Source organism: Nonomuraea indica, from assembly GCF_002850745.1.
Lineage (GTDB): Bacteria > Actinomycetota > Actinomycetes > Streptosporangiales > Streptosporangiaceae > Nonomuraea > Nonomuraea indica.
This window is the reverse complement of the sequence record NZ_PJOK01000068.1, coordinates 1-57,671: the sequence shown is the minus strand read 5'-3', so window position 1 is coordinate 57,671 and position 57,671 is coordinate 1. Positions and strand designations below refer to the sequence as shown.

The window sequence follows — 57,671 nt, the reverse complement described above, 5'->3', positions numbered from 1 at the left end:
GCTCGGGGACGACGATCACCACGCGCAGTTCGTCGGGTGTCACCAGGCCGTGCGCGTAGGCGCGGGCCACGGCGTCGCGCAGCGCGGTGCCCTTGTTGCCCGAGGTCGGGGTGACGATGATCAGCCGCTCGCCGGTGGCGCGCACGTGCGCGGCGGCCCGTGCGACCATGAGCAGCGAGGCCGGGGTCTTGGTGGTCATGGTGCCCGGGTTGCGCATCAGGTCGAGCAGGAACAACCGGCGGCCGTCGCGCTCGCCCAGCGGGGTGAGCGACATGTCCGAGACGTCGTAGAAGGCCGTGAGCCGCTCGTCCGGCTCCGGCAGGTCCAGCGTCACCGGTGGCGGCGCTGTGGCACGCTCGCTCCGCACGATCTGCGCGGCCTGCCGCAGCAACGCGTGATATCGCACGAGGACGTTGGTCATGATCTGGTCGTCCGTCAACGCCAACCACCCTTTCGCCGGATTCGCCGGAGTATCCGGGGGTCGCCCGGAGTCCGCGTCGCCACGCAACTCCACCGGCCTATCGAGGTCCTATCCGCACGGCCCCGCCTCCCCGCGACGGGCGCGCCGCGGGCGGCCCGCCGCTATCGGCCGCCTATCGGCGGGCCTTCCCCGAGCAGCCGGTCCACCTCGGCCGGCGCCGCCCGGTGGGTGGCACGCAGCCGCTCCCAGTCGCGCTCCAGCCCGGCCAGCTCCGCCCGCTGCTCGTCGAGCAGGCTCGCGACCGCCTCGGGCTCCGGCGACCCGGGACCGCGTCCGAGCATCCGCCGCAGGTTGCCGGAGTCCCGCAGCAGCCCCTCGGCCTCCGCCACGCTCACCCCGTACGGCGCGGCCAGTGCCGCCAGTCCCTGCGGGTCGGCGTCGAACGGCGGCCGCCCGGCGGCCACGGCGGCGGCGATGTACCGTCCGGCGATCACCTGCGCCTCGCGGGCGGGCACGCCCGTCCGCAGCGTGAGCAGGTTGGCCAGGGTGAAGCCGCCCAGGTACTCCCGCTCGCAGGCCGCCCGCATCACCTCGGTGCGGAAGCTCAGCCGCTCCAGCACCAGGCGCAGCAGGCGGAAGAGCGAGGCCGCCCCGTCCAGCAGCGCCGTCAGCGCCACCCCGCCCTCCTTGGCCACCTCGACGCTGTTGCCGTACGGCGTGGCACGCTGGCACAGGACCGCGTCCAGGTAGTGGCCGCTCAGGTGGGCCGCCCGCCCCCTGACCCGCTCCAGCAGGGGGAAGTTGCGCTTCTGCGGCATCGCCGAGGAGATTCCCGCCAGCTCGTCGGGCAGGTCCACGAAGCCGTGCCCGCCCCCGCTCCACGTCATCAGGTCGGTCACGAACCGGCTCAGCGTCACCCCGGCCGTGGACAGCTCGGCGCACACCTCCAGCACCCAGCTCCTGGAGGCCACCGCGACCAGCGTGTGCGGCTGGGCGGCGGCGAAGCCCAGCAGCCGGGCCATGCGCGGGCGGTCCCACGGCAGCTCCAGCCCGGTCATCGCGCCCGCGCCGAGCGGCGACAGGTCCAGGCCGGCGTAGGCGTCCCGCAGCCGGGACAGCGTGCGCAGCAGGTGCGTGGTGAGCGCGGTCAGATAGTGCGCGGGCGTGGTGACCTGCGCCGGCTGCAGGTGCGTGTACCCGGGCATGAGGTCGTCCAGGTGCCGCGCCGCCGTCGTCTGCCCGGCGCGCACGCACGCCGCGACCAGCGCCGCGAGCTCCAGCAGCCGCTCCTTGCCGTACAGGAGTTGCGCGCACGCCTGCAGGTCGTTCCTGCTCCTGTCGACGTGCCAGCCGGGCGGGGGCGCCTCCTCCAGCAGGGCGAGCACCCGGCTCTCGATCGCGAACACCATGTCGGTCATGGCCGCGCCGGGATCGAGCCCGGCGGCGTCCACCTTGGACAGCGCGGCGCCGAGCCGTGCGGCCTGGGCGTGGTCCAGCACCCCCATCCGCAGGTACTCCAAGGTCAGGACCTTCTCCGCCAGGACGTACCACGGCAGAAGGCGCTCGGCCTCCATGCGGAACTGCGGTTCGAGGATCTCCTCCCGCAGCAGCCGGTCGGGTGGGCTGCCGATCCTGCCCGTTAAGGCCCTTTCGCCCTTCATGTCCGCCTCCACTGTCCCGCCTCCCGTGTCGCGCCTCCCGTGTCGCGCCGGAGTCACGCCAGCGTGCCGATCGGCGCTATCACCAGGCTTTTCCGCCCCGGCGACCGGGGATAGCCGCCCGATAGGTGGCGGATAGGGGCGATCGCAGACTGGGCGTGTGCCAGCGACGACTGAAGCGAATCCCGGACCGGCCATCGACGGAGCGCGCCTGCTCGGCCGCCTCAGGCGGCTGGCGGAGATCGGCGCCGACGAGCGGGGCGGCGTGACGCGCCTGGGCTTCAGCCCCGAGGACCTGCGAGGCCGTGACTACGTGGCGGAGGAGGCAGCGCGCGCGGGCCTGTCGGCGCGGGTCGACGCCGCGGGCAACCTGATCGTCCGCGGCCCGCGCCGGGGCGGGCGGCCCGTGCTCATGATGGGCTCGCACCTGGACACCGTTCGGCACGGCGGCCCCCTCGACGGGGCCTACGGCGTCCTGGCGGGTCTGGAGGTCCTCCAGCAGCTCGCGCCGCGCGAGACCGCGATGGAGCCGGTCCTGGTCGCCTTCGCCAACGAGGAAGGCGCCCGCTTCCCCTGCCCGTTCTACGGCTCGCTGGCCGTGACCGGCCGTCTCGACCGGGGCGCGGACGAGATCGCCGACGAGCGCGGCGTCACGCTCCGCGAGGCCCTGCGCGCCTGCGGCGGCGACCCCGAGGCGCTGGAGTCGGCGCGCTGGCGCCCCGGCTCGATCGCCGCCTACCTCGAACTCCACATCGAGCAGGGACCTCATCTGGAGACCACCGGAACCACGATCGGCGTCGTCGGCGGCATCGTGGGCAGGACCGTGCTGGACATCGAGGTGCGCGGGCAGGCCGGGCACGCGGGCACCACCCCGATGAAGGCCCGTGCCGACGCGCTGGCCGCCGCCGCGCGGGTCGTCCTGGAGGTCGAGAGGCTGGCCGGCGACGACGGGCGTTGCGCCGTGGCCACGGTCGGCAGGCTGAGCGTGGAGCCGGGCGTCACCAACGTCATCCCCGGCCTGGTCAGGATGACCGCGGAGCTGCGCGACGGCGACCGGGAACGGCTGCGCGCCGCCGAGGAGGAGCTGGCGCGCCGGCTGGCCGCCGTCGAGGGGTCGGGGGTGCGGGTCACGGCCGAGGTCAGCGACCGCATCGCCCCGGTGCCCACCGATCCGGTGCTGTGCTCGGTGATCGCCGCGGAGGCCGGTGAGCTGGGCTACTCCCACTGCCCGATCTTCAGCGGCGCCGGGCACGACGCGCAGATCGTCGCCGCGGTCGCGCCCATCGGAATGATCTTCGTGCCGAGCCGGAACGGGGTCAGCCACGTGCCCGAGGAGTTCACCGCCGACGCCGAGCTGGTCGCCGGCGCCCGGGTGTTGCTGGCGGCCGCCTGGCGCTGCGCGCGTACCGCTGCCCCGGCCTGGGGGCGGATCCGATGATCAGCGGTGAGGCGGGGGAGGAGTGCGGCGTCATCGGCGTGCTGGCGCCGGGGCGGCCGGCCGTACCGATGCTCCTCGACGGGCTCTTCACGCTCCAGCACCGGGGACAGGAGTCGGCCGGGCTGGCCGTCTGGGACGGCGGTGACGACATCGAGACCAGGCTCGGCATGGGCCTGGTCGGTGACGCGATCGGCGGCCAGGTGGACGGGCTGGGCGGGAGTCTCGGCATCGGCCACGTCCGCTATTCGACCTCGGGCGCCTCCTCGCTGGCCAACGCCCAGCCCATCCGCGGGCGGCGGCGCGGGCGGACACCCTTCGCGATCGCGCACAACGGGAACCTGACGTGGGTGCCGGGCCCCGGCGGGTCGGACACGCGGCGGCTGGCCACGCTGCTGGCCGGGGTCCACCGGCCGCTGGGCGCGGCGATGGCCGACACGCTGCCTCTGGTGAGCGGGGCGTATTCGCTGGTGGCGATGGCGGACGGCACGCTCTACGCGGCCAGGGACTCCTACGGGTTCCGGCCCCTGAGCATGGGGGTGCTGGAGGGCGGCGGCTGGGTGGTGGCCTCGGAGACCGCGGCGCTGGACGCGCTGGGCGCGGAGTTCGTGCGGGACGTGGAGCCGGGGGAGATCGTCGAGTTCGACGTGCGCGGCACGCGGTCCTACCGGTTCGGCGGCGGCCGGTCGGCGCTGTGCGTGTTCGAGCACGTGTACTTCGCCCGCCCCGATTCGGTGATCGACAAGCGGCCGGTCTACGAGGTCAGGCGGGACTGCGGGGCCGCGCTGGCCCGCGAGGCGCCGGTCGAGGCGGACCTGGTGATGCCGGTGCCCGACACCGCGCGGATCGCGGCGCTCGGGTACGCCGAGGAGAGCGGGATCCGGTACGCCGAGGGACTGGTCCGCAACATCTACGTCAGCCGCACCTTCATCCAGCCGTCGCAGGCGCAGCGGCAGGGCGGGGTGCGGCTCAAGCTGCGTCCCGTCGAGCACGTGGTGGCCGGGCGCAGCGTGGTCGTGGTGGACGACTCGATCGTCCGCGCCACCTCGGCCAGGCAGGTGGTCGCGCTGCTGCGGTCGGCGGGCGCGACCCGGGTGCACGTCAGAGTGGCCTCGCCCGCGGTCAGGTGGCCGTGCTTCTTCGGCGTGGACATCAGGGTCGGCGACGATCTGGCCGCGCGCCACCGTACCGCCGAGGAGATGGGACGGCTGGTCGGCGCGGACTCGCTGGCCTACCTGTCCGCCGACGCGCTGGTGTCGGCCGCGCGGGGGTCGATGGACCTGTGTACCGCGTGCTTCACCGGCGACTATCCGACGGCCGATAGCCGAAGGGAAGCGACTTGGTAGCGCGGATGTGGATGGTCGAACCGTGACAGACACGACATGGACGCCGGGGCTCGTGCACCGGCCGGTGGAGGAGCAGGCGGCCCGCGCTCCCGGCACAGTGGCCGTCACCATGGCCGGCACGACGGCCGGCACGACGGCCGGCACGACGGCCGGCACGACGGCGGGCCCGCCCGCCACGGCGGCCGGCACCGGAGGCCCGCCCGGCCTTGAGCTGACCTACGGGGAGCTGGAGCGGCGGGCCAACGGCCTGGCCACGGCGCTGCGCGAGCTGGGCGTCGGCCCCGACCGGCGGGTCGCGGTGATGCTCGACCGCTCGCCCGGCCTGGTCGTCGCGCTGCTGGCCGTCCTGAAGGCGGGCGGCGCCTATGTGCCGATCGATGTGGAGGCGCCACGCGCCCGCGTCGAGCAGATCCTGGAGCGCTCCCAGGCGGTCGCGATGTTCTCCGCGCCGCGCCTGGGCGACTTCGGCGTGCCGCGCGCCCCGCTGGAGGCCGCGCCGGCCGACCGGCCGCCCGAGGTGGACGTGCGCCCCGGCCACCTGTGCGCGGTCTACTACACCTCCGGCACGACGGGCGAGCCGAAGGGCGTGGCCTGCACCCACGAGGGCTGGTCCATCAGGATGGCGTGGATGCAGCGCAGCCATGGCCTGCGCGCCGGCGAGGCCGTGCTGCACAAGACGACGCTCACCTTCGACGACTCGGCGGTGGAGGTGTTCTGGCCGCTGTCGGCCGGCGGCCGGGTCGCGCTGCTCGGCCCCGGCGAGCACCGGGACCCACGCGCGATCATCGAAGGGGCCGTCGCCGGCGGCGCGGTGCATCTGCAGTTCGTGCCGAGCATGCTGGAGCAGTTCCTCGACACGCTGACCCCCGCCGACGTCGCGCGGCTCGCGTCCGTCCGCACGGTCCTGTCCAGCGGTGAGGCGCTCAGACCCGAACTGGTGCGCCGCTTCCGCGACGCGTTCGGCCACGCGGTGCTGCTGGAGAACACCTGGGGCGCGACGGAGGCCTCCATCGACTCCACCCGCCACGTCTGCGTCGAGGAGGACGGCCTGGCCGAACGCGGCGCGGTCTGCCTCGGGCGGCCGATCGACGGCAACAGCGTCCACGTCCTGGACGGCGACCTCACACCGGTTCCCGCGGGCGAGCCCGGCCAGCTCGCCATCGCCGGGCCGTCGCTGGCCCGCTGCTACCTCGGCGATCCCCGGCGCACGGCGGCGGCCTTCGTGCCGCACCCGACCAGGCCGGGCCAGCGCGTCTACCTGACCGGCGACCGCGGCGTGGAGCTGCCTGACGGGTCGTTCTCCTACCTGGACAGGCTCGACCGTCAGGTGAAGATCCGCGGCATGCGCCTGGAGCTGGAGGAGGTCGAGACCGCGCTGCGCCGCCACGAGGCGGTGGCGGACGCGGCGGTGACGGTGTGGGAGCCCGAGCCCGGCGACCGGCGGCTGGCCGCCTACGTGGTGCTCGGCCAGGAGGCGACCCCCGACGGGCTCCGCGCCTTCCTGGGCGGCCTGCTGCCCGCGTACGCGGTGCCCAACGCGGTCGTGACGCTCGACGCGCTGCCCCGCCTGCCCAACGGCAAGCTCGACCGCCGCGGGCTGCCCGAGCCGCTGCCGGGGCCTTCCGCCGGATACACCGCGCCGGGGTCGGTGACCGAGCGGGTCGTCGCCGACATCTGGCAGGACGTGCTGGGCCTGCCGAGGGTCGGCGCGCACGACGACTTCTTCGCCGTCGGCGGCCACTCGCTGCTGGCCACCCGGGTGGTCAACCGGATGCGGCACGCCTTCGACACCCACATCCCGCTGAGCCTGCTGTTCGAACACCCCACCGTCGCGGCGCTGGCCGAACAGGTGGAGCGGCTGGTCGCGATGGAGATCGCGGCGATGGACGACGACGAGGTGCTGAGCCTCGGCGAAGGAGGGTCCCATGTCCGATGACCTGTTCAAAGTGGTCGTCAACCACGAGGAGCAGTACTCCATCTGGCCCGCGCACCGGCAGCCGCCGGCCGGGTGGGACGAGGAGGGGACCGTCGGTCCCCGGCAGGACTGCCTCGACCACATCGAGCGGGTCTGGGTGGACATGAGGCCGCTGAGCCTGCGCAACCGCATGGACGAGCCGCGATAGAAGCAGGGTGGATCATGGATTCGGTCACTGACAGGGCAGGCGCGGCCAGGCAGGCCCTGCTGGAGCGGCGGCTGCGCGGCGGCGGAGGCTCGGCGCGGGCCGCCGTCCCGGCGCGCGAGGCCGGAGCCGCGATCCCGCTCTCGCCCGTCCAGCGGGGGTTCTGGATCGTCGATCGGTTCCTGGACAGCAACGCGTTGTTCGGCGCGCACCAGGCGGTGTGGCTGCGCGGCGACCTCGACGTGGCCGCGCTGCGCACCGCCTTCGACGACCTGGTGGCACGGCACGAGATCCTCCGCACCACGTTCCCCGCGGACACCCGGCCGGGCGGGACCCAGGTGGTGCATCCGCCGGGACCCGCCGCCTTCGAGGCGGTCGAGGCGAGCGACGCGGCCGAGGCGCTGGAGCGCGCCAAGGCCGAGGTGCACCGCCCGTTCGACCTGGAGCGCGGCCCGCTGCTGCGGGTCCTCCTCCTCGGCGTGGAGGCGAAGTCCTGGCTGCTGGTCGTCAACATGCACCACATGCTGACCGACGAGTGGTCCTTCCAGGTCCTGGCCCGCGAGCTCGGCGCGCTCTACGCGGCCAGGCGGCGCGGCGGCCCGCCCGCCCGGCCCGGCCTGCCGGACCTGCCCCTCCAGTACGGCGACTACGCCGCCTGGCAGTCTCGACGCGCCGCCGCCCGCCGCGACGAGCAGCTGGCCTACTGGCGCAGGGCGCTGGACGGCATCCCGACCATCCTCGACCTGCCCACCGACAGGCCCAGGCCGCCCGAACCCTCCTACCGGGGCGCCCAGGCCAAACGCGCCCTGTCCGCCGAGCTGACCGCGAAGATCCACGCGCTGGCCGCCGCGCACGGCGCGACCATGTTCACCACGATCCTCACCGCCTTCGCCGGCACCCTGCACCGCGTCACCGGGCAGGAGCGCTTCGCCGTCGGCTCGCTGCTGACCGGCAGGAACCGGGTGGAGCTGGAGCCGCTGATCGGGCTGTTCGCCAACACCCTGCCGCTGCCGATGGACCTGACCGGAGACCCGGACTTCGCCGAGGCCCTTCAGCGCGCCAACCGCGCCCTGGTCGGCGCGCTGGACCATCAGGACGTCACGTTCGACCAGATCGTGGCCGAGCTGCGCCTGGAGCGCGAGCCGTCCCGCAATCCGCTCTACCAGGTCCTGGTCCAGTACCTGGACGGCGAGGAGTGCTGGAGCCTGCCGGGGCTGACCGCCGAACGCGCCGAGCTCGACGCCGATCTGGAGAAGGCCGACCTCACGCTGCTGGCGACCGGGACCGCCGACCACCTGGTGCTGGAGCTGTCCTACGCCAGGGACCTGTTCGACGCCGGGACCGCCGAGCGTCTCCTGGAACGGCTGGAGACCGTGCTGACCCACGTCACGGCCGAGCCCGACGTCCCGCTCAGCCGGATCGAGGTGCTGTCGGCCGACGAACGCGACCTGGTCGTGCGGCGATGGAACGACACCGCCGCGCCGTACCCGGCCGACTCATGCCTGCACGAGCTCTTCGAGGACCAGGTGCGGCGCACGCCCGACGCGGTCGCCGTGGTGGACGCCGAGGGCCGCGAGGTCGGCTTCGCCGAACTGGACGAGCGGGCCGAGCAGCTGGCCCGCGTCCTGACCGCCGCGGGGGTCGGCCCGGAGCGGTTCGTCGGCGTGCTGGTCGACCACTGCGTGGACCTGTTCGTCAGCCTGCTCGGCGTGATGAAGGCGGGCGGCGCCTACCTGCCGCTGGACCCGGGGCACCCGGCCAACCGGCTGGAGTTCATGCTGTCGGACACCAAGGCCGAGGTGCTGGTGACGGTCGAACGGCTGCGCGGGCGGGTCCCGGCCGCGTTCACCGGACGGGTCGTGTGCGCGGGCGAGGACGCGCCCCCGGCGCCCCGCCGTACGGCCTGCGCGGACAACCTGATCTACGCCATGTACACCTCGGGCTCCACCGGACTGCCCAAAGGCGTGATGATCACTCACCGGCAGCTCAACAACTACCTGTGGTGGGCGATCGACGGCTACGGCCTGGACGGGGCCGCGGGCGCGCCCATGGTCGGCTCGATCGCCTTCGACCTGTCGATACCCAACTTCTTCCTGCCGCTGATCGGCGGCAAGAGCGTCACGCTCGTCCCCGGCGGCGACGATGTGATGGCGCTGGCCGAGCTGCTGAGCCGGCCGGGCGACTTCAGCCTCCTGAAGATCACCCCTGGGCACCTCGACGCGCTGCGCGGCGTGCTCGGCCGCGACCAGGTGACCTCGGTCCGCACCTTCGTGGTGGGCGCGGACGAGGTGCGGCCCGAGACGGTCGCCGCCTGGCGGCAGGTCGCGCCGGGCGCGCGGATCATCGACGAGTACGGCCCCACCGAGACCGTCGTCGGCTGCTCCGTCTACGTGATCGGCGACGACTTCGACCCCTCGCGGCCGATATCGATCGGCCGCCCCATCGCCAACATGCGCATGTACGCGCTGGACCGGCACCTGAACCCGGTGCCGCCCGGCACGGTCGGCGAGCTGTTCATCGGTGGCGACGGCGTCGCCCGCGGCTACCTCAACCGGGTCGCGCTGACCGCGGAGAGGTTCCTGCCCGACCCCTTCGTGGACCTGCCCGGCGCCCGCATGTACCGGACCGGCGACCTGATCAGGTTCCGCCCCGACGGCAACATGGACTTTCTCGGCCGCATCGACAACCAGGTGAAGGTCCGCGGCTACCGGATCGAGCTGGGCGAGATCGAGGCGCGGCTGCTGCTGCACCCCGGCGTCGCCCAGGGCGTGGTGGCGGTGCACGAGACAGGACCCGGCCGCAGGCAGCTCACCGGGTACGTGGTCGCCGCGGCCGGGCACGAGCCCGACCCCGCCGGGCTGCGCGCGTTCCTGGCCGAGGCGCTGCCGGAGTACATGGTGCCCGCCACGTTCGTCATCCTGCCGACGATGCCGCTCACCACGGCGGGCAAGGTCGACAGGAAGCTGCTGCCGCCGCCGGGCCGCGCCGCCGTCGCGCACGGCGTGCCGAGCACGCCGGCCCAGCGGCTGCTGGCCGGGGTGTGGGCGCGCACGCTCGGGGTCGAGGAGGTGGGCGTCCACGACAACTTCTTCGACCTGGGCGGTGACTCGATCCAGGCGATCAGGCTCTGCGCCGACGCGCGGCGGCTGGGGCTGCAGCTGAGCCCCCGTGACGTGCTGCGCCACCAGACGATCGCCGAGCTGGCCGCCCGGGTGGAGGACGCGGCGCGGCCGGTGCGCGCCGAGCCGTTCGCCCTGTCGGGACTCGGCCGGGACCAGGTGGGGCGGCAGGACGCCGAGGACGCCTTCCGGCTCTCGCCGCTGCAGAGCGGCATGCTCTTCCACGCGCTCAACCGGCCGGGCGACTACAGCGGCGTCGACGAATACCTGATCACCGGGCCGCTGGATCCCGGACTGTTCGCAGCCGCCTGGCAGCGGGTCATCGCCCGCCATCCCGCCCTGCGCAGCACCTTCGTGTGGGAGGGGCTGCCGCACCCGGTGCAGGTGGTGCTGCGCGGTGTGCAGGCGCCTTTCGCCGAGGCAGGCGTGGAGGAGGAGGTGCGGCTCGGTGACGGCCTGCCGTACCGGATCGTCGTGGTGCGCGAGGGCGCGGAGCGGCACCGGCTGCGCTGGGCGTGCCACCACATCGTGCTCGACGGCTGGAGCAAGTCGGCCGTGCTGGCCGAGGTGTTCGCCGTCTACGAGGCTTTGTGCGAGGGCAGGGAGCCCGAGCTGCCCGAGCCGGTGCCGTTCGCGGCGCACGCCGCCTGGCTGGCCGGGCTGGACGGCGCGGCCGACGCGCGCTTCTGGCGGCGGGAGCTGGCCGGGGTGAGCGCGCCCACGCCGCTGCCGGGCAGAGCGGGCGGCACCGGCGCGGGACGGCAGGCCGCCGTCCTGGACGAGCGGCTCGTCGCCGACCTGACCGGGATCGCCCGCGGCGGGCGCATGACGCTCAACGCCGTCCTGCTCGGCGTGTGGGCGCTGTTGCTGGGCCGCGCGACAGGCACCGACGACGTCGTCTTCGGCGTCACGCTGTCCGGGCGCTCGGCGCCGGTGCCCGGCATCGACCGCATGGTGGGCATGCTCATGAACACCGTGCCCGCGCGGATACGCCTGCAGGAGGACGCCGCTGCGGCCGACTGGCTGGCCGCCGTTCACCTGCGCCAGGTCGAGCTGCGCGGGCACGAGCACTCCTCGCTGGTGGACATCCGCCGGCACAGTGACATCCCCGGCGACCTGCCGATCTTCGAGTCGGTGTTCGTCTACGACGCGGGAGGGTTCGCCGACCCGCCCTCGGCGGCGGGGTTGACGATCCGGCAGAGCGCCGACGAGGGCGGGAACGACCTGCCGCTGACCGTCACCGTGGACACCGGCCTCGACGGGCGGGTCACACTCGCCCTGCTCCACCGCCGCGAACGACTCGGCGACGCCTCGGCCCGCGCGCTGCTGGACGAGTATCTGCGGCTGCTGCGTGCCGTCGCCGACGCGCCGGGCGCCCCGCTGCGCGAGCTGGCCGATCCAGGCGCGGCGGCCGAGCGGGTGCTCACCCGGATCTGGGCCGAGGTGCTCCAGGTCGATCATGTCGGTCCCGAGGACGACTTCTTCGAGCTCGGCGGCGACTCGATCCTCAGCGTGCACATCGTCGGACGGGCGCGGACGCACGGCCTCACCTTCACCCCGCGCCAGCTTCTCCAGCACAGGACCGTCGCCGCGCTGCTCGCGGCCGACCTCGCCGAGGTGCCGCCCGCGCCGCCGGCCGCGGAGCTGTCCGGGCTGCGGCCCGAGGAGCTGGAGCGGTTCTCCGGGGAGGAGGACGTGCTGCGGCTGTCGCCGCTGCAGACGGGCATGCTGGTCGGCACGCTGGCCGCCGAGGGCCGTGACCCCTACTTCCGGCAGTGGAGCTACGAGCTGGAGGGCGACCTGGACGCCGGGGCGTTCGCGCGGGCCTGGCAGTGGGTGATCGACCGGCATCCCGCCCTGCGCAGCAGGATCGTGTGGGAGGGGCTGTCCCACCCGGTGCAGGTGGTCGGGCGGCACTCGCCGGTCATGCTGGAGCGCTGGGACGCGCGGCGCACGGGCACGACGGCGCTCGATGACCTCCTCGCCGAGGACCGGGAGCGCGGCTTCGACCTGCACGCGGGCGTGCCGATGCGGCTGATGCTGGTCCGCACGGGCGAGCGGAGCCACCGGCTGGTGTGGAGCGCGCACCACATCCTGCTGGACGGCTGGAGCCACGTGCTGGTCATGCGGGAGGTGTTCGACGCCTACGAGGCGCTGCGGGAGGGACGCGCGCCGAGCGCCCCCGCGGCGGTGCCGTACCGGGAGTTCATCGCCTCGCTCGGGCGGCGGCCCGACGGCGTCGGCTACTGGCGGCGGGCCATGGACGGCTTCGCCGAGGCGACGCCGGTGCCGCTGCGAGGTGCGGGGCCGCGCGGCGCGGGCGTGGTCGCGACGACCCTGCCGTTCGGGCTGAAAGCCGCCGCGGCGGCGCACGGCGTCACCACGGCCACGATCGCGGAGGCGGCCTGGGCGCTGCTGGTGGCCCGGCGGAGCGGGCAGCGGCGGGTGACCTTCGGCGTCACCGTCTCCGGACGGCTGGCCGACGTGCCGGGCATCGAGCGCATGGTCGGCATGCTGCTCAACACGCTGCCCTCGGCCGTCGAGGTGAGCGGCACGGTCGGCGCGTGGCTGCGGCGGGTCCACGAGAGCAGGCTCGCGCGCAGCGAGCACGAGCACGACGCGCTCGTGGACGTCCGGCGCTGGGCCGGGCTGCCCGCCGGACGGCCGCTGTACGAGACCCGGTTCGTCTACGCGGGGACCGAGCACGAGGAGGCGGGCGGCGAGCGGGCCGGGCTGCGGATCACCGATGTGACCGTGGTGGACGGCGAGCTGGACAGCGCGCTGGTGCTGGCCCTGTCCACGGGCGAGGTCACGCAGGTCCAGCTCCGCTACGACGTGCCCGGCTACGACGGGCAGGTCGCCGAGCGGCTGCTCGGCGAGTACGTGCGGACGCTGGAGGAGCTGGTCGCCGCGGCGCCCGAGGCGCCCGTCATGGAGCCGGAGGCGCGCGAACCCTGGCAGGTGCTCGCGCGGATCTGGCGCGAGGTCCTGGGCGTGGCCGAGGTGGGCCGCCACGACGACTTCTTCGACCTGGGCGGCGACTCGATGCTCGTCTTCCAGGTGGTCAGCCGGGCGCGGCAGGAGGGCATCGAGCTCACGGTGCGGCAGCTGCTGCGCCACCGGACCATCGCCGAACTGCTCGACGGCGCGCCCGAACCGGCCCGCCCGGCCGCGCCGGCGGACAGCGCCCCGCTGACCCCGGCGATCAGGCGGCTGCTCGCGCTGGACGTCAGCCGGTGCAACCAGGCCGCGCTGCTGCTCTGGCGGGAGCCGCCCGACCCGGCGCGGCTGGAGCGGGCGCTGCGCGCCCTGGTCGCCCACCACGAGACCCTGCGGCTGCGGCTGCGCGACGGGCGACTGCGGCGGTCGGAGGCCGCGGATCACCCGATCCTGCGGGAGGTCACCGATCTGGAGGCCGCCGCCGAGGAGGTCAACGCCGCCGTCGACCCGGTCGACGGGCCGCTGATCCAGGCGGCGCTCGTCGCGGGCGAGGCCAGGACGCTGATCGTCGTGCACCACCTGGCGATCGACACCGTCTCCTGGTCGGTGCTGCTGGACGACCTGGCCACGGCCTACCGGGGCGACAAGCTCGCGCCGGTGACCACCACCTACCTGGAGTGGGCGCGGCGGCTGGCCGACCGCACCGGCACGCCGCGCCACGCCGAGGAACTGGCCTACTGGTCGGCCGCGCTGCCGGTGACCGCCGCCGACCTGCCCCTGGACCACCCGGACGGTGAGAACACCGAGGCGCGTGAGCGGGTGTACCGCTCGGTGCTGTCGGCGCGGGCAACCGGCGCGCTGCTGCGGCGGCGGGTCGACGAGGCGCTGCTGTTATGCGTGGCCGCCGCGCTGTCGCGCTGGACCGGCTCGCCCGACGTGCTCATCGACGTGGAGAGCCACGGCAGGGCCGACCTGTTCGAGGAGGTGGATCTCAGCCGCACGCTCGGCTGGTTCACCGCCGCCTACCCGCTGCACGTGCACGCCGACGATCCCGACCTGGGCGCTCGGTTGCGCGCGGTGCCGCACCACGGGATCGGGTACGGTCTGGCCCTGCCCGACCTGGAGGGACGGGCGCGGGCGCAGGTGTCCTTCACCTACCACGGCAGGCGCGGTGACCGGCCCGGCGCGCTGTTCACCGTGGCCGACGAGGCGCCGGGCCGGGTGCGCCAGGGGGTCAGGGCGCACCGGCTCGCGGTCAGCGCGGCCGTCGCCGACGGCAGGCTCGTCGTGGAGTGGGCCTACTCCAGCGGTCTGCATGAGGAGTCCACGATCGCCGAGCTGGCCGGGTGCTGCCTGCGCGAGCTGGAGGTCCTGGCCGAGTGCCCGCCGATGGACGCCGCCCTTCCCGCGCCGCGCCGGCTGTATCCGGGCTCGCCCGCGCTGCTGCTGCCGATGGCCAGGCACGGCGTGCCGGGCGTCGGCGTCGCGGTGATCGAGGAAGGCGGCCGCGTCAGGGCGTGGGGCCAGGGCGTCACCGGGGAGCGGCCGGCACGGGACGTCGGCGCGCGTACCCGGTTCCAGGCGTGCTCGGTCAGCAAGCACGTCACCACGCTCGCCGTGCTCAGGCTGGTCCAGGAGGGACGGCTGGAGCTGGAGGAGGACGTCCACGCCTACCTGAGCGCGTGGCGGCTGCCCGGCGGCGGGGCGACCGTGCGGGATCTGCTGGACCACCGCGCCGGGCTCAACGGATTCGGCCACCCCGGCTACCCCCGGCACGCCCGCCTGCCGGGGCCGGCCGAGGTGCTGAACGGCGTGCCACCCGCCAACACGCCGGCCGTCGTGCGGGAGCGCGCGCCGGGCGCGTTCCGGTACACCGGCGGCGGATTCTCGGTGCTCCAGCAGGTCGTCACCGACGTCACCGGGATGCCGTTCGAGGCGGCCATGCGCGAGCTGGTGCTGGAGCCGCTCGGCATGGAGGACAGCGGCTATGAGGCGCAGCCGCCGACGGCGCTCGGGCATCTGTCGGACGGGACGGTCGTCGAGGGAGGCTGGCGGGTCTTCCCCGAGCTGGCGGCCAGCGGGCTGTGGAGCACGCCGCAGGACCTGGCCAAGGCCGAGCTGGAGATCTTCAAGGCGGCGTCGGGCCTGAAGACGGCGTTCCTGACGCGGGAGATGGCCGAGGTCATGCTGACGCCGCGCGGCGGCGCCTACGGTGCGGGCACCGCGATCGACGGGCGCTGGTTCGGGCATCCCGGTGACCGGCATTCCTATCAGTGCTTCACCGCCGTGAACAGGGACACAGGCGACGGCCTGGTCATCATGGCCAACCTCGGCGGGGAACCGGCCTTCGTCGCCGACGTGCTGCACGAGCTCGCCCTGCCCATCAGGTACGCGATCGAGGAGGAGGGCGGGCATGGGTGAGCGCCACCCGGCGGGGGTGCTGGCGGTGTCGGCCGCGCGTCCGGACGAGCTGCGGGAGCGGGCCCGCGCGCTGGCGCGGGAGGTGGCCGGGCTGGAGCGGGTGCCGATGGTGCCGCCGGCCGTACCGGATCTGCCGTTCAGGAGGGCCGTCGTGGCCGAGGAGCCCGGCCGGGCGGCGCGGCTGCTGGAGGAGACCGGCGAGGTGCCGCCGGTGGCGGGCGACCGGCCGGTGATCTTCATGTTTCCCGGCGTGGGCGACCACTACCCGGGCATGAGCCAGGGACTGTACGAGCACGAGGCGGTCTTCCGCGACCACCTGGACACCTGCCTGGACCTGCTGGCCGCCGACCTCGGGCAGGACGTGCGCGGTCTGCTCTTCCCCGGCGAGGCTCCCCGCCGTACCGGGGGCGGACCCGACCTGCGGGCGCTGCTGCGCCGGGGCGAGCAGGCGCCGGAGGGGCTCGACAGGACGCGGGTGCTCCAGCCGGTGGTCTTCTCGGTGGAGTACGCCCTGGCCAAGCTGCTGGTGAGCTGGGGCGTCGAGCCCAGCGGCATGGTCGGCTACAGCATCGGCGAGTACGTCGCCGCCTGCCTGGCCGGTGTGCTGCCGCTGGAGCAGGCGCTCGCCCTGATCGTCCGGCGCGCCGACCTCATCGAGACGCTGCCGGCGGGAGCCATGCTCGTGGCGATGCTCGACGAGCGTGACCTGACCGCCCGCCTGGGCGCCGACCTGTCGCTGGCCGCCGTGGACGGCGAGTCCCTGTGCGTGGCCGCCGGGCCCGTGGCCGCCGTCGAGCGGCTGGAACGCGAGCTCACGCAGGCGGGGGTGGCGCACCTGCGCGCCAGGACCGGCCACGCCTTCCACTCGCGGATGATGGCCCCGGTCGAGCCCTACCTGGAGGGCCTGGTGCGCACCTTCACCCTGCGCCCCCCGGCCGTTCCCTTCCTGTCCAACGTGACCGGCGACTGGATCACCGACGCCGACGCGACCGACCCCCGCTACTGGGCCGGGCACCTGCGCAGGACCGTCCGCTTCCACGACGAGCTCGCCCGGCTGTGGGCGCTGCCGTCGGTGATCGCCCTGGAGGTCGGCGTGGGGACGATGCTCGCGGGCCTGGCCGACCGGCACCCCGACCGCCCGCCCGGCGGCGCGGTCCTGGCCACCCTGGCCGGCGGCGACGACATGACCGACCTGCTCACCTCGGTCGCCGGGCTGTGGGCGGCGGGCGGGCGCGTGGACTGGGACGCCGTACGGCAGGCGGGAGGCTGAGCGTGGACTTCGCGTTGACCCCGGAACAACGTGACCTGCGCGAGCGGGTCATCAGATTCGCCAGGGACGAGCTCGGCGCGAAGGCGGCCGAGCACGACAGGGACGAGAGCTTCGATCGCGACGGCTGGAAGGCGTGCGCCGAGTTCGGCGTGCTCGGCTGGCCGGTGCCGGCCGAGTACGGCGGCTCCGGACACGACCCGCTGACCACGATCATCGCCTGCGAGGCGCTCGGCTACGGCTGCGCCGACAACGGCCTGGCCTTCGCCGTCGACAACCACCTGTGGGCCTGCGTGATCTACCTGCTGCGGCACGGCTCGCCCCAGCAGCGCGCCAGGTTCCTGCCCGGTCTGGTGGACGGCACGCTGATCGGCGCGCACGCCCTCACCGAGCCGGAGACCGGCTCCGACATGCTGTCGCTGACCACCACGGCCCAGCGCGACGGCGACGCCTACGTCATCGACGGCGTCAAGTGCTTCATCAGCAACGGCACCGTCGCCGACCTGTACGTGCTGTTCGCCAGGACCGCGCGGTCCGGCCCCGCCCAGCAGGCCCTGTCGGCCTTTCTCCTGCCCCGCGACACGCCCGGCCTGGAGGTGCGGCGGGCCATCAGCAAGGCGGGCCTGCGCGGCACCCCGATGGGCGAGCTGCGGCTGACCGGCTGCCGCCTGCCGGCCGGGAACCTGCTCGGCGCCGAGGGCGCCGGGTACCGGGTCTTCACCTCCGTCATCGAATGGGAGCGCGGCTTCATGGCGGCCGGCCAGATCGGCCGGCTGCAACGCCTGCTGGAGACCTCGGTCGCCTACGCCAACGACCGCACCCAGTTCGGCGTGCCCATCGGCGCCTTCCAGGCCGTCTCGCACCGCCTGGCCGACCTGCGCGTCAACCTGGAGCTGGCCCGTCTCATGCTCTACAAGGTCGGCTGGCTCAAACGCGAGGGCAGGATCGCGCTGCTGGAGGCGTCCATCCTCAAGCTGTTCGCCGGCGAGAGCCTGCTGGAGGGGGCGCTGGCGGCGATGCGCGTGCACGGCGCCCGCGGCTACGTCGCCGACCTGCCCATCGAGCGCGAGGTCAGAGACGCGCTGGCCGCCCCCACCTTCGGCGGCACCTCCGACATCCAGCGCACCATCATCGCCGGCCTCACCGGCCTCCCGGAGGGATCCCATGGCGCGTGAGCACCGCATCACCCTGGACGCCCCGCTGCCGAACAAGCTGGTCGCGGAGTTCACCAAACGGGTGTTCTTCGCCGACGAGTCCATCCTCGACTTCCGCCTGGCCGAGGGGAACAGCGCGGTCCTGCTGACCACCACCGAGGCGGCCGACCCCGCCGACCTGGCGCGCAAGCTCGGCTACCTGCTGCGCAACGACGTCCTGCCACAGCTCGTCCGCGCCCCCAAGGTCGTCTGGCGCTCGCCCGTGGCGCGGGTGCCCGCTTCGGGCACGTTCGACCGGCTGGCCGAGCGTGGCGTCGTCCACCTGGTGGGCGAGGGTCAGGTCGCGCTCGGCGAACCGCTGCTGACGATCATGGACGCGCTCGACGCGACGATCAGGCGGATCGTGCTGACCGAGTTCGGCGGGCGGGAGTTCCGCTATCCGACGCTCATCCCCACGACCGCGCTGGCCCGCTGCGGCTACTTCACCTCCTTCCCCCAGTACGCGATGTTCGCCACCCGCATCACCGCCGACCTCGACGTCTACCGCGACTTCCTGGACGCGGTGAAGAACAGCGGCGACCCGGGCGCGGAGATCCTGAGCCGCTGCGGCCGCGTGGACTACTGCCTGCCGCCGACGATGTGCTACCACACCTTCCACCAGTTCGCCGACCGGGCGCTGCCCGGCGGGATGGCGGTCGCCACGGCCAGGGGCAAGTCGTTCCGGCACGAGTCGCGCTACAGCCACACCCTGGCCCGGCTGTGGGACTTCACCATCAGGGAGGTCGTCTTCTTCGGCACCAGGGACGAGGCGCTCGGGCTGCGCGAGCGGTTCCTGCGGCGCAGCCTGGACCTGGCGGAGGAACTGGAGGTGTCCGGGTCGTGCGAGGTGGCCAACGACCCGTTCTTCGGCGACACCGACAGCGGCGACAGAAGCTCCTCCCAGCGGCTGATGGAGCTCAAGTACGAGCTGGGCCTGCGCGTGGACGAGGAGGAGAGCATCGCGGTGGCCTCCTTCAACTTCCACGAGCGCTTCTTCGGCGAGGCGTTCGCCATCGCGGGGACGCCGTTCACCGCCTGCGCCGGATTCGGGCTGGAGCGCTTCGCCTTCGCCCTCGTCTGCCAGCACGGCCCCGACCCCGATCGCTGGCCGGCGACCGTACGGCGGGCACTCAACCTGGAGGTGGCGTCGTGATCACACATGTCGGGGTCGTCGGAGCGGGGACGATGGGCGTCGGGGTGAGCCAGGCGTTCGCCGCCCGAGGCTTTCGCACCACGCTGGTCGACACCAGCGACGAGACACTGGACCGGGCGCGGGCGGCGATCGTCCGCGACCGCAGGTTCGCCGGGATGCTCGGCTCGGCCTCACCCTGCGCCCCGCAGGAGGTCATGGAGCGCCTGAGCTTCACCACCAAGCTGGAGGGCCTGGCCGACGCGGGCTTCGTCGTCGAGAACGTCACCGAGAACATGGAGATCAAGCGCGACCTTTACCGGGCGCTGGAGGACGTGCTGCCCGGTGAGTGCGTCATCGGGGCGAACACCTCCGCGATCCCGATCACCCGGCTCGGCTCGTTCACCCGGCGCGCCGACCGGGTCATCGGCACCCACTTCATGAACCCCGCGCACCTGAAGCCGCTGGTGGAGGTGATCAGGGCGCTGCACACCTCCGAGCGGACCCTCCGGACCACGCTGGAGCTGCTGCGCGCGATCGGCAAGGACAGCGCGGTGGTGGAGGACTCGCCCGGGTTCGTCACCAACCGCGTGCTCATGCTGACGCTCAACGAGGCGATCTGCCTGCTGGACGAGGGCGTGGCGGCGGCCGAGGAGATCGACCGGCTGTTCGTGCGCTGCTTCGGGCACGCCATGGGGCCGCTGGCCACCGCGGACCTGATCGGTCTGGACACGGTCCTGTATTCGCTGGAGGTGCTCCTGCGGGAGTTCAACGATCCCAAATACCGGCCCTCCACGCTGCTGCGCAGATACGTGGACGGCGGGCTGCTCGGCCGCAAGAGCGGGCGTGGATTCTTCACCTACGACACCTGAGGAGTGCTATGCAGGACGACCGCGCGACGATCAGGGACTTCGTCCTCCGGCACGTGAAAGATCAGGATTTGTCCGACGATCAGAACATCTTCGCCTCCGGGTACGTCAGCTCCCTGTTCGTGGTGCAGATCGTGATGTTCACCGAGAACACGCTGGGCGTGCCGGTCGCCGAGGAGGACCTCGACATCGAGAACTTCCTGTCGGTGTCGAGCATCCACGACTTCGTCACGCGCAAGCGGAATGCGCCCGCCTACTGAACGCCCGCCGACCGAGTGCCGCATCTGGTGGGCGCGTCCCGGGCACGCCCGGCCCTGGCACGTGGCGCTGCTGGACCCCGCCGAGCGGGCGCGCCGCCTGGCCGTTCCGCGCCCGGAGGCCCGCGACCGGTTCACCGTGGGGTGCGCGCTCACGCGGCTGGTCCTGGCACGTTACCTGGGGTGCCCGCCGGGGCATGTACGGCTTCGCCGTACCTGTGACAGGTGTGGGCAGGCGCACGGCAGGCCGGTGGCCGAGGACTGTGACCTCAGGTTCTCGGTCACGCACGCGCCGGACAGGGTCGCGGTGGCGTTCGCGCGGGCGGACGCCGTGGGGCTGGACCTCGAGCGGGTCGAGCCGCGGACGCGGCCGGTCAGGCACGTGCTGACGCGTGGCGAGTACGCGACGCTCACCGGCCTGCCCGAGCACGAACGGGCGCGCGCCTTCCTCGCCTACTGGACGAGGAAGGAGTCGGTGGTGAAGGCGACAGGAGACGGGTTACGGGTGCCGCCGGCCCACGTGGAGGTGAGCGGCCCCGGGCAGCCGCCGCGCCTGCTGCGCTTCGCCGGGCGGCCGCAGATCGTGGCCGGCGCGGTGATGGCCGACGTGCCCGCGGGCCCCGGCCACCTGGCCGCGCTCACCCTGCTCGGCGCGGGCGTCCCCGAGGTCACGCACGAGGACGCGGCGGACCTGCTGGCATGAACGCGCCCCTGACCCCCGCAGCGGTGCGCCGCCGTTTCTGCGTGCTGAGCTTCTTCGTCAACCTCCCCACCGGGCTCTACACGGTCCCGCTCGTCCTCCTGCTGAGCGCGCGCGGCCTCGACCCCGCCGAGATCGGCCTGGTCTTCGCCGCCTACGGCGTCACCACGGTCGTGCTCGAACTGCCCACCGGCGGGCTGGCCGACGTCATCGGCAGGCGGGCCGTGCTCCTGACGTCCGCCGTGATCGGCACGGCGTCGCTGGTCATGATGGGCCTGGGCACCTCACTCGGCGCACTGGTGCTCGCCTCGGCGCTGCGCGGCGTCTCCCGCACGCTCCGCACCGGCCCCCTGGAGTCCTGGTACGTCGACAGCCTGCGCGCCGCCGACCCCGAGGCCGACCTCAAGCCCGGCCTGGCCAGGGGCAACGCCTGGACCTCCGCCGCGCTGGCCATGGGCGCCCTGGCCGGGGGCCTGATCGCGCCCGCGTTGCCGTCGCTGCGCTGGGGGCCGGTGATCCCGCTGTCGGTGCCGCTCCTGCTCGCCGCGGCGGCCTCGGCGGCGCTGTTCCTGCTGATTCTCCTCGCCATGCCCGAACCCCCCTTCGCCCACGCCGGGCTCCGTGCCGTCCTGCGCAGCGTCCCGGCCACGATCGGGTCGGGCGCCCGCGTCAGCGCCCGCGACGCGGTCGTGCTGCGCGTCCTGGCCGTGGCGCTGGGCACCGGGCTCGCGCTCAACGCCATGGAACTGCTCACCCCCGGCCGCATCGCCGGGGCCGTCGAGCACCTGGAGCTGGCGGCGGGCGCCTATGGCGTCGTCGTCACGCTCGGCTTCGCCGCGACGGCGGGCGGCAGCGCGCTGGCCCCCGCGGCGGCCCGGCGGCTCGGCTCGGCCTCGGCCGGTGCCGTCGCCGGCACGCTCATCGTGGCCGCCGCCCTGGCCGGCCTGGCCGCCACGGCGACGCTCGCGGGGGCGGCGGGCGTGGCGGCCACCGCCGCCGGTTACTGGTGCCTGTACACCGGTCTCGGCCTCGTCGAACCGCTCCGCATGGACCTGCTGCACAACCGCGTCTCGTCGGCGGAGCGCGCCACCGTGCTGTCGATCGACTCCCTTGTCCAGCAACTGGGCAACGTGGGCGGCGCCGTCCTGTTCGGCTGGCTGGCCGTCGCGTACGGTATCCGCCCGGCCTGGTTCGTCGCCGCCGCCCTCGTGCTGGCCGCCGCCCTGCTCTACCCGCGCGCCCGCGCCGGAGCGACCCTCCGATGACGCAACGCAGGACCTCCGCGCCGGCGTGACAGCCCCCGAGGCGCCGGGAGCCGCCTGCGATCACCGGAGTCGGGCCTTCACCACCTTGCCGTAGGTGTTGCGGGGCAACGCGGCGAGGAAACGGTACGCCTTCGGGCGCTTGAACCGGGCCAGGTGCGCCAGGCAATGCCGGTCGAGGGCCTCCGTCTCGAGCGCCACGCCCGGCTCGGGCACGACGTAGGCGACCACGCGTTCGCCCCATTCCGGATCGGGCTCGCCCACAACGCTCACGTCCGCCACGCCGGGATGGGTCTGCAGCACCTCCTCGACCTCGCGCGGGTAGATGTTGCTGCCCCCGCTGATGATGACGTCCTTCGAGCGGTCCAGCAGCGTGAGGCGCCCGGTGGCGTCCAGCGTCCCGATGTCGCCGGTGCGCAGCCAGCCGTCCCGCAGGGCTTCGCCGGTCGCCTGCTCGTCACGCCAGTACCCGTCCATCACGACATCGCCCTTGACGAGCACCTCGCCTGGAGTGTCCGGCTGCACGTCCTTGCCGTCCGCGTCGCAGAGCCGGACCTCGACCGTGGAGAACGGACGCCCCACGCTGGCCAGTACGCGGTCATCATGGTGGAGATGCTCGGCCTGGGAGAGCGTGGAGATGGTCATCGGCGCCTCACCCTGGCCGTAGATCTGCACGAGGCACCCGCCCAGGACCGCTCGCGCCTGACGCAGGTCGTCCACGTACATGGGCGCGCCGCCGTACACGATCGTGCGGAAGGCCGCCGGATCGACGCCACGCGTGGTCGCCTCGCGGACGAGGCGCCTGATCATGGTGGGCACGGCGAACACGGTGACGTGGCGGTGCGCGGACGCGGTGGACAGCAGCTCCGCGGGGTCGAAGCGGCCCGACCGCAGGAAGACGTGCGCCGCGCCCCCGGCCATGAACACGACCGAGTACAGTCCGGCCCCGTGGGACATCGGAGCCGCGTAGAGGTGGCGATCGGCCGGTGTGACCTGGGCGATGTCGGCCACGTACGACCGTGCCATGGCGCTCAGGTTCCGGTGCGACAGCCGGGCGCCCTTGGGACGTCCCGTCGTCCCGGAGGTGTAGAAGATCCAGGCGAGGTCGTCCGGGGCCACGGGCTGAAGGGGCAGGGGGTCCGCCTGGAGGAGGGCCTGGTACCGCCCGTCGGGACAGAGCACCAGGCACTCGGCGCGGGAGGCGGGCAGCGCTTCGCGGAGTGCGGCGTCCTGATCGCAGAAGAGGAGGGTCACGTCGCAGTGATCGGCGATGTAGACGATCTCCGATGGATGGAGTTTCCGGTTCACGGGCACCGCCACAAGCCCGGCCCACCATGTCGCGAAGAGCAGCTCAAGGTATTCGGGCCGGTTGGTCATCGCGATGGCGACCCGGTCGCCGGGCCGCGCGAGCGACCGCAGGCCGCCCGCCAGCCGCGCGACCCGCTGGGCGAAGGAGCCGTAGGTGTGCAGGGGGTCGGTACCGAGGAAGACGCATGGGCGGTCGGGCTCCCGCCAGGCGGTCGCGGCGACGGCCTCGGCGATGTTCGCGCGGGTGTCCATGCCGGCTCCGTCCTCTCTTCACTGCAGGTAGTCGGTGGTGACGCGGTCCAGCCGTCGCCGCAGGGACGGCCATTCCCGATCGCCCGAGGAACGCAGGTCCGTCGCCCATTGGACGGCGGTCAGCTCGGCCAGCTCGTGATCCGGCACGCGGAGGGGCGCGCCGGTCGCCTGTGCCTGCAACTGCGCCCGCGCCGCCTTCTCCAGGTAGAAGGTCTCCACGAAGGCGTGCCCGACAGAGCGGCCGACGGTCAGCGTCCCGTGGTTCCGGAAGATCATCGCGTTGTGGGGTCCGAGGTCGGCGACCAGACGTTCCCGCTCTCCCATGGTGAGCGCGATCCCCTCGTAGTCGTGGTATCCGATCCGCCGGTAGAAGCGCATGGCGTGCTGGGTCAACGGCAGAAGGCCCTCCTCCAGGCAGGACAGCGCCATACCGGCCTCGGTGTGGAGGTGGATGACGCAGCTCGCGTCCTGGCGGGCGGCGTGGATGCCGCCGTGGATGACGAAGCCGGCGGCGTTGGGCCGGTAGGGGCTCTCACCGATCTGGTTGCCGTCCAGGTCGATCTTGACGAGGTTCGACGCGGTGATCTCGTCGAACGACAGCCCCAGCGGATTGACGAGGAAATGGTGGTCGGTCCCAGGGACGCGGGCGGACAGGTGCGTGTAGATGAGGTCGTCCCACCCGAAGAGCGCGCACAGCCGGTACGCCGCCGCGAGGTCCTGGCGGACCGCGACCTCCTCGGCCGAGGGCGGCGGCGCCGCCACGGTGGTGGTGTCCAGCTCGAACGATGACGAGATCGCTGTCATGATCACTCCTTGGTCTCGGTGGCAGGGGTACGGAGCAGGCGCTCGCCGAAGTCCATCCAGTGGGCCTTGGAGAGCCAGCCGGCGTCGACGGGGACGGTGACGCCGGTGATCCCGCGTGCGGCGTCGTCGAGCAGGAAGGCAACCACGTCGGCGACCTCCTCCGGTGACAGGAGCCGGCCCAACGCGGTGTGACGCTCGATGACGGTGGCGTCGCGCTCGCCTCGGTCGACCTTCGCCGCCAGGGCGGGGGTCAGGGTGAAGCCGGGGGCGACCGCGTTGACACGGATGCCACGGGCCCCCAGCTCACCCGCGGCCAGGCGGGTGAAGCAGCCCAGCGCGGCCTTGGCCGGAGCGTAGGCGTACAGCGGGAGGGGGGTGATCTCGTTGACGGAGGTGATGTTCACCACGCATCCGCCTCCGGTCATGAGGGGCGTGAACGCCTGGGTGCACCGGACGGCGCCGAAGTAGTTGACCTCCCAGAGGGTCTGATGCGCCGGCCAGTCCAGTTCGTGCAGTGGCACCGGGTCCTGCAACACCCCGGCGACGTTGACCAGCGCGGTGAGACGGCCGAGCTCAGCGGCCATGCCGGTGACCGCGCCGGCATCGGTGACGTCGAGCTCGAGCACCCATGCTTCGGCGACGTCGCGGTGTTCCGCCGCCAGGTCGTCCAGAGCGGCGCCGGCGCGGTCCGTGGCGATCACCGTCCAGTCCCGGCGAAGCAACTTCTCGACGATCGCACGGCCCAGGCCACCGGCCGCGCCGGTGACGAGCGCGCTACGGGCTGCGGTGGGAGTCATGCCCGCCCTCCTCTCGGCCGCCCGGTGTCCCCGACCGCCAGCCTGTCGGCGGCGAGCCGGGCCAGCAGGGCGGCATGCTCGGCCAGCGTGTCGTCGGCGAACCTGGCGTGCGGCGAGTGGACGTCCGGCGCGTCGGCCGGGTCGAGGTTCGGAGGAGTCGTGCCGAGGAAGGCGAGCGCTCCAGGGACCCGTTCCAGCACCCTGGCGAAGTCTTCCGAGCCCATCAGGGGGTCGTGCCGGGTGGTGACGCGGTCGGAGCCGAGGAGGCGGGCGGCCACCTCGGAGACGAAGGCGGTCTCGGCCGGGTCATTGCGGGTCACGGGGTAGCGGTCGGTGAAGCGCACCTCAGCCTGCGCGCCGTGAGCCTGCGCGATGCTCCGGACGAGCTCGGTCACGCCGCTTCGCACCGCCCGCGACGCCGCCTCGGACAGCGTGCGGACCGTGGCGCCCAACGACGCGGTGTCCGGTATGACGTTGAGCGCCTGGCCGGCGCGCAGCCGGGTGACGGTGAGCACGACCGGGTCGAACACGCTGTGCCGGCGGGTCACGTACGTCTGCAGGGCGCCCACGATTTCGCACAGGACCGGGACGGGGTCGGCCGCCCGGTGCGGGGCGGACCCGTGGCCGCCCCGCCCGCGCACCTCGACCGTCAACTCACTCATGCCGGCGAGAATCACGTCGGGACGGGTCCACAGGGTGCCGGGACGTCCGGGGCCCACGTGGACGGCGTAGGCGGCCACCGGCGGCTCGGGACAGGACTCCAGCAGGCCCTCGTCGAGCATGACCTGTGCTCCGTCATAGCCCTCCTCACCGGGCTGGAACACGAAGACCACGCTGCCGCAGAGCCGGCTCCGCGCCTCGTTGAGCAACCTGGCGGCGCCGACGAGACCGGCCATGTGCAGGTCGTGTCCGCAGGCGTGCATGTTCCCGTTGGTGGCGGCGAAGGGCTCGCCGCTCTCCTCTCTGACGGGCAGCGCATCCATGTCGGCCCGGAGGAGCACGGCCGGGCCGGGTCTCGCCCCCGTCAAAACCGCGACCACGGAGGAGCACGCCGTGCCGGTGCGGATGTCGAGGGGCAGCCCGTCGAGGGCGGCCAGCACGGCTGTCTGGGTGCGCGGCAGGTCGAGCCCCACCTCGGGAATCGTGTGCAGGTGCCGCCGCAGCGCGACCAAGCCCGGCAGATGAACCTGGGCTCGCTGTCGCAGTTCGTCCCACGGCCTGGTCACGGCCGGCCGTCCGTGCTGCCTCCAGGGCCGTTCAGCGAGGGGAACGTCGCGGGCAGCGACCTGGTCGGCAGCCAGACGGCCTGGCTCTGGGTGAATTCCTCGATCACGCCCCTGCCGCTGGCCCGGCCCCAGCCGGACGCCTTGAACCCGCCGAAGGGCGCGGAGGGGTGACCGACCTTGTAACAGTTGATATAGAAGGTCCCGGCCTGCGTGGCCGCCGCGAAGCGGTGCGCGCGGGCTGCGTCCCGCGTCCAGACGGCGCCTACGAGCCCGAACCGCGTACCGTTCGCGCGGGCCAGCGCCTCGGCCTCGTCGGTGAACGTGGCTGTGCACAGCACCGGGCCGAAGATCTCGGTGTGTTCGAGCGGGTTGTCCGTGCTGACGTCGCCCAGCATCACCGGCATCATCCAGTTTCCGCCGCGGAGCGGCCCCTCGGCGAGCCGGGCGGGGGGTTTCGTGTCGTTGAGGCACCGGGCGCCCTGCTCCAGGCCTTTCTCCAGCAACCGGCCGACCCTGTCGTACTGCGCGCGATGCATGATGGGGCCGATCTCCGTCGCCGGATCCAGCGGATCGCCCACCCGCAGGCGTCCGATCCCGGCGAGCATCCGCTCGAACAGAGCCTCCCCGGCCTCCCTCTGGACGAGGAGCCGCGACCCCGCCTGGCAGGACTGGCCCGCGCTCGAGAACACCGCGGCCAGGGCTCCGGCCGCCGCGGCGTCCAGATCGGCGTCCGCGAAGACGACGTTGGCGCTCTTGCCTCCCAGCTCGAGCACGCTCGGGATGCCCGCGCGGGCGGCCGCGGCGGCGACGGCGCGGCCGGTCTCCACCGAACCGATGAAGATCACCTTCCCCACCCGCTCATCCGTGGTGAGCGTGGCACCGGTCGTGGGACCGAGCCCCGGCGCCGCCACCAGCGTGCCGAGCGGCGCTCCGGCCTCGCGCATCAGGCGGGCCAGTCGGATCGTGCTGGCCGGTGTGAACTCGCTGGGCTTGATGACGACGGTGTTACCGGCGGCGAGAGGAGGGAGGGCGTTCGCCGCCGCGGTGAGGAGGGGAGCGTTCCACGGCGTCACGGCCGTCACGACCCCGAAAGGCTGCCGCAGGGTGTAGGCGTGGAAGTCGGCCGAGACGCCGAGGGTCTCGCCGTTGATCCGCTCCGCCCAGCCCGCGTAGTACCAGCACATCTGGACGATCGCGCGTACCTCGGCGGTGGAGTCCCGCAGCGGCTTGCCGGTGGTGGATGTCTCCAGGAGGGCCAGTTCCCCCGCGTTCGCCTCCACGAGCTGCGCCGCCGTCCGGAGCACCTGCGCCCGCCCGGCCGGGCCGAGCGCGGTCCAGGCGCCGAAGGCCGCCGCGGCCAGGCCGACGGCCGTCCGGGCGCCCTCGGCTCCCGGATCGCGCCACAGCGCCGCGACCTCGCCGCAGGCGGGATCGACCAGCTCGATCATCGCACCGGCTCCCGGCAGGACCTCCTCGCCGGCGCAGACGCCGATTCCGTCCGGCAGGTGGTCGGCCAATGCCCGCCTGGCGGCATCCTGCCGCACTCGCACGTCATCCAGGCTCATCAGGAATCTCCCTTCTCGTCATCCGCGGACGCGAGCCGCGCCAGGTTTTCCGGTTCGAAGACGTCCGTGGCGCTAGCGAAGGCAGAGGGCGCCAGGTTGCAGTCGGCGGATACGCCGAGCCGCTCCAGGGCGCCGCGCCACGAGCCGACCACAGCCGGTAGGACGGCGGGTTCGGCTCCCCCGGCCCGCGCGGTGGCGAGCCCCAGCTCGACGTCGCGGGTCATGAGACCCACGGTGAACCCGCCTTCGAGCCGCCCTCGCAGGATGGACTCGGCGAAGACCACCTCGCTGACCAGGCTGCGCCCCGATCCGGTGTTCAGCGCGGCGACCGAGCGGCGCACGTCCAGCCCGTAGGCCGACAGGACGTCCACCGCCTCGGCGACCGCGACGATGTTGGCGGCGCAGAGCAGGTTGTTCAGCAGTTTGACCACATTGCCGGCCCCGGGTGGGCCGAGGTGGTGCCAGCGACCGGTGAAGGCGTCGAGGACTCCCGCCGCGACGTCCACCGCGGCTGCCTCTCCGCCGACGAACGCGGCGAGCTGCCCGGACCAGGCACCGGCCCGCCCGCCGGATACGGGTGCGTCCACGAAGTGCACGCCCGACTCCGCGCACAGCGCTGCCATCTCGGCGCTGGTCTGCGGGTCGGAGGTGGTCGTGTCCACCACCACCCGCGCGCGCCCGGTCCGCAACAGCTCAGGGACCACGTCCCTGACAACGCGGGCCGAGGGCAGTGACAACACGTACGCCTCGCAGGCCAACTCGGAGATCTCCACCGCGCAGGGCACTCCGTGGTCCTGCGCGATCCGGCCCGCGGCCGGGCTCGGGTCGTAGCCGTGGACGTCCCGGCCTGCGCCTTTCAGCGTGGCGGCGATGCCTGATCCCATGGTTCCCAGGCCGACCACGCCGACGCTCTCACTCACAATGCTCTCCTTCGGTCAGACGAACGGGTTGGCGACGAAGGCCGCGGTCAAGAACGAGGCGCTGAACGAGACGAGGGCCACGACCACCACTCGCCAGCTGAGCCGCCTGAGCGCGAGCCGCTCCTTGCCGAGGGAGAGGCCCACCAGGGCCAGCACCGGCGTGACCAGCGAGAGGAAGCTGATGCCGGACGTGAGCTGGAGCACCTGGTCGGAGACCGGGCTGAAGGGGGCGGCCAGCAGGATCCCGGTCGCCGTGGTGATGACCAGGACGGGCAGCCGGCGGACCTGACGGTTGAGCAGGAAGGCGCCCAGCGTGACGACGGCGAGCAGCGCGATTCCCGCCGCCGTCTGGAGCGTGAGCTTCCCGGTGCTGACCGTGTTCGACATGATCATGAGTACGGTGAAGGCAGCCAGGATGGCGGCCAGCCGTCCGAACCCGGTCGTCGCCGGGCTTTCCTCCGTGGCGGCATTCGGCCCGGCCACGTCCTCGACGGTGGCGTCGTCACCCTCGCGAGGCGTGTCCTGCCGTGCCGCGGGACTGTCCTGCGGGGAGATGGCGGAGGCGTGCTGCCCGGCCAGGCGGGCTGGGCGCTCGGCCGGGGCGTCGCCCGGCAGTCGCTCGGGCACGCGGAAGAGCCTGCACCACAGGCGGTAGAGACGCTCGGCGAGAGGCAGGGCGATGAAGCAGGTGACGTAGGTGCCGATGGTCTGCGTCATCAGGTTGGAGGCTGCGGCGTACGCGAGGATCTGGCTCTTGAGCTCCGGGTAGGCGGAGGCGATCGCGGCGGCCGCGGCGGCCATCATGGATCCCGAGCCGACGCCGCTGCCCATGGCCAGGGCGAGCGGATCCAGCCAGCCGGCCGAGCTGAAGTAGCCGGCGAGCAGGGCGAGGTACAGCGCGCCGAACACCGAGCCGAAGACGTAGACGCCGACGGTGCCGCGGTACTCCGGTGATGAGGCCCCGTAGCGCTCCGCGGTGTAGGCGAGGTTCGCCTCCCGATCGATGGAGTACGTCGCGCCGATCGAGGCGCGGCCCATCCGGATGGCGACCGCGACCGGCAGAGCGATGATGACGGTGCCGAACAGGTGCATCGCCTCCTGCAGGACGAGCACCCAGGTGATGTTCTTGAGGGAGTCGAGGGCGGCGCCTACCGTGATGCCGACGAGCACGAGGAACACCATGATCCCGACGGATACGAGGTGCAGCGCGGCGCGTTGTGATGCCAGGGGAAGCGGCCGTACCCGCTGGAAGCTGACCAGCCCTCCCAGGAGGATCGCCCAGATGATGGGGAAGAGGATGACGCGACCGGGGCCGAGTTGGAGATAGCGGGTACCGATGAGCTCGGCGAGCGCCGAGATGATCGCTGCTCCGATGAGGATGGGGACCAGAACTTTTCTGGGCATGGCGGAACCTAACTCAGTACTGTTGGTGGATCAGCGGCCCCCCGAGCCGTCGTTGGTTGTGAGCAGGGTGCGAGTCCGTCAGGACTCGTCGTTCAGGGCTTGTCGTCTCAGGACTCGTAGGTCTGGAGTGTCTCCCAGTAGTCCCGCGCGGCCCGCAGGCGTTCCTGCGTGCGAGCCGGGTCGACCTGCGCGAGCCCGTCCACGATGCCGTAGGCGAGGGACGTGGCGGCGGTGACCGACTGGAAGAAGGAGACCCCTTCGCTCGGGACGACGAGCATCAGATCGGATAGTTCGGTGTACGGTCCCCGTCTGGAGTCGGTGATGGTCAGGACCCGCGCCCCCGCCTTCCGTGCCAGCCGTGCCGCGTTGAGCAGGTCGCGGATCGGACGCCACACGTTGATCACGATCAACGTGTCCTCGGGCCCGAATCCGGCCAGCGCCGAGGACAGGTGCACGGCGCCTCTCGTCTCGAGCGAGATCGGGTAGCCGAGCACGGATCCGAGGTGCGCGAAGATCTGACCGACAGCGGCGAACGTCCCGGTCGCGACGACGACGACCCTGCGCGAGCCGGCGATGGTCTCGATGGCGCGATCCACGTCCGTTGGGTCCACGGATTCCAGGGTCTCCCGCAGGTTCTGGATGTCCTGGCGGATCGCGTTGTGTCCGGGGCTGGACGCCGTCTCACCGTGGGCGTAGAAGGTCTCCTCGGAGCTGAGCGAGGCCAGATAGCGCGCCCGCAACTCCTGTTGCAGGACCGGCCAGCCCTTGAAACCCAAAGCCTGGGCACACCGCACCACGGTGCTGCTGTTGACCTGTGCGCGGGTTGCTATCTCGCCCACGTCACCGTACGACGCCACCCGCTGATTGGTCATCAGCACCTGGATGACCCGCATCATCGCGGGAGAAAGGCCCTTCTCCGGCACGAGGTCGGAGAGCCAGTCACGGGTGTTGCCGTACTCCATGGCGCAACTGTAGATGCCGATCCGACGGTTCGCAATAGGAGTTGCGAGCATGCTTCGCCGACACCATCGCGGAACCCAGCCCATGCCCCCGACCTCGCCGACGTACATCACGCTGTTCCAGCGGCTCCGCGGGGTGATGGTCCCGGCGCCGTCGTCCTGCGGGGGCGAGGCGCGGCTGTTGTACGCCATCGGGTTCACCCTCACGGAGCGGGCACACAGCAGGCCACGCTACGCGTGTCCGTGGGCATGCCGGGATCGGCCGACCAGGTCATCAACTGCTGCGCGCTACCCGGTCCCGTCTCTAGACGCCTCCGATGCGGCTCTGCGCCGCTGGCACCACTCTGCCGATCGTCGTGGCGAGCGTGGCTCCGAGGACGCTGACGCCGACCATGGTCAGCCAGATCGCGGCTGCCCCGGTGGACAGCAACCCGGAGAGCGCTGCCGGAGCGACCGCTCCTGCGACAGTCACGGCGAGCTGGTTGAGGGCCAGGTACCGGCCGCGGAGAGCGTCTGGGGCGCTCTCCGCGGCGATGGTCGACGTGATGGGGCCGCCGAGGATTTCACCGAAGGTGTAGCTGCCTGCACCGAGCACCACGACGCCGACCGCGAGGGCGAGCGCAGCCACGTGGTCGGCGGCGAGGAACAGGAGGTAGCCGGCCGCAAAGCAGGCGTGTCCGGCGACGAGGACGCGGCTGCGGACCCGCCCGCTGAGCCACCCGAGGACGATGCCCTGGCCGAAGCCGACCATCAGGGTGTTGAGCGTGAAGACCATGCCGGCAGTCCAGCCAGGCAGTCCCAGCACGTCCACGGCGTAGACCGGTATCGCGATGTTGAGGGCGAACAAGGAGATCGCGAAGCACAGTTGGTGCGCGACCAGTGCCAGGTACCGCCGGTCCCGGAGCACGCGCCCCCAGCCTCCAGCAGCGTCCTGGCCCGCCTCGGGACGGACGTTCGGCACGGCGCGCATCAGAACGAAGGCGGTGACATAGGACAAGGCGTTGGCGATCACGATCCCGGCGTAGGCGCCGTGGGTACCGACACTGACCGCGACGGCGGAGAGGAGGCCGCCGAGTGCGTAGCCGAGATTGCGTACCGACCCCAGAAGACCGAACCAGCGCTCGCGTTGGCCGGGCGCGGCCAGCGCCGTGACGGTCGCGCCGTAGCAGCTGAAGGACACCGCCCGCCCGGCACTGTTCAACCAGGCGCAGACGGCGATCTGCCATGTCTGGTCCACGACGAGATACCCGGCGAAGCCGAGCGCCTGGGCCAGGCTTGCCGCCTGCAGTACCGGCTTGGCGCCGTACCGGTCGACCAGTCCTCCGACCAGAGGGCCGGCCGGGAGCGCCAGCAGTCCGGCCGTCGTCAGTGCCGCGCCCACCTGCACCAGCGTCAGCGGCGTCGTGGCCAGGAAATACAGCATCGAAACGGGGACGAAGACACCGGTGCCGATCGAGTCGATGATGATCGCTGCGACGAAACGGCCGTGCCGAGCCATCGATGGACGGACCGTGGAATCGGGAATGGACACAACCCGGGACGGTATAGATTCTATACCGGTATCTACAACGCTACCGGGAGTCGTGCATGGGTAAGGCCTACAACGTCATGGCCGCGACCTGCCCCAGTCGCACCGTTCTGCACCGGATCGGGGCGCGCTGGACGGTGTTCATCGTCAACGCGCTGGACAACAGGCCGATGCGATTCACCGAGCTCAAGGCGCACATCCGGGGGATCACACCGAAAGCGCTCACCGAGACGCTCCGCGCGATGGAGTACGACGGTCTGATCTCTCGCACGGAGATTCCGGCGAATCCCCCGCATGTCGAGTACGCCCTCACCGACCTCGGTCGGTCACTGCTGGCACCCCTGCGTGCCATCCGGGAATGGGCCGAGAGCCACGTCCCCGACATCGAACGCGCCCGCGCACAAGCCGACGCGCAACGGTAACCCGTTCGCCGATTGGTGCACCGCCGACCCCCGGCCGGTCCACCGGCCTCCAGGCGCTTCACGGCGTCGTCGATTCTCGCTGAGCCCCAGGGCCCAGGCCCCGCCGCCGGTCGGCTGTACTCGCAGCTCGCGCAGGTCCGGAATGTGGTTGGAGAGAGCGCCGGGGCTCATGCTGAGCAGGCGAGCGATCGAGGTGATGGAGTGCTCGGGGTTGGAGAGCGGGTCCGGGGCCGCCCGCAGCAGTTCAGGCGTGACCACGGTGGGCCGCCCGCCGATCCGGCCGCGGGCCCGTACGGCGGCCAGCCCCTCGCGGGTGCCGGCGACGATGAGTTCGCGGGATGAACTCCGCCAGCGCGGCGAAGACGAGAAAGACCAGGCGCCCGCCCGGGGGTGGTGGCGTCGAGGCTCTCATGCAGGGAGGTGAAGCCGATCTCGTGGCGGCGTGAGCCTTCCGCCCCTCGACTGATCGCGGGACATTGTCCCATGCCCGCCGATGCTCGGCCCTGACCGCTGACTACGGTAAAAGGGGTTGATCGTCATTGAGTGAGGGGCGCGAAGGCGTGGATGTGTATGAGGCCGTGGACACCTCCGGGCTGTGCGGGCGTTCAGCGCTGGGACAGGACCGCATTCTCGTGGCCAGGCTCGTCGGCTGACCGACGCTCATGACATGAGGCGCATCTCGCGCCGCTGATGGCCGGCTCCAGGATGCCCAGATGGGGGTACGGCACAGGAAGGACTGCGATGCACGGCCGCCCAGAGGCGCACCAGCCGGCGGTCGAGCGGGCGTTCACCGAGCACCGCAGCCTGCTGCACGCTGTGGCCTACCGGGTGCTCGGCAGCGTCACCGAAGCCGAAGACGTGGTGCAGGACGCGTGGTTGCGCTGGAGCCGCATCGATGTGGCGACCGTTGCGGACGCCGAAGGCTATCTGGTCCGGGTGGCCACCCGGCTGGCGATCGACCGGCTGCGCAGCGCGCGTGTGCGGCGGGAGTCCTATGTGGGATCGTGGCTCCCCGAGCCGATTCTGACCGATGTGGATGCTGCGCAGAACGCCCTGCTCAAGGAGTCGGTGTCGACGGCGATGCTGCTGGTGCTGGAGACGCTCTCCCCCGTGGAACGCGCGGTATTCGTGCTCAGCGAGGCCTTCGGGTACGGCCACCACGAGATAGCGCACTTCGTCGGGCGCAAACATGCGACGGTGCGCCAGATAGCGCTCCGCGCCAGGAAGGCGGTGGAGACGCGGCACCGCCGCTATGACACCGATCAGGCGACCAGGCGGCAGGCCACCGAACGGTTTCTGGCCGCCTGTCTCGGCGGCGACCTGAAGGCCCTGATGGAGGTATTGGCGCCGGATGTGACCATGGTGAGCGACGGTGGCGGACTCACCGGCGCCCCTCGCACCGCCATCCACGGCCGCGAGCGTGTGGCCCGCGCCGTCGTCGTCCTGTCGGCACAACGGCCGCACGGCTCGCGGGCACAGGTTTTCCAGGTCAACGGCGGCCCGGGAATCATCATCCACGCCGGGCGCAGACCGGTGCTGGCGGTCACCCTCCACCTGGTGGAGGGAACGATCGAGGCGATCCATGTGGTCAGCAATCCGGAGAAGCTGACCGGCGTCGCGCTGTGACGCAGATCACACGGTGGCCCGTCACTCCTTGGGCAGCCGTCTCGTCCGTGAGGCGATCAACCACCCGATCGTTCTCATGGAAAAGAGAAACCTCGATGTTCGCCGTCTATCTCACGATTACGCTCCTCGTCGCGACGCTCAACGGCATGGCGGCCATCGCCAACCTCATCGGCCACGACCACCCCAGGAGCCAGGCGGACAAGCTGGGCGTGCCCCGGTCCTGGACGCGCCCGTTGGGCGTGCTGCTGGCCGCCGGGACGCTGGGGCTGCTGGCCGGCATCGCCGTACCGATCCTGGGCACGCTCGCCGCCGGCGGGCTCGTCCTGTACTTCCTCGGCGCGTTCGCAGCACACCTCCGGGTCAGGGATCACCACTTCGCCCCCTGGACCCTCTTCTTCTGCGCGGCGGTGGCCGCGCTGGCCGTCAACCTGACCTGCCGCTGAGTCTGCCGAGCGGAGGCATGCCTCGACGGCGTCGGCGTAGATCGCCGGGCGATCGACGTTCAGCGGAAGACGGCGGGCGCTGCCGGGCATCGAGATGATCTCTTCCTCCGCGGGAGAGCGCCGTCGGGCTCGGAGGGTCGCTGCGTTCGACGATCACCCGCGTCAGCGGCCGCCTGGCCACGCACCGTACAGTCGATCGGTGAGTTCCTCACCGGCGAGGCGCACGCCTCGAACGCGGAGCTATCTGTAGATCTCGGTCTGCCTGGAGTCCCCGGGATAGACGACGACGAGGAAGTGCTGCCGAGCGTCTCCGTCGTCGGCCAGAGCCGCTTTCGCCCCTCGCATGTGGACCCGCACCCGGTAGCGACCGGTGCCGCGGATGGCCAGATCGGGTAGTTCGTCGACCTCGATCATGTTCCCGTCCTCGTCCTCGCCGGTGAACACCATCTCTCCGGCGGTGCTCCGATATCCGACCTCGACGACCTTCTCCCAGCCTTCGACCTCCACGGGAGGGCGTCTGGCGTACGCCTCGACGGCGACGCAGACGTGCTTGTCGGTGTCGGCGGTGAGAATGGTGAGGTCGCCGGGTGTGGCTCCGACCAGCTTGTTGGCGGAGGCCTTGTCGAGAGATGACGGGTGGACGTCGTCCTCCGATCCTTCCTCCCAGATGACGAGCATGCCCAGCTCCGCCACCCACAACATCTCCCTGTCCCGCAGTACGGGGCGGGTCCGCGGTCGGTGCTCCGGGGCAGAGGCGCACCGCCGCTCGGCGGTCGTGATGACGTCGTGTTCCCGCTGCCGCAGCGCCTCGTCCCTCGCCCACTGGCGCCGGTTGAGTGCCTTCTTCGCGGCCGAGGGTCGATGACGCTCGCCAGGTACGGGCTGATCGATGCAGCTGCCACGAAGTGACAAGCAGCTTTCTTCGGCCGATCTGACGTTCCCTGTCCTGACTTCCAGTGCGCTGACCCTGCCTTGTTGTGCCCGCTGCGCGTCGAACGGTTACCTCGGCGCCTTCGGGCCCGTCATTACCATGACGGAGTTCGCGCAAGGAAGGTAACAACATGGCCGGACCAGGTCCGCACGAAGCACTGGCTGGAGCCTTCGAACAGCAGCGTGAGCGCCTGGTGGCGGTCGCCTACCGGATGCTCGGGTCGCGGGTGGACGCCGAGGACGCGGTGCAGGAGGCGTGGATCCGGCTGGCGCGGCAGGACGCGGCCGCGATCGACAACCTGGCCGGCTGGCTGACCACGGTGGTCGGCCGGGTCTGCATCGACGTGCTCCGCTCGCGCACCACCCAGGCCGAGCTGTCGTACGAAGACCGGCTGCCCGAGCTGGTGGTGACCGTGGACGGCGGGGCGGCACCCGAGGACGACGTGATGCTCGCCGAGTCGGTCGGGCTGGCGCTGCTGGTGGTGCTCGACACCCTCACGCCCACCGAACGGCTGGCGTTCGTCCTGCATGACATGTTCGCGGTGCCCTTCGCCGAGATCGGCGAGATCATCGGGCGGTCCACCGACGCGACCAAGATGCTCGCCAGCCGGGCCCGCCGGAAGGTGCAGGGCACACCGCGGCCGGAGCAGGAGCCGCGGCGGCAGCGCGCAGTGGTCGACGCCTTTCTTGCCGCGGCGCAGAACGGGGACTTCGAAGGGCTCGTACGGCTGCTCGATCCGAAGGTGACCTGGCGCACGTACCACCCACAGGGCGTGACGACCACAGTCGGGGCTGCCGAGGTGGCCGGTCCGATCCTGCGCGGCATCCGGTCGATGACCTCGGTGCTGCCGGCTCTGGTCAACGGCGAGCCCGGGTTCGTGGCCTGGGGAGCGAGAGACAAGGTGCTCGGCGTGGTGGCGTGCACCGTGGTCGACGGCCGGATCGTCGAGCTTCTTACCGTGAGCGACCGCAAGCTCCTCGACACCATGGGTCTGCCCGCGCGACCCGCGTAGCGCACGTCCCGCGCATGGGGTTGTTACTTCTTGGCGGTGTGCCTCGTCGTAGTGGTGCAAGCATCCGAAGACGAAGGAGATCGAGATGGAAACCCGGATCAACCCCATGGTCAACGAGGTCGGGGCGAAGTGGGCCAAGTACATCATCTCGTCGAACAAGGTCATCACCGACTCGGCTCTGCCGAAGGCGGTGCAGGAGCTGGTGAAGATCCGCGCCAGCCAGATCAACGGCTGCGGCGGCTGCCTGGACATGCACACCAAGGACGCCGCGGCCGCCGGCGAGAGCATGGTGCGGATCAACCTGGTTGGGGCATGGCGGGAGACGACCGTCTACACCGAGGCGGAGCGGGCAGCGCTGGAACTCACCGAGCAGGGCACCCGCCTCGCCGACTCCAGCGGCGTCACCGACGAGGCGTGGGCGAACGCGGCGAAGCACTTCGACGAGGATCAGCTGATGGCCCTGGTGGCCCAGATCTGTGTGATCAACGCCTTCAACCGGCTGAACGTGATCACCCGGACGCCCGGCGGCGAGTACCAGCCCGGCCAGTTCGGCTGACGCGGACATCCTCCCCCCTCAGACTCGCGGGCGGACCTGGGACGACCCCGGGCCCGTTCGTCACCCCCCGACATTGGGCCAAGGACGAACTCATGAACATCGCACTCTGGATCGTCGCCGGACTACTGGCCGCCGCCTTGCTGGTCAGCAGCGCCAAGCTGTTCGTGCCCAAGGAGAAGATGGCCGGCTTCGGCGCCGCGACCCGATGGGTCGAAGACTTCAGCCCCGGTGCTCTCAAGGCCATCGGAGGCCTCGAGTTCCTGGCCGCGGTGGGACTGATCCTGCCCGCCGTACTCGGCATCGCGCCGGTTCTCGTTCCGTTGGCCGCGACAGGCGCGGCGCTGTTGTTCGTTGGCGCGATCATCACGCGCCTCCGTCGTGGCGAGAGGGCAACGGTCGTGGGCGACGTGGTCTATCTCGCCCTGGCCGCTTTCGTGGCGTGGGGCCGCTTCTTCGGCCCCGAGTCCTTCATCGGCTGATGCCCTCGCGTGCGGGGTCGGGTGAGGTTCGTCGTCGGTGCACACAACAAGCGAAACCAAAGGAGATCTCCATCATGATCCTGGTAACCGGTGCCGGCGGAAACGTCGGTTCCAACGTCGTCCGCCAACTCCTGGAGGAGGGTGAGAAGGTCCGCGTCATCACGCGCAACCCCAGCGGCCAGGCGTTTCCCGACCAGGTCGAAGTCGCGACCGGCGACCTGACCCGGCCGGAGACCCTGACGGAGGCTCTGTCCGGCATCGAGCGGGCCTTCCTGTTCCCCGTTCTCCACGGGGTCGACGGGTTCCTCGACGTGGCGGAGCGAGCCGGCCTGCGGCATCTCGTGATGCTGTCCTCGATATCCGTCACGTGGTCTGTGCCCGGCTGGGTCGGCGAGGCGCACCTGCGGCTCGAACGATCCGTCCAAGCGTCCGGGTTGCCATGGACCTTCGTGCGGCCTGACGGGTTCACGACCAACGATCTGGTCTGGGCATCCCAGATCATCGACGGCGATGTCGTGCGCGGACGGTACGGCGACGCCGCGACGGCCCCGGTCGACCCGCGCGACATCGCCGCGGTCGCCGTCCGCAGTCTCCTCGACGGGCGTACCGGCGAGGGGTACTCGGTGACCGGGCCGCAGTCGCTGACCCAGATCGACCGGCTGGGCATCATCGCGGAGGCCATCGGGCGGCCCTTGCGGTGGCAGGAGCAGTCCGAGGACTGGTTCCGGGACGAGATGGCCCGGCTCGGCATGCCCGCCCAGGGGATCGACGATTACGTCGACGCGCTCACCGCGAGAGTCGGCAAGACCGCGGAGGTCCTGCCGACGGTCGAACACGTGACCGGCCGACCGCCCTTCACCTACGCACAATGGGTCGCCGACCACACCGCCGCCTTCGGAACGGCGTCGACCTGACGGACAGGCGGCACCTGCCGGCCGCCGGGCACGTCCCGAGGGACGTGCCCGGGTCTTGGCCGATCTGCCGGAACGGGGGAGTGTCACCCCGCTCCGCTACGGTGATCCGCCATGGATGATCACTTCCCCCCGGCCGAGGACGTCCTGGTCCTCTCCGAGCCCCTGCGCCGAGACTTGCACCCCCGGCGGGGCGGCGCGCTCCCCGCGGAACCGGGCGTCTCCGACCGGGCGCTGGGCGAGGTCGCGCCCGGCGACACCGTCGACCCCGGCGCCGCGGACGTGGCAGCGAAGCTGACCGAGAAGCACCGCGACCGCATCGAGGCCGTGCTGTCGGCCGGCAGGAGCGACAAGGCCCTGGTCGCGCACGCGCGGGCGTACCTCAGCGGCACCGATGACCCCGCCGGAGCGGCGGCGATCGCATCCATCGTCGGCTGCGTCGACAACAGGCGTGAGACCCAGCGGACCTTCACCGACGGGTGGATCGCCTCCCGTGGGCTCGCCTTCGCCGCCTGCGCGCTCGCCGAGCTGAGCGGCATCGCCTCCTCGGCGGAGGACCTGAACCCGCTGAAATCCCTTCGGCAGGTCGACTCCGTGAGCCTGCGCCGGGTCCGGGGCCTGCTGGCCTTCTGCCCCGAAGAGGAGTACCAGCGGGCGGTGGAACGGCTGGCCGCGCACCGCGGCACCCGCTCCCGGCGGCTCGTGGCCTCCTACCTGGTGCCCACCCGGCACGACTGGGTGGACGAGTGCTGCGTCAACCCGCCGTCCGCCGAGTGGGGCTCGAACGCCTTCTACCGCGAACGGCTGTGGGCGTCGGTGAGCACGCCGCGGCACCTCGAACTGCTCGGCTGGCGGCTGGAGGAGTCCGACTTCGACGCGTTCACGTACGGGATGCGCGCCACGATGGCCGACGGCTTGGGCCCGGCGGCCGCCCCGGTCCTGGTCGACGCCTGGGACCGGCTCAGGATCTACAAGCCGTGGCGGGAGCGGTTCGTGGAGCTGATCTCCCTGATCCCGAGCGACGAGGCGTTCAAACTGCTGCTGGAGCGGTACGAGCGGGAGTTCGCGGGTGAGTACCTGCTCGCGGCGATGGAGCGCTTCCCTGTGCGGGCGGCGCGGGTGCTGTCCGCGGTGGCCGCGAGCGACTCGATGTCGGCGCTCCTTGCCTCCGGGCTGCTTCGCATGCACCTCAAGGCGCATCCGGAGCTGCCCGGCGCAGACCCGGTGCCGCGGGTGCCGGACGCGCCCGGCGAGGACGTCCCGGCCGTGCTGACCGCGCCGGGGCGGGCGGCCCGGCTGCCCGCGTACGCCGATCCCGATGTCCTGCCGCAGGTGCTGCTCAAGGGCGGCCGGGCCCTGCCCGCCGACGCGACCAGGAGGCTCGTCGCGCTGGCCAAGAAGCCGGACGAGCGGCTGGACGCGGTCCGCGAGGCCTGCGACCGGCGCTCGCTGGCCGACCTGGGCTGGGCGCTGTTCCTGCACGGCGATGCCTGGGCGCTGCCCGCGCTGGGATGGCTCGGCGACGGCCGGACGGCCCGCGACCTGGCCGCCCTGATCCCCGGCTGGGTGGCACGGGGCGCCAGGGCCCGCGCGGTCAAGGCGATCGACGCCATCGCCCGGATCGGGACCGCGGAGGCGCTGGAGGTGCTGGACGAACTGGCGGAGACGATCCCGGACCACGCGGTCCGGGACGCTGCGGCGAGGGCGCGCCCGTAACCACGCAGGCGCACCCGAGACGCGGTGGCACGCCCGTACCGCCGCAGAGATCACCCTGGAAGATCCCTGGGAGATGCCGTGGCCGGTGGTGGAATACCTGGCCGAGCAGTCGCGGATCGACGACCCCTCGTGTGTCAAGCCTGTACGGGGGCAGACCAAGGACGCGGGAGGGGCTGACAGGGCTGGTCAGAGGCCAGACGCGGTCCTCGTTACAGAAGACGGCCTGGCCGTGGTCGCGTCGCACCGCTCCGGGGTGTCTGTCGGTGGGGAGAGTGGGCGGCGCGGTGTCGTCCTCTTCTCACATCCTCTGAATGCCTGGCGAGCCGCCTCAGCATTCCCCGACGGCTTCGGGCAGCGCGCGGGGCCTCAGGACTGACCGCAGGTCGCGGGGCAGAACGTGACCTCGGGGTAGCGCGATGACGGTTCGTTCAGGAGGGGCTGCCGCTGCGACTTCAGGTGCTGGTCGAGGAAGGCCGTCACGTACGTGCGGGTGAGCTCGGCGGACCGCGCCGCGGGCAGAAGGCCGTAGGCGGGCTTGATGCCGAGGGCGCCCGCCAGCAGAGGGCCGTCGGTGAAGGACTGGTGGTCCGCGCCCGACAGCACGAGCCAGCGCTTCCACCCGGTCAGCAGCTTCCAGTCGCGGCTCCATGAATTGTCGCGGCCGCCGGGGACGTGCCGCGGCGAACCCATGAACATGAACGGCCGGGAGAACCCGCTCTTGGGGATCCGGGCGTAGGTGGTGCCGTCCATGTCGATTCCGGCGCGTATCCGAGAGTCCTTCAGCATGGCCGCCACGGCGGCGGCCCCGCCGAGCGACTGGCCCGCCATCGCGATTCTGGAGCGGTCGATCAGGCCAGAGTCGTTCCGCTTCGATGTCAGCTGGTCGAGGACGAAGGAGACGTCGGCCGCCCGGCCCTGGACCGCCCCCGTGCCGAAGCCGGGGTCGGTGTCGCTGTCGCACGCGAGGCACTCCGTGACCCGCCCGTCGGGGAAGGTCGTGGCGTAGCTCTCGTAGGTGTGGTCGATCCCGGCCACGACGTACCCGCGGCTGGCCAGGTCCTCGGCCAGGGACGTGAGAGTGCTCATCGGCTTGGTGAAGCCGGGGGAGAGCACCACCAGCGGCAGCTTCTTCCCTGCGGGTTCGGCGTTGTGGATGGCATTGGTGCGGGTCTTGCTCAGCGTGTCGTACGGCACGCCCGCGACGCCCAAGCCCTTCAGGGTGAGCTCCGATTCCTTCGGCGTCATGTACGGTGCCCGCTGTCCGTCACGATGCTCGGTCGGATACCACAAGGTGACCTTGAGCTCTCTGGCGTCGGCGTCGAGGTTCCAGGGGTCGGGGCGGGAGGTGTCTTTCAGATACCGGGCGGTGGTGCCGACCGGGTGGGGGCCGGTGGGGGCGGGCAGGGTGGCGGGGCCGGTCGGCGTGGCCGACGGGGCGTCGGACCGGGGCGGTGTGGGTGCGGAGCAGGCGGACGCGGCCAGGACGGCCAGTCCCGCGGTGACGGCCAGGATCTGTCTCATGGAGAGGTCCGTTCACTTGTGCAGCAAGGTCAGGGCCTTGGCCAGCGCGGGGTCGCGCCCGGTGGCCGCGTCCTTCGGGGTCAGGGGCACGTGGTGGTCGGGCGGCACGCCGATCCGGTCGATCACCTCTCGGTCGGGCCCCAGGTGGTGCCTGTCAGGGAAAGCCAGGAGGGTGTTGTTGGCGAGCAGGTACGACCGGGCCGGCCCGGAGATCACGCCGGCGGTTCTGGTGCCGACCAGCTGGCCGATGCGCAGGTCCTTGACCGCGGCGCTGAAGTGCTCGCACGCCGAGGCGCAGCTGCGGTCGGTGAGCACCGCCAGGGGCAGGTCGAGCAGCTTGACGGTGTCGTCGGTCCGCATGGGTTCGCACGTGCCGTCCACGGCGCACTGGTAGGCGGTGACCTTGCCGTGGGTGAACGCGCTCAGCAGCCGGGTCGCCTCCGCGGGTCTGCCGCCGCCGTTGCCGCGCAGGTCCAGCACGACGCCGGTGAGGGGCTGGCCGGTGCGCAGCCGGGTGATCGCCTTGAGCACTCTGTCCGCGGAGTCGGGGGCGAATCCGGCCAGCCGTACGTAGGCGATGCCGTCGTCCAGCAGCTTGGACTGCACCACTTGCAGGGCGGCCAGGTCCCGCTGGTAGAGGCCGGGTTTGAGCGTCACGCTCCAGCGGCGGCCGGTGGTCTGCCGCAGGAGCCTCAGCCGGACCGGGCGCGCCTCCGGGTATTGCGGGTAGAGGGCGGTGATCGCGGGGGTGGCCTTCCCGTCGATGAAGGGTGCCGATGCGTCGATCGATTCGATGATGTCGCCCGGGCGCAGTCCGGCCGCTTGCGCCGCGCCGCCTTGCACGGTGGTGACGAACAGCGGGGGCAGGGCGGCGCCGGGGTTGCCGTTCATCTGGGGAGCATTGACGTTCGCCTGGGAACCTAGGCCGTAGCCGTCACCGTCGTAGTAGTCGGGCGGTCGTTCGACGTCGTGCGTCCAGGTGGCGTGGTTGTCGCCGAGGGCGGCCACGATGGCCTCAAGGGTGACGATGGCCAGCTTGTCGCGGAGGTCGGGGACCTGATCGGTGGTCTTCCGGTAGGCGGCCTCGAAAGCGGTCCAGTCGGCTTTCCGGTCACCGGTCAGCGCCGGCATGGTGGCCTCGGGTACGTCGCGCCCGTTGCGGTTGATCTCCTGCGTCAGGGCGACGAATCCGGCGGTCAGCAGCGAGCGGGCGTCCAGTGTGGCGCCGCTGTAGTAGTTGCCGAGGATGCAGAAGTAGGCCTGCTCGATGACGTCGATCGTGGTGGCAGTCTCTGCCCCGGGCGCTCCTTGGGGCTGTGTGCAGGCCGTACCGGCTGCCGTGCTCGCCCGGCTGCGCGGCGGCGTCGGCACCGTGCAGGCCGCCGCCAGGAGGAGGGCGAGCCCGGCGGCCGCGGTCCTGACGGTGGTCATGAGACCTCCTTCGTCGGCCTCATGACCACGATGCTGTGCTCACTGATGACCTCGCCGAACTCGGTCATGCCAGCCGCCTCCGGAACCACCAGAAGCAGAACCATGTGAGGCCGAGGGTGAGCAGGGCGTAGATTCCGGTCTCGATCCACTGGAAGGGCCAGAAGCGCTCAAGGGGCTGGTAGGTCGCCTGCTGCCGGTAGCCGAGTCGGTTGATCTCGGCCATGCAGGCGTCAGCAGAGCCCACCGCCCCCGACGGTGAGCACGGCCCCGACGTCGTGGAGACCTGGAGGGCGGCTTCACCGTCGCCACCGGAGATCGTGCGTCCGGACGGGTCGACCAGGCTGCTGGACAGGACCCAGGCGCCCGCATGACCAGGAACGGTCGACCTCAAGAGAATCCGCGCAGGCCCGCCCCCCTCCTGCGATATGCCGAGGTTCTCCACGTTCGCCTTGCTGAGCTCGAAGGTCCCCGTGACCGGGGGCATCAGGTGGGCGCGGACCGTGAGCGGCATGGCGAACTGGATCGCGGCGAACACGGCCAGTGTGAGGGCCATGGCGGGGACGGTGCGGCGCACCAGCATGCCCACGGTCACGCCGAGGACGAAGGCGAAGGCCGCGTATCCCATCGGGGCGATGCCGCGCGCGCCGAAAACCAGGGGGGCCATCAGGGCGAGGCTCTCAGCGGCCGATTTGTCCAGGGGATCGGACCACCAGCTCACCATGAAGCCGCACAAGCACACGGCGGCCATGGCGACCAGGCCGACGAGCCCGAGCTTGACCGCCAGCCAGCGGCCGCGGGTGATGCTCTGGTTCCACACCAGCAGGTGCGTGCCCGCCTCAAGCTCGCGGGTGATCAACGGTGCTCCCCAGAAGAGCCCGACCAGAACGGGCAGGAGCAACACGACGAGGCTGACAGCCATGAAGGGCATGTCGTACGTGTCGAAGAATCGGTTGTAGAAGCGGTCGCAGGTGTCGTCCTGGGCACAGGCGGCGATCCCGGCGGAGTAGCGGGTGGCCAGGTCCGGTCCGGTCCGGGCCAGGACGAATGACCAGTACGGTGGCCAACATCGCGGCCGAGCCGCGGAGCTGGCGCCAGGTCAGCCATATCATCGCTGCACCTCCAGGGCGACGCGCCGGTCGTCGGCGGTGCGCTTGTTCATGTGGGCCAGGACCAGGTCCTCCAGGCTGAGCCGGGTGACCGTCCAGGCGGGGTCGTGGATCGGGGCCTCGGTACGGATCACGAACGTGCTCTGCCGGTCGGTGTGGCGCGCGGACACCACCTGCTGATCGGCGGGCAGCCGATCGGGATCGCGGCGCGGGCCGGTGAGCCGGTGATGAGTGGACAGCAGTTTGTCGACCTCCCCGGCCACCTGGACGCGGGAGTCGACGAGCACGATCAGGAAGTCGCAGACCCGTTCCAGGTCGGAGACCAGGTGGGAGGAGAGCACCACGCTGAACTCGTGCTCGACCGTGGCCTCCATCAGCCCCTGCATGAACTCCCGCCGCGCCAGCGGATCGAGCGAGGCCACCGGCTCGTCCAGGATCAGCAGCTCGGGCCGCTTGGCCAGGCCCAGGGTGAGGGCGAGCTGGGCGCGCTGGCCGCCCGACAGCTTGCCCGCCCGGCGGGTGGAATCGAGGCCGAGTTGCGCGATGCGCTCCCGCGCCATGGTGGCGTCCCAGCGGGGGTTGAGCCGTGCCCCCAGCCGCAGGTGCTCGGCGACGGCAGTCCCGCGTAGACGGGGGTGTCCTGGGCGACGAACCCGACCTTGGCCAGCTGCGCGGGCGTGCCCGCGGGCCGGCCGCCGAGCACGGTGATATCACCCGCCGTCGGTTCGAGCTGGCCGCTGGCCAGCTTCAGCAGCGTGGTCTTGCCGGCTCCGTTGGGTCCCACCAGTCCGACGACGTGGCCCGCCGGGATGTCGATGGTGCACTCGCGCAGCGCCCAGCGCTTGCCGTACTTCTTGCCCAGTCCCTGGGCCTGCAGGACGGTGTTCACGCTATGTCCTCCTCAGCGGTGGTCCGAAAGGTGGTCGTGAAGAGGGCCTCGATACTTTCGTCGTCGAGGCCGGCCCGGCGGGCCTTGGCCAGCCAGCGCCGCAGTTCCAGCCGCAGCGGGCCGTGCGCGGCCAGCGAGGTGTCAGTGAGCGTCGTCGTCACGAACGTCCCCACTCCCGGCCGGGCGGCGACCAGGCCCTCGTGCTCGAGTTCCCGGTAGGCCTTCAGGACGGTGTTGGCGTTGATCGCCAAGTGCGCCACGACCTCCTTGACCGTCGGCAGCTGATCACCCTCGCGTAGCACGCCGAGCCGTAGCGCATGCCGTACTTGCTGGACCAGCTGCAGGTACGGCGAAACACCCGACCTGCCGTCCAGATGGAACTCGATCACCGGCTTTCTCCATTTATCTAGCCTCCTAGTACTTTAGAGCTCTAGATGTCAAAGGATCATAAGGATCGCTGTCTCGGAGTCGCCCCGGCCGCTGCACGTCATCGGTGACCAGCCTGCGAAGCCCATAGCTGCGGCAAGCCGCCATACCGACCGACCGAGCAGAAAGACAAGGAGCTGGGTCAACCGCACACGACCTGCACCTCGGGGTGGGCGCGCACCTGGGCGTCCCGAGTGTCGGCGGTGCGGCCTGGCAGGACGTCGATGCGCTCGCGGGTCTCGGCGTCGATCAGCACAGTGGCGTAACGGTGGCGCCGGCGCAGGGCGACTGGGCAGGCGACGGGCCCGTTCCGGATTCGCGCCCGAACCCGGAACTGCTCGGCCTCGTCCGCCATGTCTTCCACCACCAGCGGCGATAACCCCGCGAATACCGTATGCGCAAGCTCGTTGACATCGATAACAACTCAGCGTGACGTCACGGCGCCATCCGTTACCACCGAATCTGCGACAGAGCCGAAACCCGTACCACCCACTGCAGGCGTGGCCTGAACTGGGTCACCGAGCACGCGGACTTGCTGACATGGCAACTGATCTTGCCCCCGGGGAACTGCGGACCTATGGTCGGCCAGATCAAGGAAGTGCAGGTCAGGAGGCGTCATGACAGTCGAGCATCGGATCTTGGAAGCGGGCGCGGGGCGCATTCACCTGGCGGTGCAGGGCAACGGGCCGCTGATCCTGCTGGTGCACGGGTTCCCTGAGTCGTGGTACTCCTGGCGGCGGCAGATACCCGTGCTGGCGCAGGCGGGCTACCGGGCCGTCGCTCTCGACGTGCGGGGATACGGGCGCTCGTCCAAGCCGCGGGATCCGGCCGCCTACCGGATGCTCGACCTGGTCGCCGACAATGTCGCGGTCGTGCGGGCGCTCGGCGAGTCGTCGGCGGTGATCATCGGCCACGACTGGGGGGCGACGATCGCGGCGCACTCCGCGCTGCTGGCACCTGAGGTGTTCCGCGCGGTCGGCATCTTGAGCGTGCCCTACGCGCCGCCGGGCGGTCCCCGGCCAAGCGAGGCGTTCGCTCAGATGGGCGGGCTGGAGGAGTTCTACGTCTCCTACTTCCAGGAGCCCGGCCGGGCCGAGTCCGAGATCGAGCCCGACGTGCGGGGCTGGCTCGCCGGGTTCTACCGCGCTCTGTCCGGCGACACCATGGCCGGCCCCGACGCTCCCGACCCGCATTTCGTCACCCGCGAGGGCGGCACCCTGCGCGAGCGGTTCCCCACCGGGGCCATGCCGTCCTGGCTGACGGAGGAGGATCTTGATTTCTACGCCGCGGAGTTCGAGCGGACCGGCCTGACCGGAGCGCTCAACCGGTACCGCAACATGGACCGTGACTGGGAGGACCTGGCTCCCTACGCCGGGGCCCCGATCGAGCAGCCGGCCCTGTTCGTCGGTGGCAAGCGGGACGCCTCCACCATGTGGCTTTCCGACGCGATCGACGCCTACTCCCGTACCCTCCCGAATCTGAGGGGGAGCCATCTCCTGGACTGCGGCCATTGGATTCAGCAGGAACGCCCCGACGACGTCAACCACCTTCTCCGAGACTTCCTCGACAGCCTCTGACTGAGCATTCCTGACGCCACAGCCTGCGGCCCCCAGGACGCGAGCGCCAGGTCGGGCCGCAGTGGCCGCAGCGGGCTTGCGCCGGTGTGTGCCCCCGCCACCGAGAACCGACATCCATGGCCGCGGAACACCGGGGTGTCGGCCACGGACCCCGCGGCTGCCGGGGTCTGCACGAGGTGGCCGAGCGCATGGGGCCGGCACAGTCGGCCGCCTTTACCCACCTGGCCACACTGCGCGACGGCGGGGTGCTGACCTCGCGTCGGGAATGGAAGACCGTCCACTACCGCGCCGACCCCGCCCGGATCGGCAGGGCCTTGGCGGGTCTGGAGGTCAGCCTGCAGGCGTGCTGCTCACCCGAGAGCGGCTTACGCAGCTTGCCTGCGGCTGAGACGCTCGCGCCGCGCTCGCGGCGTGGCCATCCTGGGCAGCCTGGCCACCGGTAGCCACAACCTCCGCGACGCCGACCTCCGCGATGCCGGCCTCCGCGCCGGAGGAGGCCCGCCGCTCGGTCGCCGCCGCCGTGGCCGACCGGCCTTCCTCGGCGCGGCCGCCGGGGAGCTCTGCGCCGCCGTCCTGGCTCTCCTCGTCCTGTGCGGCCGCAAGGCCGGCGCTCATGCCGCCCCGGTGGACCAGCTGCCGGCCCCGGTCGCCGCCTCTCACTGAAACCGGCCCGGATCCACGCGGCCGCCGTGTCAGCGGTCGCGTCAGGCCGGCGACCGTGCGGTGTCAGCGCGGGCGGAGATCGTAGACCCATGAACGGTTCGGCGACCGTGGCCGGCCCGAGTGCCGTGGTCCGGTAGCCGTCCGCCTTCTGTCGGCCTTTCGTACCAGTTTCCAAGGAGTTCGTCATCATGACCGTCACCCTCACCGACCAAGACCAGCTCACCCTCCGGACCGCCGCGTGGGGCGCCGTCTCGCTGATGTCCGCCGCGGGCGCCGCCGGCTCGTCCCACAAGGTCGCCACCGAGGGCTCCATCGCGCTGACCTCGGCGACCGGCCTGGTCGGGCATGTGGTCTCCAAGGCGCCCAAGGGCGTGAAGTGGGGCAAGACCGTGGCCGAGCTAGCCGACGTGGTGCTGCCGGCCCTCGCCGAGGCGATGAGCCTGCTCAAGCGGCAGGACCCGGCGGAGGCCGACAACTTCCGCGGCACCATCCTCGTCTGCCTCGACGCCACGGCCCGCACCCACCAGGGTCCGCCCAGCCCCACCATGGCCGAAATGGCCAGCAAGATCACCGCAGCTCTCGACGGGGCGTGAGGTCACCTCGCCTCGTCCAGCCGCAGCTTGTTCCGAACACTCCAACAGGGGGATGCACATGTCAGACGTCCGACGGCGAGCGCTCCTCGCCACTGTCGCCCTCGCGACCACGACCGTGGCGGCGAGCGCTCCCGCCGCATCGGCGGCGGTGAAGCCGGAGATCGAGATCTCCGGTGGGGTGACCCAACCCGTCTTCTCCTACGAAGACGCCATCCGCGAGCACGTCCGGGTGCAGTCGCCGCTCGACAGCGACGGCGACGGCAAGAAGGACCTGGTTCGGGTGGACATCATCCGGCCGAAGGAGAGCGATTCCGGCCTCAAGGTCCCGGTGATCATGCACGAGAGCCCGTATTACGATCAACCGGGTGTCGGCTTCGAGCTGGATCACAAGAAGTACGACGCGGACGGCAACCTGACGAAGTTTCCGCTGTTCTACGACAACTACTTCGTGCCGCGCGGATACGCGTTCGTGTCGGTGGACATGGTCGGCACCAGGCTGTCGGACGGCTGTCCGACAACCGGCGGTTCGTCCGACGTGCTGGGCGGCAAGGCAGTCGTCGACTGGCTCAACGGCCGGGCGAGCGCCTACGACGACGAGGGCAACGCGGTCAAAGCCTCCTGGAGCACCGGGCGTACCGGGATGATCGGCCACTCGTACGAGGGATCGCTCGCCATCGGCGTCGCCGGCACCGGGGTGTGGGGCCTGGAGACCATCGTGCCGCTCGCGGGCCCCAGCAGCTGGTACGACATGTGGCGCGCGAACGGCACGCTCACAGACTTCAAGGGCGGGCAGCGATGGATGGCCCAATGGATCGATGAGGACCCGGATGAGAAATGCGCAGCGGTGCACCAGCGCCTGAACGAGGGCGCGGACGACGCCACCGGCAACTACAACGCCTACTGGCACGAACGCAACTACCGGACCGGACCGGTGTCGAACGCGCGCAACGTCCGCGCCAGCGTCTTCCCGGTAGTGGGAATGCACGACCGGAACGTGATGGCCGACCAGTTCTCCCAGTGGTGGACCAAGCTGCCCCGCCAGGTGGAGCGCAAGGTGTGGGTGACCCAGTACGGGCACCTCGACCCGTTCTGGGCCCGCCGCGACGTCTGGGTCGACACCCTGCACAAGTGGTTCGACCACGAACTCATGGGCGTGCCGAACGACATCATGCGGCAGCCGCGCGCCGACGTACAGCTCGGCCCGGACCGATGGATCACCCAGGCCGACTGGCCGGCGCCGACGCGGACGGTGACCCTGCGACCCCGGCATGACGACTCACTGGGCCGCAGGCCATCGACCGGCACCGGCAGCTACCTCGACACGAGGCAGAGTGAGGCCGCGATGGCCGGCGACCCGGGCACCACCAACCCAAACCGGCTGGCATTCCTGACCCCGCCGCTGAAGAACGCGATGCGGCTGTCCGGAACGCCGTCGGTGAGCCTGCGCCTCACGCTGAACAAGCCGACCGCCAACCTGGGTGTCCTGCTCGTCGACTACGGCACCGACACCCGCATCCACGGCGTCGACCCCGCCGGAGGGCAGGGCCTCAAGCTCATCGACGGCAAGGACTGCGTCGGCGAGAGCACAGCCGATGACGACGGCTGCTATCGCAGGGCCGCCGACAACACGGTGACCTCCGACTTCCAGGTGGTCACCCGCGGGGCCCTGGACGCGCAGAACCACAAGTCGCTGAGCCGCACAGCACCGCTGACGCCGGGCAAGCCGTACCAGATCACCTGGTCGATGCTGCCGCAGGACTACGAGTTCAAGGCAGGGCACCGGCTTGGCCTGGTGCTGACCGGAACCAACGCCGATCTCGGCGACGCCGAAACCGGCACCGGGACCAACATCACCGTTGACCTGGCCGGCACGTCGGTCTCGCTGCCGCTCGTCACCCGTCAGTAGTTCGTTCGCCCCTCGCCTACGGTCGCGGCCGATGTGGCCACGACCGTAGGCATGACGGTTCTGCGCGCCCCGCGCCGGCACCTGCCAACATGACGTCGCGGGCCAGCCGTCGGACTTCTTGGAGAAGACCTGGATCATCCCCCTCGCCAGCAAAGCGTGTCAGGGAGCCGATGTGCGCAGCCAGGTAGAGGTGAAGGGTTCGGCGGTCTCATCGGCGCGGGCGGTCTCCACGCCGCGCGATGAGCCCCTCTACCGGGAGGTCAGGTGCACCATCCGCTCGACGAGGTCGTCGGCCGCCTCTCGTGACCGGCGACCGAGGCCGCACGCCGTCGCGATGCCGAGCGACTGCCCCTCCGGCAGGTGTTCGCGCACCATCGCGAGAACGGCCTGCTGGTCTTCCAGGCTCTGCCCCTCGTGAACCAGGCCCGCGATGTAGCGGGTGCCGGACGCCAACCGCAGGTCGCGCAAGTCGGCGTAGACGGACTCCTCCAGGCTGGGAACCCAACTGCCCGCCGCGATCGGGTCGTGCACGAAGTCCAGGTGGCGACCAGCGGGCCAGTCCTCCGTGACAGCGTTCGCGAACTCGACCGATATCCGCCGCGTCGCGGGCTGGGTGCGGGCCTCGTTGCCGAGGTCTCCGACACACAGGTGGATGCCGAAGCGAGATCCTTCGGGCGAGCGGGCCACCAGGTCGACGAGCCGCCGCGCCAGACCACGACGATAGTCCGGATCGTCCACGACCAGGGCGAGACTCAGGCTGGCAGGCGTCTCCAACTGGTAGACGACGTCACCACCGTACGGTCCGGCGTGGATGGCGCTGATCTGCTCCACCGTCGCCCGGACGAAGGCCTCGATCGCCTCCTCACGCATGCCGCGCTCAGGGCCCAGCGTGAACAGCGCCATGTCGAACCCGGTAGGGATCCCGACCTGGTACCTGAGATCCGGCCTTCCCGCGGCTCGGCGGGCGGCGTCGAACACCTCCCAGGACGCGTCGGCCCACTCCTGGTACCGCAAGCCGAGGTCCTGGGACGTCAGCTCATGCCCCGGCGCGATCGCGAAGGCGGGGCACCGGGTGTAGTCAGACCAGTCACCATCCTGGACGAGATGGAAGGCCGGGTTCTCGCGGTAGGAGTCGATCTGGTCGACCACCCAGTCCAGGCGATCGGTCTCACCGTCGGTCAGCGCGTACAGCTTGTCTTTCGTTCGCTCGGTCAGCATCTCCCGCAGAGCCTCCTGTGCGGAACCAGCGGGATAACTGCCAACAAAGTGCATGGTGGGAGCTTTGTGCACACTTGCCATGGGGAGACCTTACTGTGAGTCCATGAGTTGATACATAGCGCTTCGACATCCTGTTGGCGACGAAGAGGCTTCCTCCGGGTGACACGACTTGCAAAGAGCTCATCCAGCAAGGCGTGCCGGTCGGCAAGAAACGTGTCATGAGCCCCCTGACGAGCGCGATCGCGGGCCAATGACTGTCAGCGGCACCATCGATGCGCGACGCGCAGCTCCACACCACGGCCAGAGTGGTCATGCCTATGATCGTGTCCGTGATCAACTGGAGGCTTGACCAGCCCAAATGGGTGCAGATAGCCGCAGAGCTACGCGCTCGTATCGCCGCTGGCGCGTACAAACGCGGCAACCCGCTGCCGTCGGAACGCCGGTTGGTCGAGGAATTCGGGGTTGCCAGGGCGGTCACGTCCACGGACGTGGTGTATGAGTCGATCTTCGCGTGATCCTGTTTCTGCAGGTTAAGCGGTAAGTGTCTGCGGGAGTTGGTCCGCTCGCTGCTGCGCCGGCCGTAGACGGCTGCGCACAGGGTGTCGGCCTCGGCCGACATCAACGCCTCGGCCATGGTCTTCACCATGGGCCACAACACGTCTGGGTTGCTTGTCTCGATCTGCCGCGCCAGCCACTGCTCAGGCGCCACATTGTTGTCCACGGCCATCGCTTACTCCTTCGGTCCAGGTCAAGCACTCGAAGGATCACGCGATGGCCGTCTTCATCTCACGACGCCGCGCCTGTCACCAGGCCAAACTCTTACACCACTCCCGTGGACGCAGCCAGCGCCCTTTCACGGTGCCCTGATCCGACCGGTCACCCTGAGCAGAACCAGATCTGAGCGGCGCCTGCTCTGCACTCTGGGCGGGCTGCCGGTGCTGTTCGCGCTCAGCAGCGCCAAGGCCGACCTCTCTGTCAGCGCGTCAGCGCGGTCACTGGCTGGAGGTCTGTGGCCACGGCTTCGCTATCGCACCGGCGTCAGTACCGCCTGGAGGAGCACGACGCCCTCGCCGTACTTGTCCTGCAGCCGTTGCTGGAGCTTCTCGCTGGCCACCCAGACGCCCACGACCACCTGCTCCTTCATGATGTCGACGGAGGTCGAGGTCAAGGGCTGGCCAAGATCGTCGCCGATGGCCTTCTGGATCTGCCGCAGCGCTTGCTGGCTGCGCTGGGCCTGGCTGACACAGAGCGCGCCGCCCCAGCTCTCCCGAATCCACGCCTCCCTGCCGGTCAGGTCGCCTGTGAACTTCACGTTCAGCACCAGTTTGGTCGGGTCGTTGGCATACTTCTCCGCCCACTCCCGCTTGCTGCCGTCGTAGCCGGGGATCGAGTTCAGATAGCTCTGGTCCAGCCATACCCCACCCACAGCCGCCTCGTTCTCCAGCCGCTGCTGGGTCGCTTCGAGCGCTTCCTGGGTGGCCTTGGCGGGATCGGCCGGCCGCCAGCCGCCCTCCGGGACGGGGCACGGGCTGTCGAAGCTGTGCTTCTCCGGTGCGCCCTGAACCGCCGCCCCTGGTGGTTCGGTCAAGGTCAGCCGAGAGCCGTCCCAGGTGCCGACCACCCGATACTGACCCCACTTCGTTCCCCGGACGTTCTCGTGCTGCACCTTGGACCAGTCCCAGCCGACGATGTCCGGCCCAGCACACTGGGGTGGCAGCGACGTGGCCATCGCGACGCACAGTTGCGGCCCGTGGCCGGGGCTCTCCAGGACGGAGACGGCGTCGGCCGCGTACGTGACCGGCTTGCCGGCCGCCGCTCCGCTGCCGCAGGCGGTCAGCACGATGAGGGCGAGGAATGCGGGTGAGCGCATGACCTTCAGACGTGCGAGCGCTCCGCGAGGTTCATCACCATGCCCGCTAGGTCACCGACGGAGTGCACTGATCCGAGACCACACTTGACACCGACAAGCTGCAGGCGCCTGGCGATGATGGACACTCGTGGTCAGGTCACTCTGGCAGCGCTGATCGCATACGTGCTGTCGCGGCTCACGTTGAAAGGACCTGGTCAAATTCGAGGGAAGGCACGGCCCATGCCGCGCGGACGGCGGTGACCTGGCGCGCCCGCTTCATGAACACATCGGCCTGCTGCGTGACATTCAGCTGCACCAGGTGCGGGAAGCGCTCGGCCAGAGCAAGGAGTTCGGCGACCAGCCCGCCATCCCGGCCGACGTCAGCCGGCCCGGCGGGCGACGTACAGGATGCGGTCGTGGTCGCTCTCGTCAGCCGGGTCCCGCGTTGACGTCCCCACCAGCCCGTGGGCGGCCACGACGTGCAGTCCGGCCTGCTCAGCCACCTTGCGCACCGTCCGGTCGGAATGGTGCTGCTGCACGTGGCGCATCGACAGCCGCTCCCAGCCCGCGTCGTTCCGTTCGAACAGGTCGAACTGCGTGACCACGACCGCGTCGGCCTCGATCCGCGGGGACTGTGCGAACCAGGCCACGTACCGGTCGCCTCGGTCGGCGACCGTGGGGACGCTGAACATGCGGCGGTAGTAGCCGATGGTGTTCAGGTCGAAGACCAGCACCCCGTCCTCGGCGAGCTGGTCGCGGGCGGCCGTCAGCGCCTGTCGCAGCTGGTCCGTGCCGGTCAGGTACGCCATCGGCACGTCTACGCAGGCGACCACGTCGAAGCCGGTCAGCCCGGGTGGCGGCTCCTGCAGCCGTCCCACCAGGAACCCGATCTCCTCGGCCCCGGGCCGGCGGCGGGCCATCGCGACCATCGCGGGGGACAGGTCGTAGCCGGTCACCTCGAACCCGCGCTCGCGGAAGGCCACGCTGCTGCGGCCGGTTCCGCAGCCGGCGTCCAGCAGGCGCCGACCGCCTGGCCCGTACCGATCGACCGCCTCCACGAAGCGGGCCACGAGGCTGGAGGTGTCCATCCTCGCGTTCAGCTCGTCGTAGCGGGCCGCGATGCTCTCGTAGGCGGCCAGCGTCTCATCCACCTGCGACATGCGTGCCTCCTGGGTGCGGGTGTCCCGCCCTCGTGGGGAGCGGAGCCGTGCCGGGCCGTCGGGCCCGGCACGGCCACCGGAGATGGACTACCAGATGAACCAGGCCTGCCGGTTGATCCGGCGGCCGGTGACGCGGCGCAGCAACTTCCTCATGGAGTTCACCTCCTTTCTCAACGAGCGAAGGGGGTCCGGTGCAGCTGGAAGGGGGGAGGGGTGATGATGCCCGCCACGTGGGGCTGTCCGCGACCGCCGCGTACTGCAAGACGGGCGCTGTCGGTCACGGCGGCGAGCAGTTCGGAGGCCAGGCTGCGCGCGACGGCGGCGCCGGCGCAGGTGAACGGGCCGCCGCCGAAGGGCAGGTAGGGCCCACGGGGGCCGGGGCCGTCCCACCTGCCGGGCCGGAACCGGGTGGCCTCGGGCCAGTGCCGTTCGTCGCGGTGCAGCAGATAGGCGCAGACCGACACGCTGTCCCCCGGCGCCAGTTGCACGCCGCCGACCTGATGGGCGCGCAGTACGGGGCGGCCCAGCAGCCACGCCACCGGCCACAGCCGCAGCGACTCCCGTACGGCCGACTCCGCGGGCACGGCCGCCAGGTCGACGCCGTCGGTCGCGGCTTTCAGCAGCGCCCAGGCGACCACGTGGCCCACCGGCGCCACCGAGGTTCGGAAGAGCAGCAGATATACCTGGGCGAGCTGCGCGGCAGGCGTATCGGGCGGGGCGGCCTCGAGTACGGCGTCCAGCAGGTCGCCCCGCCCGCCGGGCCGCGGGCCGGCCCGGCGGGCGACTACTTCGCCGGTGAGCGCCCGCACTACGCGTGCCCACAGCGCCCGCCGTATCACGCTCGCCAGCAGGCCGCTGGGACGGATCAGCACATCGTTCCGCACCACCTGCTCCATCAGCTCCCGCAAGAGCGGCGGGCTGTCCGGCCGCAGCAGCGCCTCGGCCAGGAACCGGTACGCGGCGGCCCGCCCGGCCGAAGGCCATTCGCTGACCTCTCCCAGCTCCGCCACCACGGCGGGCAGCCGCTCCCGATGCGCTGCCAGATGGGCGCGTAGCGTCGCGCGGGCCGCCCGCCCGATCGCGACCTGCGTCTCCCGCGGCTCCAGCCGACCGCCGCGGACGTGGAAGAAGTCGGACACGTCGTCGTAGTGGCCCTCCTCGTCGTGCAGCACCCGCAGGGCCTCCGCCGGGTCGGCCACGCACAGCGACCCGTCGTCGGGCAGCCGGAACACCGGGCCCCGCTCGCGGGCCGCATGCTCGACGAACCCCAGCGGATCCCGGCGATACCACCGCGCCGCGCCGCGCGGCCACGGCCGCGTCCCGCCGGGAGCGGCCCGATCCGGTTCTCCGACCGCCGTCATTCCCACCTGCCCCATGCATCCGTGATCTCGGGTGTACGCGCACGCCCGCAGCCCTGCCGGTACGCGGTAACGGCGGCAAGGACGACACCAAATCAGGAATAGTGCCGGTTAATAAGTGAACGGTGAGGAGTATCGCCACTGAATTTACATAATTGATGGAATTTCGGCAATGAATGCGTTGTGTCGCAATGGCATTGCTGACCGTGTGGTAGATGGCGCTATATCTCCGAGAAAGCGCCGCCGGGCGCGAAGGTGAAATGGCATTTCACGGAGGCGCCGCCGTACCATCGCGCCCGGAGTCCGCGACGCCGCGCCGGGATCGCGGCGTCGCGGTTCGCTGCCCGGGCGGCCCGCAAGGTGATCGGGCGTCAAACGGCCGTCACAACAGCACGTGCCCGCCTACAGCGTGCAACTGAAGGTGGCGCAGCTGAGTTGCGTTCATGGGAGTGGTGTACGGGCCAGGCGGTGCAGCCGAAGCTCGCCAGGACTGCGTAGAACACGGCGCAATCCAAGGTGCAGGCGAGCCGGCCGAAGAACGAGAGGCTCGCCGAGAAATCTTGCAGACGATGGACATTTTGCGGTCCCGCGTGGCTGCTTCGGTTGGCCATCCGCATCGCTGACACCGCCCGCCTGTTCGGCTCGGTCGCCCACATCTTCGCCCCACGCTCGGTGCTCCGCACGGTCCCGGCCAGGGAACCGGAACTTTGCACGGAAGCGGTGCTGCCCGATCTGGTGCCGCCTGGCATCCAACTCGTCCTTCTCCAGTGCGGGGCTACTTCGGTGTTCGATCAGAACAGCTGCTGGGCGATGTTGACCATCCAGGTGAGCGAGCCGGCCTATTACTCCTCACAGCAGGAAGATCAGTGCGGTGAGGGCGAGGCCCGCCAAGGTGAAGCCGCGCGGCCGGGGCTGTGTAACGGCCTCCTGCCGCGCGGAGATCACCAGCAGGACGACGACGGCCAGCGCCGCCAGCAG

Annotated in this window: 47 protein-coding genes and 1 pseudogene (1 of these 48 running past the window's edge); 25 read left to right on the top strand and 23 right to left on the bottom strand. The window is 71.4% G+C overall.

The annotated features are described in order from the left end of the window. Positions 1 to 439 carry the 5' portion of a DUF6002 family protein gene (locus tag CXR44_RS37525; protein ID WP_101790919.1) on the bottom strand. 929 nt of this gene lie to the left of the window's left edge, so 439 of the gene's 1,368 nt are visible here — the first part of the coding sequence; it begins with the start codon at positions 437 to 439; its stop codon lies off the left edge, out of view. Positions 440 to 582: 143 nt separating this feature from the next. Then, positions 583 to 2,082 carry an argininosuccinate lyase gene (locus CXR44_RS37520; protein WP_101790918.1) on the bottom strand — a complete coding sequence of 500 codons (1,500 nt, stop codon included), beginning with the start codon at positions 2,080 to 2,082 and terminating at the stop codon, positions 583 to 585. Positions 2,083 to 2,239: 157 nt separating this feature from the next. On the opposite strand from CXR44_RS37520, the gene CXR44_RS37515 reads away from it, so the two are divergent. The 12 genes from CXR44_RS37515 to CXR44_RS37460 are packed head-to-tail and all read left to right on the top strand — an operon-like array spanning position 2,240 to position 22,140. After that, positions 2,240 to 3,517, top strand: a complete 1,278-nt coding sequence (locus CXR44_RS37515) for a M20 family metallo-hydrolase (RefSeq protein ID WP_101790917.1) — start codon at positions 2,240 to 2,242, stop codon at positions 3,515 to 3,517. Then, positions 3,514 to 4,860: an amidophosphoribosyltransferase gene (gene purF, locus CXR44_RS37510; RefSeq protein ID WP_101790916.1), complete on the top strand. Its 1,347-nt coding sequence runs from the start codon at positions 3,514 to 3,516 to the stop codon at positions 4,858 to 4,860. Before CXR44_RS37515 ends, purF begins: the two co-directional genes overlap by 4 nt. Before the next feature lie 22 nt (positions 4,861 to 4,882). Continuing rightward, positions 4,883 to 6,796, top strand: coding sequence for a non-ribosomal peptide synthetase (locus CXR44_RS37505; RefSeq protein ID WP_144070227.1), 1,914 nt, complete (start codon positions 4,883 to 4,885; stop codon positions 6,794 to 6,796). Beyond that, positions 6,786 to 6,983, top strand: coding sequence for an MbtH family protein (locus tag CXR44_RS37500; protein WP_101790914.1), 198 nt, complete (start codon positions 6,786 to 6,788; stop codon positions 6,981 to 6,983). Before CXR44_RS37505 ends, CXR44_RS37500 begins: the two co-directional genes overlap by 11 nt. Before the next feature lie 14 nt (positions 6,984 to 6,997). Further along, positions 6,998 to 15,460: a non-ribosomal peptide synthetase gene (locus tag CXR44_RS37495; RefSeq protein WP_101790913.1), complete on the top strand. Its 8,463-nt coding sequence runs from the start codon at positions 6,998 to 7,000 to the stop codon at positions 15,458 to 15,460. Further along, the gene (locus CXR44_RS37490; protein ID WP_101790912.1) at positions 15,453 to 16,730 is read left to right on the top strand and encodes an acyltransferase domain-containing protein; all 1,278 of its coding nucleotides are present in this window, start codon (positions 15,453 to 15,455) and stop codon (positions 16,728 to 16,730) included. The genes CXR44_RS37495 and CXR44_RS37490 overlap by 8 nt, the downstream gene beginning before the upstream one ends. 2 nt (positions 16,731 to 16,732) lie before the next feature. Beyond that, entirely contained in the window at positions 16,733 to 17,902 is a 1,170-nt protein-coding gene (locus CXR44_RS37485) for an acyl-CoA dehydrogenase family protein (protein WP_101790911.1), read from the top strand. Beyond that, positions 17,892 to 19,073 (top strand): class-II aminoacyl-tRNA synthetase family protein, encoded by a 1,182-nt coding sequence (locus CXR44_RS37480; protein WP_101790910.1) that lies wholly within the window; start codon positions 17,892 to 17,894, stop codon positions 19,071 to 19,073. The genes CXR44_RS37485 and CXR44_RS37480 overlap by 11 nt, the downstream gene beginning before the upstream one ends. After that, positions 19,070 to 19,921 carry a 3-hydroxyacyl-CoA dehydrogenase family protein gene (locus tag CXR44_RS37475; protein ID WP_101790909.1) on the top strand — a complete coding sequence of 284 codons (852 nt, stop codon included), beginning with the start codon at positions 19,070 to 19,072 and terminating at the stop codon, positions 19,919 to 19,921. Before CXR44_RS37480 ends, CXR44_RS37475 begins: the two co-directional genes overlap by 4 nt. An 8-nt stretch (positions 19,922 to 19,929) precedes the next feature. Then, positions 19,930 to 20,178: an acyl carrier protein gene (locus CXR44_RS37470; RefSeq protein WP_101790908.1), complete on the top strand. Its 249-nt coding sequence runs from the start codon at positions 19,930 to 19,932 to the stop codon at positions 20,176 to 20,178. Then, complete coding sequence (locus CXR44_RS37465; RefSeq protein ID WP_101790907.1) at positions 20,162 to 20,878, top strand: 4'-phosphopantetheinyl transferase family protein; 717 nt, start codon at positions 20,162 to 20,164, stop codon at positions 20,876 to 20,878. Before CXR44_RS37470 ends, CXR44_RS37465 begins: the two co-directional genes overlap by 17 nt. Then, the gene (locus CXR44_RS37460) at positions 20,875 to 22,140 is read left to right on the top strand and encodes an MFS transporter (RefSeq protein ID WP_101790906.1); all 1,266 of its coding nucleotides are present in this window, start codon (positions 20,875 to 20,877) and stop codon (positions 22,138 to 22,140) included. Before CXR44_RS37465 ends, CXR44_RS37460 begins: the two co-directional genes overlap by 4 nt. A 60-nt stretch (positions 22,141 to 22,200) precedes the next feature. On the opposite strand, the gene CXR44_RS37455 is transcribed toward CXR44_RS37460, so the two are convergent. The 9 genes from CXR44_RS37455 to CXR44_RS37415 all read right to left on the bottom strand — a co-directional run bounded on the left by CXR44_RS37455 (position 22,201) and on the right by CXR44_RS37415 (position 32,903). Continuing rightward, the gene (locus tag CXR44_RS37455) at positions 22,201 to 23,697 is read right to left on the bottom strand and encodes an AMP-binding protein (protein ID WP_101790905.1); all 1,497 of its coding nucleotides are present in this window, start codon (positions 23,695 to 23,697) and stop codon (positions 22,201 to 22,203) included. 18 nt (positions 23,698 to 23,715) lie between these two features. After that, entirely contained in the window at positions 23,716 to 24,501 is a 786-nt protein-coding gene (locus CXR44_RS37450) for a class II aldolase/adducin family protein (RefSeq protein ID WP_101790904.1), read from the bottom strand. Between the two features lie 2 nt (positions 24,502 to 24,503). Then, positions 24,504 to 25,298 (bottom strand): SDR family NAD(P)-dependent oxidoreductase, encoded by a 795-nt coding sequence (locus CXR44_RS37445; protein WP_101790903.1) that lies wholly within the window; start codon positions 25,296 to 25,298, stop codon positions 24,504 to 24,506. Then, positions 25,295 to 26,524, bottom strand: a complete 1,230-nt coding sequence (locus tag CXR44_RS37440) for a M20 metallopeptidase family protein (protein ID WP_245899912.1) — start codon at positions 26,522 to 26,524, stop codon at positions 25,295 to 25,297. The genes CXR44_RS37445 and CXR44_RS37440 overlap by 4 nt, the downstream gene beginning before the upstream one ends. Next, complete coding sequence (locus tag CXR44_RS37435) at positions 26,521 to 28,089, bottom strand: aldehyde dehydrogenase family protein (RefSeq protein WP_101790902.1); 1,569 nt, start codon at positions 28,087 to 28,089, stop codon at positions 26,521 to 26,523. Before CXR44_RS37435 ends, CXR44_RS37440 begins: the two co-directional genes overlap by 4 nt. Further along, positions 28,089 to 29,009, bottom strand: coding sequence for an NAD(P)-dependent oxidoreductase (locus CXR44_RS37430; RefSeq protein ID WP_219602251.1), 921 nt, complete (start codon positions 29,007 to 29,009; stop codon positions 28,089 to 28,091). Before CXR44_RS37430 ends, CXR44_RS37435 begins: the two co-directional genes overlap by 1 nt. Positions 29,010 to 29,024: 15 nt before the next feature. After that, entirely contained in the window at positions 29,025 to 30,413 is a 1,389-nt protein-coding gene (locus CXR44_RS37425) for a DUF3100 domain-containing protein (RefSeq protein WP_101790901.1), read from the bottom strand. Positions 30,414 to 30,520: 107 nt separating this feature from the next. Then, on the bottom strand, positions 30,521 to 31,375 hold the full coding sequence (locus CXR44_RS37420; protein ID WP_101790969.1) for a MurR/RpiR family transcriptional regulator: 855 nt from the start codon (positions 31,373 to 31,375) through the stop codon (positions 30,521 to 30,523). A gap of 301 nt (positions 31,376 to 31,676) precedes the next feature. Further along, positions 31,677 to 32,903, bottom strand: coding sequence for an MFS transporter (locus tag CXR44_RS37415; protein ID WP_219602250.1), 1,227 nt, complete (start codon positions 32,901 to 32,903; stop codon positions 31,677 to 31,679). A 56-nt stretch (positions 32,904 to 32,959) separates the two neighbouring features. Between CXR44_RS37415 and CXR44_RS37410 the strand changes: the two genes are divergently transcribed. From CXR44_RS37410 to CXR44_RS37395, 3 genes are all read left to right on the top strand, one after another. Next, complete coding sequence (locus CXR44_RS37410; RefSeq protein ID WP_101790900.1) at positions 32,960 to 33,322, top strand: winged helix-turn-helix transcriptional regulator; 363 nt, start codon at positions 32,960 to 32,962, stop codon at positions 33,320 to 33,322. 741 nt (positions 33,323 to 34,063) lie between these two features. Continuing rightward, a complete protein-coding gene (locus CXR44_RS37400) occupies positions 34,064 to 34,948 on the top strand; it encodes an RNA polymerase sigma-70 factor (protein ID WP_101790899.1) in 885 nt (294 codons plus the stop codon). Between the two features lie 95 nt (positions 34,949 to 35,043). After that, on the top strand, positions 35,044 to 35,391 hold the full coding sequence (locus CXR44_RS37395; protein ID WP_101790898.1) for a DoxX family protein: 348 nt from the start codon (positions 35,044 to 35,046) through the stop codon (positions 35,389 to 35,391). A gap of 240 nt (positions 35,392 to 35,631) precedes the next feature. Here the strand turns inward: CXR44_RS37395 and CXR44_RS37390 are convergent, their stop codons facing one another. Continuing rightward, positions 35,632 to 36,093 (bottom strand): hypothetical protein, encoded by a 462-nt coding sequence (locus tag CXR44_RS37390; RefSeq protein WP_101790897.1) that lies wholly within the window; start codon positions 36,091 to 36,093, stop codon positions 35,632 to 35,634. A gap of 359 nt (positions 36,094 to 36,452) precedes the next feature. Here CXR44_RS37390 and CXR44_RS37385 point away from each other — a divergent pair, with 359 nt between their 5' ends. The 5 genes from CXR44_RS37385 to CXR44_RS39905 all read left to right on the top strand — a co-directional run bounded on the left by CXR44_RS37385 (position 36,453) and on the right by CXR44_RS39905 (position 40,996). Then, entirely contained in the window at positions 36,453 to 37,334 is an 882-nt protein-coding gene (locus CXR44_RS37385; protein WP_101790896.1) for a sigma-70 family RNA polymerase sigma factor, read from the top strand. A gap of 85 nt (positions 37,335 to 37,419) precedes the next feature. Continuing rightward, positions 37,420 to 37,890, top strand: a complete 471-nt coding sequence (locus CXR44_RS37380; RefSeq protein WP_101790895.1) for a carboxymuconolactone decarboxylase family protein — start codon at positions 37,420 to 37,422, stop codon at positions 37,888 to 37,890. A gap of 92 nt (positions 37,891 to 37,982) precedes the next feature. Beyond that, positions 37,983 to 38,369 carry a DoxX family protein gene (locus tag CXR44_RS37375; RefSeq protein WP_101790894.1) on the top strand — a complete coding sequence of 129 codons (387 nt, stop codon included), beginning with the start codon at positions 37,983 to 37,985 and terminating at the stop codon, positions 38,367 to 38,369. Beyond that, a complete protein-coding gene (locus CXR44_RS37370) occupies positions 38,369 to 39,283 on the top strand; it encodes an NAD(P)H-binding protein (protein ID WP_101790893.1) in 915 nt (304 codons plus the stop codon). Before CXR44_RS37375 ends, CXR44_RS37370 begins: the two co-directional genes overlap by 1 nt. Before the next feature lie 111 nt (positions 39,284 to 39,394). Beyond that, the gene (locus CXR44_RS39905; RefSeq protein ID WP_101790892.1) at positions 39,395 to 40,996 is read left to right on the top strand and encodes a hypothetical protein; all 1,602 of its coding nucleotides are present in this window, start codon (positions 39,395 to 39,397) and stop codon (positions 40,994 to 40,996) included. A gap of 366 nt (positions 40,997 to 41,362) precedes the next feature. Here the strand turns inward: CXR44_RS39905 and CXR44_RS37360 are convergent, their stop codons facing one another. The 6 genes from CXR44_RS37360 to CXR44_RS37340 all read right to left on the bottom strand — a co-directional run bounded on the left by CXR44_RS37360 (position 41,363) and on the right by CXR44_RS37340 (position 46,332). Further along, complete coding sequence (locus CXR44_RS37360) at positions 41,363 to 42,517, bottom strand: alpha/beta hydrolase family protein (protein WP_101790891.1); 1,155 nt, start codon at positions 42,515 to 42,517, stop codon at positions 41,363 to 41,365. A 12-nt stretch (positions 42,518 to 42,529) separates the two neighbouring features. Beyond that, positions 42,530 to 43,948, bottom strand: a complete 1,419-nt coding sequence (locus tag CXR44_RS37355) for a S41 family peptidase (protein WP_101790890.1) — start codon at positions 43,946 to 43,948, stop codon at positions 42,530 to 42,532. 64 nt (positions 43,949 to 44,012) lie between these two features. After that, positions 44,013 to 44,867 (bottom strand): ABC transporter permease subunit, encoded by an 855-nt coding sequence (locus tag CXR44_RS37350; protein ID WP_245899910.1) that lies wholly within the window; start codon positions 44,865 to 44,867, stop codon positions 44,013 to 44,015. A 186-nt stretch (positions 44,868 to 45,053) separates the two neighbouring features. Beyond that, the gene (locus CXR44_RS42050) at positions 45,054 to 45,599 is read right to left on the bottom strand and encodes an AAA family ATPase (RefSeq protein ID WP_342748639.1); all 546 of its coding nucleotides are present in this window, start codon (positions 45,597 to 45,599) and stop codon (positions 45,054 to 45,056) included. Further along, complete coding sequence (locus CXR44_RS42045; protein ID WP_342748638.1) at positions 45,491 to 45,943, bottom strand: ATP-binding cassette domain-containing protein; 453 nt, start codon at positions 45,941 to 45,943, stop codon at positions 45,491 to 45,493. Before CXR44_RS42045 ends, CXR44_RS42050 begins: the two co-directional genes overlap by 109 nt. After that, positions 45,940 to 46,332 (bottom strand): GntR family transcriptional regulator, encoded by a 393-nt coding sequence (locus CXR44_RS37340; RefSeq protein ID WP_101790889.1) that lies wholly within the window; start codon positions 46,330 to 46,332, stop codon positions 45,940 to 45,942. The genes CXR44_RS42045 and CXR44_RS37340 overlap by 4 nt, the downstream gene beginning before the upstream one ends. A 654-nt stretch (positions 46,333 to 46,986) precedes the next feature. On the opposite strand from CXR44_RS37340, the gene CXR44_RS37330 reads away from it, so the two are divergent. The 4 genes from CXR44_RS37330 (at position 46,987) to CXR44_RS37310 (ending at position 51,108) form a co-directional block, all read left to right on the top strand. After that, positions 46,987 to 47,946, top strand: coding sequence for an alpha/beta fold hydrolase (locus CXR44_RS37330; protein ID WP_101790887.1), 960 nt, complete (start codon positions 46,987 to 46,989; stop codon positions 47,944 to 47,946). 411 nt (positions 47,947 to 48,357) lie between these two features. Continuing rightward, on the top strand, positions 48,358 to 48,609 hold the full coding sequence (locus tag CXR44_RS39900; RefSeq protein ID WP_101790886.1) for a hypothetical protein: 252 nt from the start codon (positions 48,358 to 48,360) through the stop codon (positions 48,607 to 48,609). Positions 48,610 to 48,797: 188 nt separating this feature from the next. Beyond that, on the top strand, positions 48,798 to 49,202 hold the full coding sequence (locus CXR44_RS37315) for a hypothetical protein (protein WP_101790885.1): 405 nt from the start codon (positions 48,798 to 48,800) through the stop codon (positions 49,200 to 49,202). A gap of 148 nt (positions 49,203 to 49,350) precedes the next feature. Continuing rightward, positions 49,351 to 51,108, top strand: coding sequence for a CocE/NonD family hydrolase (locus CXR44_RS37310; protein ID WP_219602249.1), 1,758 nt, complete (start codon positions 49,351 to 49,353; stop codon positions 51,106 to 51,108). A 249-nt stretch (positions 51,109 to 51,357) separates the two neighbouring features. On the opposite strand, the gene CXR44_RS37305 is transcribed toward CXR44_RS37310, so the two are convergent. Then, on the bottom strand, positions 51,358 to 52,326 hold the full coding sequence (locus tag CXR44_RS37305) for a hypothetical protein (protein WP_101790883.1): 969 nt from the start codon (positions 52,324 to 52,326) through the stop codon (positions 51,358 to 51,360). Between the two features lie 329 nt (positions 52,327 to 52,655). On the opposite strand from CXR44_RS37305, the gene CXR44_RS37300 reads away from it, so the two are divergent. Continuing rightward, positions 52,656 to 52,841 (top strand): GntR family transcriptional regulator, encoded by a 186-nt coding sequence (locus CXR44_RS37300; RefSeq protein WP_180903890.1) that lies wholly within the window; start codon positions 52,656 to 52,658, stop codon positions 52,839 to 52,841. A gap of 32 nt (positions 52,842 to 52,873) precedes the next feature. On the opposite strand, the pseudogene CXR44_RS42270 reads toward CXR44_RS37300, so the two are convergent. The 4 genes and pseudogenes from CXR44_RS42270 to CXR44_RS37285 all read right to left on the bottom strand — a co-directional run. Continuing rightward, positions 52,874 to 53,053 (bottom strand): annotated as a pseudogene (locus CXR44_RS42270) (IS256 family transposase); the annotation flags it as partial. 297 nt (positions 53,054 to 53,350) lie between these two features. Beyond that, positions 53,351 to 54,196 carry a hypothetical protein gene (locus tag CXR44_RS37295; RefSeq protein WP_101790881.1) on the bottom strand — a complete coding sequence of 282 codons (846 nt, stop codon included), beginning with the start codon at positions 54,194 to 54,196 and terminating at the stop codon, positions 53,351 to 53,353. A gap of 359 nt (positions 54,197 to 54,555) precedes the next feature. Further along, a complete protein-coding gene (locus CXR44_RS37290) occupies positions 54,556 to 55,335 on the bottom strand; it encodes a class I SAM-dependent DNA methyltransferase (RefSeq protein ID WP_101790880.1) in 780 nt (259 codons plus the stop codon). Between the two features lie 170 nt (positions 55,336 to 55,505). Beyond that, positions 55,506 to 56,696: a cytochrome P450 gene (locus tag CXR44_RS37285; RefSeq protein WP_101790879.1), complete on the bottom strand. Its 1,191-nt coding sequence runs from the start codon at positions 56,694 to 56,696 to the stop codon at positions 55,506 to 55,508. Between the last annotated feature and the right edge of the window lie 975 nt (positions 56,697 to 57,671).

Coding starts and splice junctions, on each gene's coding strand:
- CXR44_RS37465 (WP_101790907.1), top strand. CDS start 20,162: ATGCGCCCGCCTACTGAACGCCCGCCGACCGAGTGCCGCATCTGGTGG.
- purF (WP_101790916.1), top strand. CDS start 3,514: ATGATCAGCGGTGAGGCGGGGGAGGAGTGCGGCGTCATCGGCGTGCTG.
- CXR44_RS37315 (WP_101790885.1), top strand. CDS start 48,798: ATGACCGTCACCCTCACCGACCAAGACCAGCTCACCCTCCGGACCGCC.
- CXR44_RS39905 (WP_101790892.1), top strand. CDS start 39,395: ATGGATGATCACTTCCCCCCGGCCGAGGACGTCCTGGTCCTCTCCGAG.
- CXR44_RS37470 (WP_101790908.1), top strand. CDS start 19,930: ATGCAGGACGACCGCGCGACGATCAGGGACTTCGTCCTCCGGCACGTG.
- CXR44_RS37495 (WP_101790913.1), top strand. CDS start 6,998: ATGGATTCGGTCACTGACAGGGCAGGCGCGGCCAGGCAGGCCCTGCTG.
- CXR44_RS37305 (WP_101790883.1), bottom strand. CDS start 52,326: ATGCTGACCGAGCGAACGAAAGACAAGCTGTACGCGCTGACCGACGGT.
- CXR44_RS37295 (WP_101790881.1), bottom strand. CDS start 54,196: ATGCGCTCACCCGCATTCCTCGCCCTCATCGTGCTGACCGCCTGCGGC.
- CXR44_RS37400 (WP_101790899.1), top strand. CDS start 34,064: ATGCACGGCCGCCCAGAGGCGCACCAGCCGGCGGTCGAGCGGGCGTTC.
- CXR44_RS37355 (WP_101790890.1), bottom strand. CDS start 43,948: ATGACCACCGTCAGGACCGCGGCCGCCGGGCTCGCCCTCCTCCTGGCG.
- CXR44_RS37445 (WP_101790903.1), bottom strand. CDS start 25,298: ATGACTCCCACCGCAGCCCGTAGCGCGCTCGTCACCGGCGCGGCCGGT.
- CXR44_RS37420 (WP_101790969.1), bottom strand. CDS start 31,375: ATGGAGTACGGCAACACCCGTGACTGGCTCTCCGACCTCGTGCCGGAG.
- CXR44_RS37460 (WP_101790906.1), top strand. CDS start 20,875: ATGAACGCGCCCCTGACCCCCGCAGCGGTGCGCCGCCGTTTCTGCGTG.
- CXR44_RS37290 (WP_101790880.1), bottom strand. CDS start 55,335: ATGTCGCAGGTGGATGAGACGCTGGCCGCCTACGAGAGCATCGCGGCC.
- CXR44_RS37425 (WP_101790901.1), bottom strand. CDS start 30,413: ATGCCCAGAAAAGTTCTGGTCCCCATCCTCATCGGAGCAGCGATCATC.
- CXR44_RS37330 (WP_101790887.1), top strand. CDS start 46,987: ATGACAGTCGAGCATCGGATCTTGGAAGCGGGCGCGGGGCGCATTCAC.
- CXR44_RS37490 (WP_101790912.1), top strand. CDS start 15,453: ATGGGTGAGCGCCACCCGGCGGGGGTGCTGGCGGTGTCGGCCGCGCGT.
- CXR44_RS37285 (WP_101790879.1), bottom strand. CDS start 56,696: ATGACGGCGGTCGGAGAACCGGATCGGGCCGCTCCCGGCGGGACGCGG.
- CXR44_RS37390 (WP_101790897.1), bottom strand. CDS start 36,093: ATGTTGTGGGTGGCGGAGCTGGGCATGCTCGTCATCTGGGAGGAAGGA.
- CXR44_RS37385 (WP_101790896.1), top strand. CDS start 36,453: ATGGCCGGACCAGGTCCGCACGAAGCACTGGCTGGAGCCTTCGAACAG.
- CXR44_RS37480 (WP_101790910.1), top strand. CDS start 17,892: ATGGCGCGTGAGCACCGCATCACCCTGGACGCCCCGCTGCCGAACAAG.
- CXR44_RS37395 (WP_101790898.1), top strand. CDS start 35,044: ATGTTCGCCGTCTATCTCACGATTACGCTCCTCGTCGCGACGCTCAAC.
- CXR44_RS37435 (WP_101790902.1), bottom strand. CDS start 28,089: ATGAGCCTGGATGACGTGCGAGTGCGGCAGGATGCCGCCAGGCGGGCA.
- CXR44_RS37500 (WP_101790914.1), top strand. CDS start 6,786: ATGTCCGATGACCTGTTCAAAGTGGTCGTCAACCACGAGGAGCAGTAC.
- CXR44_RS37380 (WP_101790895.1), top strand. CDS start 37,420: ATGGAAACCCGGATCAACCCCATGGTCAACGAGGTCGGGGCGAAGTGG.
- CXR44_RS37350 (WP_245899910.1), bottom strand. CDS start 44,867: ATGGCTGTCAGCCTCGTCGTGTTGCTCCTGCCCGTTCTGGTCGGGCTC.
- CXR44_RS37360 (WP_101790891.1), bottom strand. CDS start 42,517: ATGAGACAGATCCTGGCCGTCACCGCGGGACTGGCCGTCCTGGCCGCG.
- CXR44_RS37455 (WP_101790905.1), bottom strand. CDS start 23,697: ATGGACACCCGCGCGAACATCGCCGAGGCCGTCGCCGCGACCGCCTGG.
- CXR44_RS37450 (WP_101790904.1), bottom strand. CDS start 24,501: ATGACAGCGATCTCGTCATCGTTCGAGCTGGACACCACCACCGTGGCG.
- CXR44_RS37410 (WP_101790900.1), top strand. CDS start 32,960: ATGGGTAAGGCCTACAACGTCATGGCCGCGACCTGCCCCAGTCGCACC.
- CXR44_RS37520 (WP_101790918.1), bottom strand. CDS start 2,082: ATGAAGGGCGAAAGGGCCTTAACGGGCAGGATCGGCAGCCCACCCGAC.
- CXR44_RS37375 (WP_101790894.1), top strand. CDS start 37,983: ATGAACATCGCACTCTGGATCGTCGCCGGACTACTGGCCGCCGCCTTG.
- CXR44_RS37370 (WP_101790893.1), top strand. CDS start 38,369: ATGCCCTCGCGTGCGGGGTCGGGTGAGGTTCGTCGTCGGTGCACACAA.